Origin of the sequence: Neoalteromonas facilis (assembly GCF_002807665.1) — a bacterium.
Classification (GTDB): Bacteria; Pseudomonadota; Gammaproteobacteria; order Enterobacterales; family Alteromonadaceae; genus Alteromonas_E; species Alteromonas_E facilis.
The window spans coordinates 57,376-115,046 of record NZ_PEAY01000006.1 but is presented as its reverse complement, the minus strand read 5'-3'; the positions used below and the strand labels follow the sequence as shown (position 1 = coordinate 115,046).

Annotated in this window: 56 protein-coding genes (2 of these 56 only partly in view); 23 read left to right on the top strand and 33 right to left on the bottom strand. The window is 45.7% G+C overall.

What is annotated here, in order from left to right; translation table 11 throughout:
- From panB to sfsA, 6 genes are all read right to left on the bottom strand, one after another.
- Positions 1 to 128, bottom strand: partial view of a 3-methyl-2-oxobutanoate hydroxymethyltransferase gene (gene panB, locus CSH93_RS15970; protein WP_100644364.1) — the 5' portion only. It extends 667 nt beyond the left edge of the window; only the first 128 of its 795 coding nucleotides appear in the window; its start codon is at positions 126 to 128; the stop codon falls past the left edge of the window.
- Positions 125 to 655: a 2-amino-4-hydroxy-6-hydroxymethyldihydropteridine diphosphokinase gene (gene folK, locus CSH93_RS15965; RefSeq protein WP_100644363.1), complete on the bottom strand. Its 531-nt coding sequence runs from the start codon at positions 653 to 655 to the stop codon at positions 125 to 127. Before folK ends, panB begins: the two co-directional genes overlap by 4 nt.
- Positions 648 to 1,937 carry a polynucleotide adenylyltransferase PcnB gene (gene pcnB / locus CSH93_RS15960; RefSeq protein ID WP_100644398.1) on the bottom strand — a complete coding sequence of 430 codons (1,290 nt, stop codon included), beginning with the start codon at positions 1,935 to 1,937 and terminating at the stop codon, positions 648 to 650. Before pcnB ends, folK begins: the two co-directional genes overlap by 8 nt.
- A 150-nt stretch (positions 1,938 to 2,087) precedes the next feature.
- Positions 2,088 to 2,975 carry a tRNA glutamyl-Q(34) synthetase GluQRS gene (gluQRS, locus tag CSH93_RS15955; protein ID WP_100644362.1) on the bottom strand — a complete coding sequence of 296 codons (888 nt, stop codon included), beginning with the start codon at positions 2,973 to 2,975 and terminating at the stop codon, positions 2,088 to 2,090.
- A gap of 86 nt (positions 2,976 to 3,061) precedes the next feature.
- Entirely contained in the window at positions 3,062 to 3,511 is a 450-nt protein-coding gene (dksA, locus tag CSH93_RS15950; protein ID WP_100644361.1) for an RNA polymerase-binding protein DksA, read from the bottom strand.
- 226 nt (positions 3,512 to 3,737) lie between these two features.
- Positions 3,738 to 4,445, bottom strand: a complete 708-nt coding sequence (sfsA, locus tag CSH93_RS15945) for a DNA/RNA nuclease SfsA (RefSeq protein WP_100644360.1) — start codon at positions 4,443 to 4,445, stop codon at positions 3,738 to 3,740.
- 57 nt (positions 4,446 to 4,502) lie between these two features.
- Between sfsA and pepB the strand changes: the two genes are divergently transcribed.
- Positions 4,503 to 5,792: an aminopeptidase PepB gene (gene pepB, locus CSH93_RS15940; RefSeq protein ID WP_100644359.1), complete on the top strand. Its 1,290-nt coding sequence runs from the start codon at positions 4,503 to 4,505 to the stop codon at positions 5,790 to 5,792.
- A 29-nt stretch (positions 5,793 to 5,821) separates the two neighbouring features.
- On the opposite strand, the gene CSH93_RS15935 is transcribed toward pepB, so the two are convergent.
- Positions 5,822 to 6,004, bottom strand: a complete 183-nt coding sequence (locus tag CSH93_RS15935; protein ID WP_100644358.1) for a MerR family transcriptional regulator — start codon at positions 6,002 to 6,004, stop codon at positions 5,822 to 5,824.
- Between the two features lie 114 nt (positions 6,005 to 6,118).
- Between CSH93_RS15935 and CSH93_RS15930 the strand changes: the two genes are divergently transcribed.
- Together CSH93_RS15930 and CSH93_RS15925 are read left to right on the top strand one after the other, a co-directional pair.
- A complete protein-coding gene (locus CSH93_RS15930; protein WP_100644357.1) occupies positions 6,119 to 6,724 on the top strand; it encodes a YhgN family NAAT transporter in 606 nt (201 codons plus the stop codon).
- Positions 6,721 to 7,323, top strand: a complete 603-nt coding sequence (locus CSH93_RS15925) for a DUF416 family protein (protein ID WP_100644356.1) — start codon at positions 6,721 to 6,723, stop codon at positions 7,321 to 7,323. Before CSH93_RS15930 ends, CSH93_RS15925 begins: the two co-directional genes overlap by 4 nt.
- Here the strand turns inward: CSH93_RS15925 and rsmD are convergent.
- Positions 7,320 to 7,928 carry a 16S rRNA (guanine(966)-N(2))-methyltransferase RsmD gene (gene rsmD, locus CSH93_RS15920; RefSeq protein ID WP_100644355.1) on the bottom strand — a complete coding sequence of 203 codons (609 nt, stop codon included), beginning with the start codon at positions 7,926 to 7,928 and terminating at the stop codon, positions 7,320 to 7,322. The two genes, CSH93_RS15925 and rsmD, sit on opposite strands and share 4 nt — an antisense overlap.
- A gap of 81 nt (positions 7,929 to 8,009) precedes the next feature.
- Between rsmD and ftsY the strand changes: the two genes are divergently transcribed.
- The 3 genes from ftsY to ftsX are packed head-to-tail and all read left to right on the top strand — an operon-like array spanning position 8,010 to position 10,970.
- Entirely contained in the window at positions 8,010 to 9,281 is a 1,272-nt protein-coding gene (gene ftsY, locus CSH93_RS15915; RefSeq protein WP_100644354.1) for a signal recognition particle-docking protein FtsY, read from the top strand.
- A gap of 19 nt (positions 9,282 to 9,300) precedes the next feature.
- On the top strand, positions 9,301 to 9,990 hold the full coding sequence (gene ftsE, locus CSH93_RS15910) for a cell division ATP-binding protein FtsE (RefSeq protein WP_100644353.1): 690 nt from the start codon (positions 9,301 to 9,303) through the stop codon (positions 9,988 to 9,990).
- The gene (ftsX, locus tag CSH93_RS15905) at positions 9,987 to 10,970 is read left to right on the top strand and encodes a permease-like cell division protein FtsX (RefSeq protein ID WP_100644352.1); all 984 of its coding nucleotides are present in this window, start codon (positions 9,987 to 9,989) and stop codon (positions 10,968 to 10,970) included. The genes ftsE and ftsX overlap by 4 nt, the downstream gene beginning before the upstream one ends.
- Before the next feature lie 9 nt (positions 10,971 to 10,979).
- On the opposite strand, the gene CSH93_RS15900 is transcribed toward ftsX, so the two are convergent.
- The gene (locus CSH93_RS15900) at positions 10,980 to 12,221 is read right to left on the bottom strand and encodes an EAL and HDOD domain-containing protein (protein ID WP_100644351.1); all 1,242 of its coding nucleotides are present in this window, start codon (positions 12,219 to 12,221) and stop codon (positions 10,980 to 10,982) included.
- 33 nt (positions 12,222 to 12,254) lie between these two features.
- A complete protein-coding gene (locus CSH93_RS15895) occupies positions 12,255 to 13,478 on the bottom strand; it encodes an EAL and HDOD domain-containing protein (RefSeq protein ID WP_100644350.1) in 1,224 nt (407 codons plus the stop codon).
- 244 nt (positions 13,479 to 13,722) lie between these two features.
- On the opposite strand from CSH93_RS15895, the gene rpoH reads away from it, so the two are divergent.
- Positions 13,723 to 14,577: an RNA polymerase sigma factor RpoH gene (gene rpoH / locus CSH93_RS15890; RefSeq protein ID WP_100644349.1), complete on the top strand. Its 855-nt coding sequence runs from the start codon at positions 13,723 to 13,725 to the stop codon at positions 14,575 to 14,577.
- A 41-nt stretch (positions 14,578 to 14,618) separates the two neighbouring features.
- Here the strand turns inward: rpoH and CSH93_RS15885 are convergent, their stop codons facing one another.
- The 5 genes from CSH93_RS15885 to pip form a co-directional block, all read right to left on the bottom strand.
- On the bottom strand, positions 14,619 to 15,089 hold the full coding sequence (locus CSH93_RS15885) for a SixA phosphatase family protein (RefSeq protein ID WP_100644348.1): 471 nt from the start codon (positions 15,087 to 15,089) through the stop codon (positions 14,619 to 14,621).
- 64 nt (positions 15,090 to 15,153) lie between these two features.
- Complete coding sequence (purT, locus tag CSH93_RS15880; RefSeq protein WP_100644347.1) at positions 15,154 to 16,338, bottom strand: formate-dependent phosphoribosylglycinamide formyltransferase; 1,185 nt, start codon at positions 16,336 to 16,338, stop codon at positions 15,154 to 15,156.
- 3 nt (positions 16,339 to 16,341) lie between these two features.
- A complete protein-coding gene (locus CSH93_RS15875; RefSeq protein ID WP_100644346.1) occupies positions 16,342 to 17,256 on the bottom strand; it encodes a bifunctional GNAT family N-acetyltransferase/hotdog fold thioesterase in 915 nt (304 codons plus the stop codon).
- Between the two features lie 59 nt (positions 17,257 to 17,315).
- The gene (gene dtd / locus CSH93_RS15870) at positions 17,316 to 17,753 is read right to left on the bottom strand and encodes a D-aminoacyl-tRNA deacylase (protein WP_100644345.1); all 438 of its coding nucleotides are present in this window, start codon (positions 17,751 to 17,753) and stop codon (positions 17,316 to 17,318) included.
- Positions 17,750 to 18,718 carry a prolyl aminopeptidase gene (pip, locus tag CSH93_RS15865; protein ID WP_100644344.1) on the bottom strand — a complete coding sequence of 323 codons (969 nt, stop codon included), beginning with the start codon at positions 18,716 to 18,718 and terminating at the stop codon, positions 17,750 to 17,752. The genes dtd and pip overlap by 4 nt, the downstream gene beginning before the upstream one ends.
- Before the next feature lie 91 nt (positions 18,719 to 18,809).
- On the opposite strand from pip, the gene CSH93_RS15860 reads away from it, so the two are divergent.
- The 3 genes from CSH93_RS15860 to CSH93_RS15850 all read left to right on the top strand — a co-directional run bounded on the left by CSH93_RS15860 (position 18,810) and on the right by CSH93_RS15850 (position 21,130).
- Positions 18,810 to 19,040 (top strand): hypothetical protein, encoded by a 231-nt coding sequence (locus tag CSH93_RS15860; protein WP_100644343.1) that lies wholly within the window; start codon positions 18,810 to 18,812, stop codon positions 19,038 to 19,040.
- A gap of 12 nt (positions 19,041 to 19,052) precedes the next feature.
- Positions 19,053 to 19,700 (top strand): DUF2959 domain-containing protein, encoded by a 648-nt coding sequence (locus CSH93_RS15855; RefSeq protein WP_100644342.1) that lies wholly within the window; start codon positions 19,053 to 19,055, stop codon positions 19,698 to 19,700.
- Between the two features lie 140 nt (positions 19,701 to 19,840).
- Complete coding sequence (locus tag CSH93_RS15850) at positions 19,841 to 21,130, top strand: cytochrome-c peroxidase (RefSeq protein WP_100644397.1); 1,290 nt, start codon at positions 19,841 to 19,843, stop codon at positions 21,128 to 21,130.
- Positions 21,131 to 21,189: 59 nt separating this feature from the next.
- Here CSH93_RS15850 and CSH93_RS15845 read toward each other — a convergent pair whose 3' ends face one another.
- Both CSH93_RS15845 and metF read right to left on the bottom strand, forming a co-directional pair.
- Positions 21,190 to 22,074 (bottom strand): virulence factor BrkB family protein, encoded by an 885-nt coding sequence (locus CSH93_RS15845; protein ID WP_100644341.1) that lies wholly within the window; start codon positions 22,072 to 22,074, stop codon positions 21,190 to 21,192.
- Positions 22,075 to 22,115: 41 nt separating this feature from the next.
- Entirely contained in the window at positions 22,116 to 23,000 is an 885-nt protein-coding gene (metF, locus tag CSH93_RS15840) for a methylenetetrahydrofolate reductase (RefSeq protein WP_100644340.1), read from the bottom strand.
- A gap of 167 nt (positions 23,001 to 23,167) precedes the next feature.
- Between metF and metJ the strand changes: the two genes are divergently transcribed.
- Positions 23,168 to 23,506, top strand: coding sequence for a met regulon transcriptional regulator MetJ (gene metJ, locus CSH93_RS15835; RefSeq protein WP_100644339.1), 339 nt, complete (start codon positions 23,168 to 23,170; stop codon positions 23,504 to 23,506).
- Positions 23,507 to 23,545: 39 nt separating this feature from the next.
- Here metJ and CSH93_RS15830 read toward each other — a convergent pair whose 3' ends face one another.
- The 4 genes from CSH93_RS15830 to rpmE all read right to left on the bottom strand — a co-directional run bounded on the left by CSH93_RS15830 (position 23,546) and on the right by rpmE (position 27,160).
- A complete protein-coding gene (locus CSH93_RS15830) occupies positions 23,546 to 24,454 on the bottom strand; it encodes a GGDEF domain-containing protein (protein WP_100644338.1) in 909 nt (302 codons plus the stop codon).
- Between the two features lie 356 nt (positions 24,455 to 24,810).
- Entirely contained in the window at positions 24,811 to 25,227 is a 417-nt protein-coding gene (locus tag CSH93_RS15825) for a hypothetical protein (protein ID WP_100644337.1), read from the bottom strand.
- Positions 25,228 to 25,438: 211 nt separating this feature from the next.
- Positions 25,439 to 26,680 carry a malic enzyme-like NAD(P)-binding protein gene (locus CSH93_RS15820; protein ID WP_100644336.1) on the bottom strand — a complete coding sequence of 414 codons (1,242 nt, stop codon included), beginning with the start codon at positions 26,678 to 26,680 and terminating at the stop codon, positions 25,439 to 25,441.
- A gap of 267 nt (positions 26,681 to 26,947) precedes the next feature.
- Positions 26,948 to 27,160, bottom strand: coding sequence for a 50S ribosomal protein L31 (rpmE, locus tag CSH93_RS15815; RefSeq protein ID WP_100644335.1), 213 nt, complete (start codon positions 27,158 to 27,160; stop codon positions 26,948 to 26,950).
- Positions 27,161 to 27,368: 208 nt separating this feature from the next.
- Between rpmE and priA the strand changes: the two genes are divergently transcribed.
- The 4 genes from priA (at position 27,369) to hslU (ending at position 32,107) form a co-directional block, all read left to right on the top strand.
- Positions 27,369 to 29,540, top strand: coding sequence for a primosomal protein N' (priA, locus tag CSH93_RS15810; RefSeq protein WP_100644334.1), 2,172 nt, complete (start codon positions 27,369 to 27,371; stop codon positions 29,538 to 29,540).
- Between the two features lie 80 nt (positions 29,541 to 29,620).
- Positions 29,621 to 30,151 (top strand): SPOR domain-containing protein, encoded by a 531-nt coding sequence (locus CSH93_RS15805; RefSeq protein ID WP_100644333.1) that lies wholly within the window; start codon positions 29,621 to 29,623, stop codon positions 30,149 to 30,151.
- A 69-nt stretch (positions 30,152 to 30,220) separates the two neighbouring features.
- Complete coding sequence (gene hslV / locus CSH93_RS15800) at positions 30,221 to 30,745, top strand: ATP-dependent protease subunit HslV (RefSeq protein WP_100644332.1); 525 nt, start codon at positions 30,221 to 30,223, stop codon at positions 30,743 to 30,745.
- A 33-nt stretch (positions 30,746 to 30,778) separates the two neighbouring features.
- Entirely contained in the window at positions 30,779 to 32,107 is a 1,329-nt protein-coding gene (hslU, locus tag CSH93_RS15795) for an HslU--HslV peptidase ATPase subunit (protein ID WP_100644331.1), read from the top strand.
- Here the strand turns inward: hslU and CSH93_RS15790 are convergent.
- The 6 genes from CSH93_RS15790 to CSH93_RS15765 form a co-directional block, all read right to left on the bottom strand.
- Positions 32,097 to 33,020: an ATP-grasp domain-containing protein gene (locus CSH93_RS15790; protein WP_100644330.1), complete on the bottom strand. Its 924-nt coding sequence runs from the start codon at positions 33,018 to 33,020 to the stop codon at positions 32,097 to 32,099. The genes hslU and CSH93_RS15790 overlap by 11 nt on opposite strands.
- A gap of 62 nt (positions 33,021 to 33,082) precedes the next feature.
- Positions 33,083 to 33,298, bottom strand: a complete 216-nt coding sequence (locus CSH93_RS15785) for a hypothetical protein (protein WP_100644329.1) — start codon at positions 33,296 to 33,298, stop codon at positions 33,083 to 33,085.
- Between the two features lie 166 nt (positions 33,299 to 33,464).
- Positions 33,465 to 33,797, bottom strand: a complete 333-nt coding sequence (locus CSH93_RS15780; protein ID WP_100644328.1) for a hypothetical protein — start codon at positions 33,795 to 33,797, stop codon at positions 33,465 to 33,467.
- Positions 33,787 to 34,014 (bottom strand): helix-turn-helix domain-containing protein, encoded by a 228-nt coding sequence (locus tag CSH93_RS15775; protein ID WP_100644327.1) that lies wholly within the window; start codon positions 34,012 to 34,014, stop codon positions 33,787 to 33,789. Before CSH93_RS15775 ends, CSH93_RS15780 begins: the two co-directional genes overlap by 11 nt.
- The gene (locus tag CSH93_RS15770) at positions 34,011 to 36,218 is read right to left on the bottom strand and encodes a peptidase domain-containing ABC transporter (protein ID WP_100644326.1); all 2,208 of its coding nucleotides are present in this window, start codon (positions 36,216 to 36,218) and stop codon (positions 34,011 to 34,013) included. The genes CSH93_RS15775 and CSH93_RS15770 overlap by 4 nt, the downstream gene beginning before the upstream one ends.
- Positions 36,218 to 37,489: an HlyD family secretion protein gene (locus tag CSH93_RS15765; RefSeq protein ID WP_100644325.1), complete on the bottom strand. Its 1,272-nt coding sequence runs from the start codon at positions 37,487 to 37,489 to the stop codon at positions 36,218 to 36,220. Before CSH93_RS15765 ends, CSH93_RS15770 begins: the two co-directional genes overlap by 1 nt.
- A 531-nt stretch (positions 37,490 to 38,020) precedes the next feature.
- Between CSH93_RS15765 and CSH93_RS15760 the strand changes: the two genes are divergently transcribed.
- Complete coding sequence (locus CSH93_RS15760; protein ID WP_100644324.1) at positions 38,021 to 39,565, top strand: hydroxymethylglutaryl-CoA reductase; 1,545 nt, start codon at positions 38,021 to 38,023, stop codon at positions 39,563 to 39,565.
- A 73-nt stretch (positions 39,566 to 39,638) separates the two neighbouring features.
- On the opposite strand, the gene CSH93_RS15755 is transcribed toward CSH93_RS15760, so the two are convergent.
- The 3 genes from CSH93_RS15755 to gorA form a co-directional block, all read right to left on the bottom strand.
- Complete coding sequence (locus CSH93_RS15755; protein ID WP_100644323.1) at positions 39,639 to 42,992, bottom strand: amidohydrolase family protein; 3,354 nt, start codon at positions 42,990 to 42,992, stop codon at positions 39,639 to 39,641.
- 122 nt (positions 42,993 to 43,114) lie between these two features.
- Positions 43,115 to 44,650: a DUF3369 domain-containing protein gene (locus tag CSH93_RS15750; protein ID WP_100644322.1), complete on the bottom strand. Its 1,536-nt coding sequence runs from the start codon at positions 44,648 to 44,650 to the stop codon at positions 43,115 to 43,117.
- Positions 44,651 to 44,845: 195 nt separating this feature from the next.
- Positions 44,846 to 46,195 carry a glutathione-disulfide reductase gene (gene gorA / locus CSH93_RS15745; RefSeq protein WP_100644321.1) on the bottom strand — a complete coding sequence of 450 codons (1,350 nt, stop codon included), beginning with the start codon at positions 46,193 to 46,195 and terminating at the stop codon, positions 44,846 to 44,848.
- Between the two features lie 200 nt (positions 46,196 to 46,395).
- On the opposite strand from gorA, the gene prlC reads away from it, so the two are divergent.
- The 7 genes from prlC to CSH93_RS15710 all read left to right on the top strand — a co-directional run bounded on the left by prlC (position 46,396) and on the right by CSH93_RS15710 (position 54,447).
- Positions 46,396 to 48,429, top strand: coding sequence for an oligopeptidase A (gene prlC, locus CSH93_RS15740; RefSeq protein ID WP_100644320.1), 2,034 nt, complete (start codon positions 46,396 to 46,398; stop codon positions 48,427 to 48,429).
- Positions 48,426 to 49,115 (top strand): DNA-3-methyladenine glycosylase I, encoded by a 690-nt coding sequence (locus CSH93_RS15735; RefSeq protein ID WP_100644319.1) that lies wholly within the window; start codon positions 48,426 to 48,428, stop codon positions 49,113 to 49,115. Before prlC ends, CSH93_RS15735 begins: the two co-directional genes overlap by 4 nt.
- Positions 49,116 to 49,320: 205 nt before the next feature.
- A complete protein-coding gene (gene ubiE / locus CSH93_RS15730; protein ID WP_100644318.1) occupies positions 49,321 to 50,139 on the top strand; it encodes a bifunctional demethylmenaquinone methyltransferase/2-methoxy-6-polyprenyl-1,4-benzoquinol methylase UbiE in 819 nt (272 codons plus the stop codon).
- Positions 50,139 to 50,771 carry a ubiquinone biosynthesis accessory factor UbiJ gene (locus CSH93_RS15725; protein WP_100644317.1) on the top strand — a complete coding sequence of 211 codons (633 nt, stop codon included), beginning with the start codon at positions 50,139 to 50,141 and terminating at the stop codon, positions 50,769 to 50,771. The genes ubiE and CSH93_RS15725 overlap by 1 nt, the downstream gene beginning before the upstream one ends.
- A 5-nt stretch (positions 50,772 to 50,776) precedes the next feature.
- Positions 50,777 to 52,411, top strand: coding sequence for a ubiquinone biosynthesis regulatory protein kinase UbiB (gene ubiB / locus CSH93_RS15720; protein WP_100644316.1), 1,635 nt, complete (start codon positions 50,777 to 50,779; stop codon positions 52,409 to 52,411).
- Between the two features lie 365 nt (positions 52,412 to 52,776).
- Positions 52,777 to 52,986 carry a transcription antiterminator/RNA stability regulator CspE gene (cspE, locus tag CSH93_RS15715; protein ID WP_100644315.1) on the top strand — a complete coding sequence of 70 codons (210 nt, stop codon included), beginning with the start codon at positions 52,777 to 52,779 and terminating at the stop codon, positions 52,984 to 52,986.
- Positions 52,987 to 53,265: 279 nt separating this feature from the next.
- Positions 53,266 to 54,447 carry an acyl-CoA dehydrogenase gene (locus CSH93_RS15710; protein WP_100644314.1) on the top strand — a complete coding sequence of 394 codons (1,182 nt, stop codon included), beginning with the start codon at positions 53,266 to 53,268 and terminating at the stop codon, positions 54,445 to 54,447.
- 6 nt (positions 54,448 to 54,453) lie between these two features.
- On the opposite strand, the gene CSH93_RS15705 is transcribed toward CSH93_RS15710, so the two are convergent.
- The 3 genes in view from CSH93_RS15705 to CSH93_RS15695 are tightly spaced (at most 56 nt apart) and all read right to left on the bottom strand, a layout consistent with a single transcriptional unit that may run on beyond the window.
- Entirely contained in the window at positions 54,454 to 55,470 is a 1,017-nt protein-coding gene (locus tag CSH93_RS15705; protein ID WP_100644313.1) for a substrate-binding periplasmic protein, read from the bottom strand.
- 56 nt (positions 55,471 to 55,526) lie between these two features.
- Positions 55,527 to 56,378, bottom strand: a complete 852-nt coding sequence (locus CSH93_RS15700) for a DUF2797 domain-containing protein (RefSeq protein ID WP_420807267.1) — start codon at positions 56,376 to 56,378, stop codon at positions 55,527 to 55,529.
- Positions 56,379 to 57,671 carry the 3' portion of a M28 family metallopeptidase gene (locus CSH93_RS15695; RefSeq protein ID WP_100644311.1) on the bottom strand. It continues 123 nt past the right edge of the window, so the window shows 1,293 of its 1,416 coding nt (coding positions 124–1,416); its start codon lies off the right edge, out of view; it ends in the stop codon at positions 56,379 to 56,381. It abuts the gene before it with no gap.

The window sequence follows — 57,671 nt, the reverse complement described above, 5'->3', positions numbered from 1 at the left end:
ATCAAGATGATATCAACCCCCGCGTCATCGAAAAGTTTGGCGAAACTCGCGTCATACGCCGTCAGCGCTGAAATCTTTTCCCCTTGTTGTTTGCTTTTTAGCAAACTGGCAACGGTTACTTTTTTCACGAGTTAGTCTCCTCTACTTCTGATTCATGTCGAATGCGTCGTAAACCCTTAAGTGAACATTCAGTGACCCACATGGCGATTGGCCGCCCGTCGGGCATGACCATGTCGGGCGCTAGTTCAAACAGTGGAACCAACACAAATTCTCGCCCTGCCAAGCCATAATGTGGCACTGTTAGTCGCTTTGTTTGGATAATTTGCTGGTCAAACAACAAAATATCCAAGTCCATTGTACGCGGTCCCCAGCGGTCTTGCTTACGTTCGCGACCAAATGCTTGTTCAATCTGTTGTAATGTGTCGAGCAACGCATCGGCAGTGCACGTGCAGCTGATATGGACAACGGCATTGACGTAATCATCCTGATCTTGAGGACCCATAGGGGCACTTTTGTACAGAGATGATGCCTGCACGAGCGTCACGTCAGGCTGCTGCGAAATAATGTGAATGGCTTCTTTTATTTGCTCTTCAGGCGAACCATATTTTGGATTGGGAATATTACTACCCAAGCCAACAAACACTTGTTCATGCATCGGTATTTTTTGTCCGCGGTTTGCGTCTTTGTTGTTGGCGTCTGCGAGGCTTCTTGGCACCGCTATTAGCCATTTTCTTGCGCCCTTCTGCATCAGCATTCTGGAAATCAGTCCACCATTGAGCGATTTCGTGACTTTGACCACCCTCGATCTGACCTCTTAACAGCATAAAATCATAGGCGGCTCTGAAGCGTGGGTGGGTGAACAAAGTTTGTGCTCGTCTACCAAATCGTTTGGGTAAGCGCCATTGCAACTGCCAAATCTCGCGCATGGTGGTGGTGAATCGTTTCGGGATCATGATCCGTCGAGTTTGAGCGGTCAGCACGTCATTCATGGCGATATTAAATGCGTCATGAGGTTGTAGTCCTGACTCACTCATCAATTTCTGATGGCGTTCTTCTAACGGGTACCACAAAAAGGCTGCCAGCAAGAAGGCTGGTGTTACCCGCAGTTCATTATTGATTCGGTTGTCAGTATTTTTTAGTACTTGCTCAATCAGCTGATATTCACGACTACTTTCATTATGTATGGCTCCCTCCAAGCAGGGAAAGAGCGGATAAAACAGTTTGTATTCAAGCAGCAATTTAAAGGTATCAAACGCTTTCCCAGCTAAAAAGAGCTTTAAATATTCTTCAAACAATCGAGCGGGCGGTATATTGCTTAATAAACCCGACAGGGCAAGGATAGGTTCCCCAGTTCGCTCGGTGATATGCATATCAAGCTTTGCCGCGAATCGCACCGCACGTAACATACGGACCGGATCTTCGCGGTAACGCGTTTCAGGATGACCAATTAATTCAATTTCACGGTTTTTAATGGCACTTACACCGTTGGCAAAATCGGTGACGCTATAGTCGGCTACGCTGTAGTACATAGCGTTTATCGTAAAATCTCTGCGCTGGGCATCCTCATCGATAGTGCCAAATACATTGTCACGCATTAACTGACCGTGCTCAGATTGTTTGCTCAGTTCAGTTTTTTTGTTGTCGGCATCGTGGTGGCCTCGGAACGTTGCAACTTCAATGATCTCTCGCCCAAACACGATATGCGCAAGTCGAAAGCGTCGACCAATCAGGCGACAATTTTTGAACTGTGCTTGCACTTGTTCAGGCGTTGCATTGGTTACAACGTCAAAGTCCTTTGGGTGCTTGCCTAACATGATGTCGCGAATACATCCGCCCACGAGGTATGCCTCGTATCCCGCATTATTTAAGCGGTAGAGCACTTTTAGCGCATTGTCACTGATTTCTTTTCGGGTCACTGGATGATCAGCGCGAGGGATTATCACTGGACGTAAGTCGGCCAAACCGCTGTCGGTGTTCTTGGGGCCTTGGCCAGTGAGCGCATTTTTGACCCGATTTATAACTTTACTGATGATACGCCTTAGCTCCTAGTGGGGGGCTACTCTCATTGGCCGCATATAATAAGCCTGTTAGAGCGATTCGACAATAATTTCGCGTTTTGGCGTGAGGTTATCTATTAAAGCATGTTGTTTTGCCCATTCAAGTGTAGCCGATACACTCGATAGATCGTCTTTTCTTGGCAGCTTAAACCCGAGCAAGGTTAAAACCTGATGCAGGTTACTATTTGCTACTGTGTCATCAATAGCGGGCGCATGGTTTTGTTTACTTAGTTTCGTATTGGGTGCAGTACATAAAACCGGAACATGCATATAGTGTGGTGGGGGCTGTTTCAACGCTCGGTAGAGGGCCAGGTGACTGGGCGTAGTGTCTATGAGATCAGCGCCGCGCACAATATGATTGACACCTTGCCTGATATCGTCGACCACAACCACTAGGTTATAGGCGAACAGGCCGTCTTTTCTTTTCACAATAAAATCATCGAGGCAGTGTGCATCCTCAACGCAAACCTTGCCAAACAGTGAGTCGGTGAACGTGGCAATGTGTTCATTATGACGAAAGCGCAGCGCATTGGGTTTTGCTAGCATTTTTTTCTGGCGACAATGCCCATCATAGACGCCTGAAGAAGTGCGTGTCTTAATTTGTGCGCGAGTGCAATCGCAAGGGTATGTTGCAGTCTCGAGCGTATCGAGTGCTTGTTGGTATTCGGCTAAAAAATCAGTTTGATAGGTTAGCTCACCGTCCCAGTGTAGTCCGTGAGCTTGTAATGTAGCCACAATAGCTTCATCTGCACCCGCTACGCACCGGGGTTGGTCAATATCCTCAATTCTAAGCAACCATCTGCCTTCATGCTGATGAGCATGGAGATAGCTGCACAATGCGGTGGAAAGGGAGCCTAAATGTAAAGGACCGCTTGGTGAAGGAGCAAATCGGCCTACATATTCAGAACGCAGGGTCATGGGAACTCACAAAAAAAGCTGCACAGGTTTCCCAGTGCAGCTTTTTGCAGCAATTCGAGCTGAATACGTAGCATTTTCTTGCCGTATTACCCTTGTAGTTGCTTTTCCTTGATTTCTGCCATCGTCTTACAATCAATGCAAAGATCAGCTGTAGGGCGTGCTTCAAGGCGGCGGATGCCGATTTCTATCCCACAGGAATCACAGAAACCAAAATCGTCATCTTCGATGCGCTTTAGGGTTTTCTCGATTTTCTTAATCAGCTTACGTTCACGGTCACGCGTACGCAGCTCTAAGCTAAACTCTTCTTCCTGTGCGGCTCTGTCAACCGGATCCGGGAAGTTTGCTGCTTCATCTTTCATATGAGTTACTGTGCGATCGACTTCTTCGCGTAGCTGATCACGCCATGCTTTGAGGATCAGACGGAAATGCTCCATCTGCTTCTCATTCATATACTCTTCGCCTTTGCCTTCTTGGTAAGGCTCAAGTCCGGCTAATGCCAATAGACCGAGTGGCTTAATTTCTTTTGTTGTTGGCATATGACACTTCTCCCAGAATCAAATCCATCACATCATCTCACATGACGTTTAGGCAACATGTACGACTGACAATACCCTAAACTCTGCCTCTATTTCCAGCGACTTATTGAAAGATGTAAACGAGACTATGCATCGATCAGACGACAAAACTGTATAGATATTGCGCTGACCGTTTTAAAAACAAGCGGCAAATATGGCGTTGTTATTACAAAAATCAACAATTTTTTCACAAAGCAATAGTGAGCTTTTGATTTATAAAGATTTTTTCTTGTGTAATAGAGCAGAGATAGGCCATGACTTCAAGTCCATTATCCACGGCATGCCGCAGTGCAGAGGCATAAGCAGGGTCAATGTGTTCAGCGACAGTTACTTTTTCAACACCTGTGTGTTGTACACAAAACAATAGAACGCAGCGTTGCGAATCACTGCGTAATGATGCCAGTTCATTGCAGTGTTTTGCGCCGCGCGTTGTGACTGCATCGGGAAAATATCCGGTGTGTTGTTCACACAGAGTGAGTGATTTGACCTCCAACAGGCATTGCTCCGTATTGTTTGTTTGTCTTAACAAAAAATCAAATCGAGATGCTGCGCCGTCAGGTTTGTATTCTGGCCGGACAATATCAAATGCCGCTAGTTCTGGTATAAGCTGATGCTTCAGTGCATGACTGACGATCTTATTGGCACGATTGGTATTGATTCCGATCAGTTCGCCACGCTGGTTTTCCACTAATTCCCAAGTGTATTGCAGTTTTCGTTTAGGATTATTAGCGGGGCTGACCCACACTCGAAAACCAGGCTCTGCGCAACCCGTCATGGCGCCTGTATTGGCACAATGTGCAATAATAGTGTCACCACTATCGAGCAGTATTTCAGCAAAAAAGCGCTTGTAGCGCCTAATCAAGGTACCGGGTAGCAGTTCTGATTCGAAATCCATGGAATCCTGATATAGGTTTGTTACAGTAGCGCGCAAGAATAGCAAAAAGGGCTAATAATGTCGGATTTTAGTTTACGTTTAACTACGCAACCTGCTAGCGGTGCTTGGCGGGAAGACTCCTTGGTATCGTTTGAGCAAACAGGTGCAAACATTCATTTGCTTGACGACGGTCTAAATTTACGTCGAATCCAGAAAGCGGCGCGTTTGCTAGACGCAAACGCCATCACGGCAATCCAGCTTAGTGGTGATTGGCATGCTGAGCAGCAGTGGGCGTTCGCAGTTAGTTTTGTGTCACATAAAGGTAAAACCCAATTATCATTTTGTGAAAACGCAGATAAAGCACTATTAGAACAGCGCCTAAACGCCTTGGTTTTTACACGCGGTTTAGTCAATCAAACACCAGAAGTAATGAGTCCTGTTTATTTGGCAGAGAAGTCGGCGGAATGGTTGACATCTCTTGCACCTGAACAGGTGTCGTCGCGTATCATTCGCGGTGAAGAATTAGAAAAAGAGGGCTGGACCGGTATTTACAACGTAGGGCGTGGCAGTGAACGTGAGCCATGCATGTTAGTGCTTGACTACAACCCGACTGGAGACAGCGAGGCGCCTGTAAAAGCTTGCCTTGTGGGCAAAGGTATTACCTTCGACAGCGGTGGTTACAGCATTAAATCAAGCGAAGGCATGCTTGATATGAAATGTGATATGGGTGGTGCGGCAACCGTTACTGGCGGCTTAGGCTTGGCGATTATGCAAGGATTGCAACAGCGCACTCAGCTTGTTTTATGTTGCGCTGAAAACCTGATCAGCGGCCATGCATACAAATTGGGCGATATTCTGACGTATAAAAATGGCCTAACCGTTGAAATCGTCAATACCGATGCTGAAGGTCGGCTGGTTTTGGCCGACGGTTTAATGGCAGCAACAGAAACGGGAGCATCATTGATAATTGATGCGGCAACCTTAACCGGTGCTGCAGTGGCTGCAGTTGGCAATGAGTACAATGCCTTGTTCACATTGGATGATGAATTACGTAACAATATGTTGGCGTGGGCGAGTGATGAGAATGAACTAACCTGGCCATTGCCACTGCAACTTTGGCACCAAGAAAAGTGTCCATCAAACTTTGCGGATACGGCTAATAGCCGACCAGTAAAAGGCGGCGGAGCAGGCGGCGCATCAAACGCGGCTGGATTTTTATCACGATTCGTCGGCAATGATGGAAAAGGATGGGCACATTTAGATCTAGCGGCAGCTTATAGTGGAACAGCTACCAATATCATGCCAGCAGGCGCTACGGGGCAGGGTATACGAACCATAGCCCGCGCATTACTCGAGTATGGAAAATAAATAATGTGAGGTGGCATTTAACCTGATTGTTAGATGCCGCCAAGTCTTTCAGCTAGTTGTTTGTAGCGCTCAACATCACCTTTATCAAACATTGGCTTGCCATTACCATCTTTGTCTTTGGCGATCAGTAGGCTTTCTCTTTCAAGGCGTTCTACGCGTATTTCTTGCACCCCTAAAAATTCAGCAACTTCGCTTACTGACATCAAACTCATAGTCGGTTCCTTTGGTTAATTTCAACACGATCGTTATTAATGTAAACCGTAAGCGCAATTTTCGCTATAATACTGTGCAAATTTATTGGCAAATCAGGTTATTGCGGAGTCAAAATGGATACGCTTTCTGCAGCGGTTATGTTGTTCCTCATTATGGATCCGCTCGGCAACCTGCCTATTTTCACTTCTGTGCTGAAAGGCATAGACCCAGCTAGACGCCGTATCGTACTGGTTAGAGAGCTGGTAATTGCACTTGTTATCCTGTTTTTATTTTTATTCAGTGGGCAATCGATATTGAATTTCCTCAATGTCGGTCAAGAGACCGTTCGAATAGCGGGTGGTGTTATTTTGTTCTTAATTGGACTCAAAATGATTTTCCCACAACCCGGTGGCGTAACGGGATTAGCGGTTGGCGAAGAGCCTTTTATAGTGCCGTTGGCAGTACCGATGATTGCAGGGCCAAGCACATTGGCAGCCTTGATCTTGCTGAGTAATCAAGATCCTACACGTATGTTGGACTGGTCTTTAGCGCTGTCTGCAGCGTGGCTGGTATCAGCCGGTATATTATTATTTTCTGGTTTGTTCCAAAAATTGTTGGGAGAACGAGGTCTATCAGCGATGGAGAGGCTGATGGGGATGATCCTTATTATGATTGCAATACAGATGTTACTTGACGGAGTCAGTGCCTATATTGCGCATGCTGCGGAGATTAGCGCATGACCCAAGCGGGTAAAAAATTATCGACATTTGCGCAGGTGCGCGCATTACCTAAAATTGCAGCGGTTGGCTTTTGCGCCGCCATGCTAGAACGGCAGGTTCCCAATTTTAGCTTATTTTGCCAGATTGCTGAGGTCGAAGGTGAAGCGCAAATGCAAAAAGCGCTGATGCAAGTATGGTTGGCGTATGAGGCCCAACTTGCGAAGCGTAAAATTTCGACCAATTTTTCGTTGCTAAAAGAGAAAGTTGAAGATATCAGCCCTGATCCCGCGGAGCATGATAATTTTGGTGTGTACCCAGCAATAGATTGTGCGATGTCGATGATTGCCGCGCTGAGTTTACTGAGTGGTGAAGATGAGCAAGGTGCGGTGGCAGTAAGCAAGTTGTCACAAGGTAGTGTTGAGGCGGTCATACTGGCAACCGAAGGTGAGATCGACAATGACCAGATTAAACAGCATCCTTTAATGCAGCGAGAAGTTGCATTCCAGCAAGCGTTGTTAGCGCATTTTAGCGAGGGTTCAGCGTTGCCAGAGGCGGATACCTTACGCCAGCTGGCTCTGGCTGATGCCGCAACCAATATAGGGATCAGCTTAGAAGATTAGCGATGCCACAGGCCGAAAGCCACTTGGTCGGTGGTTTTCTGCTTATCTAACGTAAATCCGAGACTGCTGGGTAATGTGTCCAGCGTCTTTTCACTCTCTATATATAAACAAGTATCGCTGTTAATTAATTGGCGTTGAATGAGCGTATTCAAAACCGGTTCAAGCAATCCCTGATTAAACGGGGGATCAACAAAGATAATATCGAAAGGTGTGTCGCACGTTTTCAAATAGCTCAGAGCATCAGTGTGTAGGATGGTGAGCTGCTCAGTCGATGTTTTAAGTGTGGCCGCATTTTTCTTCAATTGTTCTACAGCTTGCGTGTCTCTTTCAACAAAGGTCACGTGTTGAGCATATCGAGACAGTGCCTCAAATCCTAAACCACCGCTGCCCGCGAATAAGTCTAAACAGTGCGCGTCTCGTACGTCATGCATTAACCAATTGAATAAGGTTTCTTTTGCTCGATCGGTGGTCGGGCGTAGGCCTTGGGCATCCAGCACGGGAAGTTTGCGTCCACGCCACTGGCCTGCAATGATGCGAATATTACCATTGGCTGATGATGATTTGGTTTTGCCGGGTTTTGTGTCTCGCTTCGGACGGCGTGTCAATGTTAAGATATCCGCTAATGATTACTTGATATGTAAGTGTATCCGAAATGAGCGGATACGTTGAGATGGAAGCAGGCCTCAATGTCAAAATTTTTTGATTGGTTTAACAAAGACAAGACTAAACAATCACCCCCCTCTTCAGAGAATACACAGCAAGAGCTCAATTCAGAAGACACAGTAACTGAACAGGCAGGCGCAGAGAACGTAGACAACACGAAAGGCGAGAGTGACGTTCATTCAGCGAGCGTGAATGAAGAACAACACCCAGTTAACACTGAAGAGAAAGCGGTACCGCCACCAGTTGAATCGCCTGTAGACGCGCCTCAAGCCGAGATTGCAGAAGCTCCTGAAGTAAAAGCAGAAGCTCAACCTGAAGCCGAAGCTGCTCCAGTAAACAGCGAACCCGAGCCTCAGGCTAAGCCGAAGTTTTTTGAGCGACTTAAAGCAGGTCTGTCGCGGACAAAACAAAATATCGGTACAGGGTTTGTTGCGCTTTTTAAAGGAAAAGCGATAGATGAAGATCTATACGAAGAACTGGAAACCCAGTTGTTAGTTGCTGATGTTGGAATAGACACAACGAATAAGATCATCGATAAGCTGACAGAAAGTGCCAAGCTGTCACAGTTAAAAGATGGTGATGCCTTGTATACCATGTTGCGTAGTCAAATGAACGACATGCTAGAAGGTGTTAGTGCGCCCCTCGACGTGTCATCAGCCGAAGGCCCCTATGTGATTTTGATGGTTGGGGTCAATGGTGTTGGTAAGACAACGACGATCGGCAAAATGGCAAAGCAATTTCAGCAGCAGGGCAAGCGCGTAATGTTGGCGGCAGGCGATACATTTAGGGCTGCCGCTGTCGAGCAGCTAGAAGTTTGGGGCGAGCGCAACAACATTCCAGTGATTGCACAGCACACTGGGGCAGACAGTGCCTCGGTATTGTTTGATGCGCTGCAAGCCGCAAAAGCACGTAATGTAGATGTATTGATTGCCGATACAGCTGGGCGCTTACAAAACAAAGACAACCTGATGGAAGAGTTGAAGAAGGTTGTGCGTGTTATGCAGAAAATTGATCCCAGTGCACCGCATGAAGTCATGTTAACGGTCGATGCCGGAACCGGTCAAAATGCGATCAGTCAGGCCAAACTGTTTGGCCAGGCGGTAAACGTAAGCGGCATTACATTGACTAAACTCGACGGCACCGCCAAAGGGGGCGTTATCTTTGCGATAGCAGACCAGTTGGGCATTCCCATTCGTTATATTGGTGTCGGTGAAGGGATTGATGACTTGAGACCCTTTGACAGCAATGAATTTATTAGTGCATTGTTTACTGATAACGATAATGCAGACAGCTGAACAGTAAAAGGCCAACTCGATGATCAAATTTGAGCAAGTGAGCAAAACCTACTCGGGGGGACAGCGTGCCCTGCAAAAGGTTAATTTTCACTTGCAGGCGGGCGAAATGGCCTTTTTAACCGGGCATTCAGGCGCGGGTAAAAGTACGCTACTCAAATTGATCAGTATTATGGAGCGCCCCACAGTGGGTAAGATCTTCATTAACGGTCATGATTTAAGCTCGATAACACGTAATCAAATCGCCTATATTCGCCGTGATATTGGCATGATTTTCCAAGATCATAACCTGCTAATGGATCGTACCGTATTTGATAATGTCGGCTTACCGTTGGTGATAGAAGGATACTCTCACAAACAGATCCGCAAGCGAGTGGAGGCCGCACTAGAAATGGTGGGTCTTGCAGATAAAATACGTCAATTACCTATGGCTTTGTCTGGCGGTGAACAGCAACGCGTAGGCATTGCTAGAGCGATTGTGAATAAACCGCCGTTGCTTTTAGCGGATGAGCCAACGGGTAACCTTGATCCCAAGTTGTCGATGGAAATTATTCGTTTATTCGAAGACTTCAATCAAGCGGGCGTATCAGTGTTAATTGCAACTCACGATCTTGGATTAATTGCTCGAATGCGTTACCGCACGCTGACATTAAAGAATGGCCAGATGATCACTGATGGTTTGTCGGAATCGATTACTGAGGGCGTGCTATGAGCCTATTGTTTAATGACAGACCCAGTGGTGCTGTGCAGTCGGCAAAAGTCAATCGTGTTCAATTGTTGTTGATGTTTTTCGTTAACCATATTCGTCAGGCGCTATATAGTTTAGGCGAGCTATGGCGCCAGCCAGTAGCGTCATTGATGACAATTGGTGTTTTAGGCTTGAGCATCACCTTGCCCAGTACCTTGTATATTTTAGTCAGCAATGTCGAGAAAATGAGTGAAGGTTGGCAGCAAGCATCTGAAATATCGTTATTTTTAAAATCAAATGTCACAGAACGCCAGTCTCAGCAATTAGTTACTCGTTTAGGTTTGTGGGAGGAAATTGATGGCGTTACGTTCATTCCCAAAGCTCAGGCACTACAAGAATTTGAACAGCTTTCAGGGCTTGGCGATACGATAGCATATCTGCCTGAAAACCCGATTCCCGATGTTGTATTGGTGACGCCAACAACCAAGCATGCCAGCCCTACGGCTGCTAAGCTGTTACTAGAAAGTCTGTTAAATGAGCGTGAAGTTGATATTGGTAAACTTGATATCGATTGGTTAGAGCGTTTGTACGCGCTGGTGAACGTGGCCAAAGAATTGGTTTCATTTGTGGGCGTCTTACTGTTTTTGGCCGTTGTATTAATCATAGGCAATACCATAAGGCTAAACATACTGAATAAACGCGACGAAATCATTGTGATGAAATTAGTGGGTGCAACGGATGCATTTATCCATCGTCCATTTCTCTACACGGGATTTTGGTACGGCCTATTGGGAGGCTTAATCGCGTGGTTCGCGGTACTAGCCATTTTGTGGTGGATGGATGCCAGCATCACGCGTTTTGCAGAGCTATATCAGAAGCAGTTTTCCATCACGGGACTTGATGGTGGCGCGTTATTAACGATGTTGGCGCTATCTATCTTACTCGGTCTGGTTGGCTCGTTTATATCAGTACAAAGGCACGTGCGGCAAATCGAACCGAGCTAACAAATACGCTTAATAATTGACTTTACGTTGTGGGAAATATGACGACAACGTTTGCCTGACGCCATTGCCCCATACTATTGCTTGGTTGTATAAGCTATGCAGTTCTTTTTGGTCGATCTCTAACTGCTTAGACGCGCGGATCACGTTGAGCCATAAACCACTCTCAAAAGCCCTCACCAAGGTAAAGTAACGACTAAACTCTTCACTTTCACCGAGTATGCCTTGATTCACTTCTTCGGTGAGTGGCAACTGAATGAGTATGTCATTCATGTTTTGATCGAGCAGGGCATCGAGCAGTGAAAACAATCCAATTAAGAAGCCTACCGGTGGGTCCACTTTTAGTCGACGCTTTTGCGAGAGTAAATCAAAGAATTTAGCTCGCACAAGTGACATATGAGTCAGCTCGAGCGGCTTTTCGTCACTCAAGTTGGCCAGCGACAACAGAGCTATGAACTTTTTGATTTCGACCTCACCCATGTAATTAAGAGCGTGTCGAAGCGAGCTGATTTTGTAACGCTTGTTGATCATCGGGTTATTGATAAAGCGTAACAACAAATAAGATAAGGCTGCGTCTCGTTCAATGATTTGATTGATGCGATCAAAATCAAATGCTGGGCTACTACTTTCGCCCATGAGGTCAACAAGCGTTAGCTTACTCGCAGGTAAATCGCGTTGTAAGCGAGCTTCAGGCTGTGCAAAGAAATAGCCTTGGAAAAACTGAAAACCTAAAGACTGTGAACTGGCGAAATCTTCGTAGGTATTGACATGCTCTGCGACTAATTCAAGGTTAGCATCGACTAAGCGCGGAAGTTGGTGCTCAAGGTGCTCAAATCGGTTCACGTTAAGGTCGATTTTGACAATATCGACCAACGGCATAATGTCGGTCTGACGCGTAAGCAACTGCGGGTCGTCCAACGCAATCCTAAAGCCTAAGTTTTTAGCGTGTTTGCAGGCATCAGCCAGCCCAACATCACCACTTGGATCTTGGTTGAGTTCAATGACTACTCGTTCAGGATCCAACTGCTTAGGAATGCCTTGCATTAAGGTCGCGGGATTTAAGCTGATAAATGATTTTTTATCGCCCGATATATCGTCCAAACCAAGCGCATAAAAATGCTCAGCAATATATTGTTGCTTTTTGTCTTCATATTGAGGCAGCGCCCCATTATTTCCGTCACGAAAAATCAGTTCGTATGCGTATACATCCTTTTCTTTGTCCAGGATTGGATGACGGGCAACAAACGCAAACATAATATATTCCTTTAAAACTACTGCGAGGTGGGGTTACTCGTCAAGAGCACTCTGTTTCATTGCTTGACCCCACTTAATGGCCTCATTGTAGAAGCTGTGTATCAAATTCAGTTCGATACCATTCTCTTTCGAAAAGCGCTCTACCGCAGGCCAATTACCAACTTCAAATGCTCGCGCGATATTAACACACTTACGCAGAACATTATCATTTCCGATTAGTGCTTCTTTAACGTTATCGGTCAAGGGGATCTTTTCTACAAGTGATTCCATTGATTGGTCCAATATTGTATCAATCAGGGAGAAAAGGCCTGTCAAAAATCCCATGGGTGGGTTTTCTTGTTCTTTAAGCAAGATTGACACTAACTCACAGAACTTAGCACGCACTAACGACATATGCATCAACTCAATGGGCTTGCCTTCGCTTAAGTTGGCTAATGCTAATAACGCGATGAATTTTTTAACCTCAACCTCACCCATATAGGTGAGAGCATGACGAAGTGATGTAATTTTATTGCGTTTATTAAATAGCGGGTTGTTGATAAATCGCAGCAGCATGAATGAAAGACCAACATCGCGTTGCAGAACTTCATTTACCTTGTCATAGTCAAATTTGGCGCTGGAGCTGACCGACACTAATTCAAGCAAGGAAAGCTTTGATGCACCCATTTGCTTATTTTTGACTATTTCAGGCTTGGCTAAAAAGTAGCCTTGAAAATAGTCGAAGCCCATTTCCGCATATTGCTCAAAGTCTGCTCGTGTTTCGACTTTTTCGGCCACCAATTTAACTTTTGCCGCCAATAATTTGGGCAATGTGGCTTGCACTTGCTCTACTGTAACTTCTTGAATATCTATTTTGACGTAGTGTACAAGGGGTATGAGTGGGTCCCATTTAGGGTCCAAATCATAATCATCAAGGGCGAGTTTGTAACCTAAGTCACGAATGTGTTTTACCGCGTTAACAACGTCTTTTGTGACCTTTACAGTTTCTACAATCTCTATCACGACCAAATCGGCGTCTAGGGACGTAGGAAAACGGTATAGTAGGGTGTCTTGGTGAAAGTTGATGAAAGCCTTTTTATTGCAACTGACTTCTTCTACTCCTAATGACAAGTGATTGCCGGTAAGGATCTTAGACGTTGCTTCATCCGCAGGTATCTCAGGGAAGCAATTTCGCTCGCTATCTCTAAACAAAAGCTCGTATGCAAAGACTTTTTGTTCTCGGTCAAAGATAGGCTGTCGGGCTACATATGCAAACATAACAACTCAATACTCTTGCGTGGACATACTCCACTATATAGTAGAAATTGTAAGGTTATTGGTAAAAAATGAAACTTTTTTATACAAATTCCGGTCTTGATTTAAGCAAAACCGTCATTATATTGATCGGGTTAACAGGGAATCGGAAAAATAATTAACCGAAATCACATTAAAGGTCGTATAAGTAGGTAGTTTTAATACGGTGGCTTTGCTACACTTTTCGGGTATTTATTAGAGGTAACATATGAGTTCAAAAATGCAATCTATGGCATTGTCTGTTCCTCTCAGTGGCAGTATCGAGAGCTACATTCAAGCAGTCAGTGGCATTGATATGCTGACTGCAGAAGAGGAACGTGAGTTGGCAATTCGCTTGCGTGACGAAGAAGATTTAGGGGCTGCGAGAAAGCTAGTCATGTCGCACCTGCGCTTTGTTGTGCATATTGCAAAATCATATTCTGGATATGGCCTTCCGCAAGCGGACCTTATTCAAGAAGGCAATATCGGTTTAATGAAAGCGGTTAAACGTTTCGATCCATCCGTGGGTGTGCGTTTGGTATCTTTTGCTGTTCATTGGATCAAAGCAGAAATTCACGAATTTGTTTTGAAAAACTGGCGCATCGTTAAAGTTGCAACCACTAAAGCACAACGTAAATTGTTCTTTAATTTACGTAAGGCTAAAAAGCGTTTAGGTTGGTTCACTCACGAAGAAGTGCAAAAAGTTGCAGATGAATTGGGTGTAAGCACCAAAGAAGTGTTGCAAATGGAAGCGCGAATGAGCAGCCAAGACACAGCATTCGATTTGTCTGCAGATGATGATGAAAGCGGTAATTTTGCACCAGTGCAATACCTGGAAGATAAATCTGCTGATGTTGAGCAAGACGTTATCGACAGCAACTGGGATCAGCGTGCATCTAAACGATTGTATGCAGCGATTAAAACGCTTGATGCACGTAGCCAAGAAATCATTGAAACGCGCTGGTTGTCAGATGACAAAACCACGTTACAAGACCTGGCTGATAAGTATCAGGTTTCAGCAGAGCGTGTACGCCAAATTGAAAAGAACGCAATGAAAAAATTGCATTCTGCGATGGCAGCGTAATCAACAAAACGATTTGAAAAAGCCGGCAAAAGCCGGCTTTTTTATTGAATGTTCACCCGATACGTTTGTGTAGAACCCTTGTTATCGGTTACGACCATAAACACATCACCGTAGTCTTTTTCAGTCAGTTCTTTCGCCGTACCGCCAAGCCGAGTGACGATATCCGCCACCGTATTGCTGTGACCGACAATGACACAGTCTTGGGATAATTTCCGCATTTGTTCAATCAACGCGTCAGGTTGACGAGGATCGTAGAGATTTATATCGGTATGGATTTTAGTGGCGAGAGGCTCTACAGAGCTTCGTGTACGCACGTAGTCGGTGGAGTATATGCACTGCAAACCCTTATCGGCGAGTAAAACGGCAAGTGTTTGCGCCTGAGCCTGACCAATGTCTGATAGTGGCGGGTTATCGACACCTTGTACTTTCTCAAAGTGACGTAATACATAATAGGTTTGCGCACTGGCTGCAAAACTGAAGCACAGTAAACATAGGCTTAAAATCAATTTCATTAGGTTACATTACCTCTTAGGATATCGTTCAGGTAGGCTTTCAAGCTAGCTATTACGCTAGCTATCAACACTGCTCAACCTTAATTGTCGTGATGACTTGCTTAGCCTTTTGCACGGCCTCTTCTGTCGATTCAGCACGCGCCAGTGCTACCCCCATACGACGCGTTCCACTGACCTGTGGTTTGCCGAAAAGGCGAAGATCTGTGTCTTCAACCATTAGTGCTGATGACAGGTTGCTGTAACGAATATCACTGGATTCACCTGTCACCAGTAATACTGCGGATGCACTTGCGCCATACTGGCGAATATCTGTTATAGGCAAGCCGAGGAATGCCAGGGCATGTAATGCAAATTCAGATAGGGATTGTGAGACTAGTGTGACTAACCCCGTGTCATGTGGTCGAGGTGATACTTCGCTGAAGATAACGTCATCATCTTTAACGAATAGTTCTACACCGAATAAACCTCGACCACCCAATGCGGAGGTCACTTCCGAGGCTATTTGCTGCGCTTGCGCGAGTGCTTGCTCAGACATTTGCTGAGGCTGCCAAGACTCACGGTAATCACCTTGTTCTTGACGATGGCCTATTGGCTGGCAAAAACTTACGCCGCCAATATGCTGCACGGTGAGCAATGTAATTTCATAGTCAAAGTCAATTTGCCCTTCAACGATCACGCGGCCTTTACCAGCACGACCGCCTTTTTGAGCATATGCCCATGCTTGGTCCAATTGACTGGCATCCGTAATGCGCGATTGTCCTTTGCCTGAAGAACTCATAATAGGCTTAATAAAACAAGGATATCCAATGCGTTCTACTGCACTGACAAAATCGTCATAATTGTCAGCAAACGCATAGGTTGAGGTGGGTAGCCCTAAGGTCTCTGCTGCCAGTCGGCGAATACCTTCGCGATTCATTGTGGTGTGCACCGCATTGGCGCTCGGTACGACAGAAAAGCCTTCTGATTCCAACTTTACTAGCTCGCTTGTCGCAATAGCTTCTATTTCAGGCACGATAAAATCAGGTTTCTCTTGTTCGACCACTTCACGTAAACGTGCTGAATCGAGCATAGAGAATACATGGGAGCGGTCCGCGACCTGCATGGCTGGAGCATTGGCATAGCGGTCACAGGCTATGACTTCGCATCCTAAGCGTTGCAGCTCAATAACAACCTCTTTACCTAGTTCACCTGCTCCGAGCAACATAACTCGGGTTGCTGAGCTTGAAAACGGTGTGCCTATATGTGTCATAGTTTATTCAGTCTCTTTTGCTTTAATTGGCAGCACCCAAAACACACCACTGAACTCAGCCACAGCGGTGTCACCATCAAGAATATCAACCTGTAACTTGACTGGGCATTTTTTACCATTAGCCAGTTGGTCAAACTTAGCATTGACCGTCTCAATATTGCAGATAGCGCGCGGTTGCATGGTAATTGGTTTGTGATAATGGATATCGCCATCGCCTAATACGATATCGCCAGCCAATTCTTGTTGTTTCAATTGCAAGTGGATCATTCCCCAGCCAGTAAGCGTAGCAAGGGAGAAGATACTACCGGCAAACATGGTGCCATGAACATTAATGTTTTTGTTGAGAGAAGCTCTCGTTTCTAATGTACGCCCCGAATATTGATAAATCTTAATCCCCATGTGCTCTGAAATGGGTATTGTGTCAGACCAAGTTGACTGTAACTCGGCGCACCATTTGGGGTGCAGCATCAGCACGTTTTTTTCAGTTAATTCTTTTACCATCTGACTGCGTTTGAGTTTGTTTAACTCATTGGGTGCTTGCGCCTCAATGGTATAGCCGCAGGATTCAAAGAAAGCGATGGACGTTTCTCGGCTATTGGTGATTGCGCGTGTCGCTCCGAGTTGTCGTGCAACCGACTCAAGAGCAGACAAGATCATTTGTCCAAGGCCTTTACGGTGATGCTCATTTGAAACCGCAATATGCCGAACTTGTGCTTCTTCTGACGTATTAAGATGAACACGGCCTACAGCCACTATTTCACCTTTGCCATTAACCACCATACGGTGTTCGGCAACGGACTCATATTCATCTTTCTCACTGCCAGGCGGAAAATTCCATGGCTTACGCAAGTATTGCCAGCGGAAGTCAAAATAACGCGCAAAGTCTTCGTCTGTTTCGGGAGTGGCTATTTTATACACGGTGATCCTAAACCCTTGGTGGATTGATTATTAAACCTTATCGGGCAAATAACGGCAAGTTAGCTTGTTAGCCAGAATGTCACGGGACCATCATTGGTTAACGACACTTGCATATCTGCGGCGTAGATCCCTGTGTCGACGTTAGGATGCAATTCACGAGCTTGAGCTACAAAGTGTTCGTACAGCTGCTTGCCAACCTCCGGCGAAGCGCCACGAGAAAAGCCAGGGCGTGTGCCTTTTCGCGTATCGGCAACCAGTGTGAATTGAGAAACAACCAGTAGTTCCCCCTTAACCTGCTGCAAATTCAGATTCATGCGTCCGTTGTCATCAGCGAACACTCGATAACTCAACACTTTATTCAGCAGTTTCTCCGCATTTACTTGTGTATCGTCTTTTTCAACGCCCAGTAGCAATAATAGACCCGGCCCAATTTGGCCAACGGTTTGCGAGTCAACACTGACGCTAGCGTGACTGACGCGCTGAATAAGCCCTATCATGATAGCGTACTCAAATATTTGTAAAAATCATCGGTGGCTTGACGTAAAGCACTGGCTATGGCCGGCTCTGAAGTACTATGGCCTGCTTCTGGAACAAACCGTAATTCACTGTTTTTCCAGTGATTGTGCAATGCAAAAGCAGCTTCACCTTTACAGATCATGTCGTAACGTCCATGAATGATAGTGCCTGGAATGTCGGCAATACAGTGTACATTGTCCATGATATAGTTCTCCGGTATAAAGCAACCGTTCTTAAGGTAGTGGCATTCCAGCAAAGCAAGACTTTTGACTTGATGGAAATGCTGATGAGCATACGCACTGGTATAAGAAACAACGAGTTTAGATAGTCTCTCTTCCCAGCTATACCAGGCTTGTAGTGCATGCGCCTGAGTGACTTCATCCGCTTCAGTGAAAATGCTGTAATACCGATCACAGATTGCCTTACTTGAAGTCTCAAACTCTACCGTCCTAGCAAAATCTTGATACGCCTCAGGAAATATACTTGCCGCACCGCCATCAGGGCTTAAAAACCAGTCAGTATCCTGCTCTCGCGCTAAAAATGTACCTCGTAGTATCAATCCCATAATGTGGGCTGAATATCGAATGGCGTAAACCAGAGCTAGTGTGGAGCCCCATGAACCCCCAAATACTAACCATGATGAAATGCCTAAATATTGGCGAATTTGCTCAATATCCGCAATCAAATGGTCCGTTGTGTTTGCGTGTAGATCAGCAAAGGGGGTGCTTTGCCCACAACCACGCTGGTCAAATCCAATGATGTGATAATGCTCAGGATTAAAAAAGCGCCGATAACCTTCATTCAGCCCTGCACCAGGCCCCCCGTGGATGAACAGGACTGGGACGCCTTTAGCATTGCCGCTAAGTTCTAAGTGGATTTTGTGGCCATCACCTACATCTAATTGAGTGGTTTGGTATGGCGTTAGTTCGGGATACAGATTTGGCATTCTTTTTGTATTATTCCACTTGTAGTCGAACGGGTGTTCGCCTATGTTAAGGACACTTCGATTGCAAATTCAACAGTTATGGAGAAGAAATATGTCAGGACAAGGTTCAGGTGGTAATGTCATTGCGGCGATTTGTAGCTTTTTTATTCCGGGTCTAGGCCAGTTGGTACAAGGCCGGGTGCTAAAAGCGCTTATGTTCTTTTTAGTGACTGGCGTATGTTATGCGTTAGCTGCAACGGTTATTTTTATTTTCTTGTGGCCAGTAGGCGCAATTTTTCACTTGTGGGCAATTATTGATGCCGCAAAATTTCGAGCCGAGTAACGGTACTTCACAATGAAAAAATTGATCAAAATGGTCAGTATTCTGGCAGTCATGAGCTTCATGACTGCCTGTCAAACTGCTTATTATGCTGCGTGGGAAAAGCTGGGCGTAGAGAAGCGGGATATTCTGGTAGACCGAGTAGAAGATGCACGAGAGAGCCAAGAAGAAGCGCAACAGCAGTTTTCGTCAGCACTAGAGCAATTCAGTACGTTGATTAACTTCGACGGCGGCGAGTTGCAGCGTGTGTACGAGCAACTAAGCGACGAATATGAGTCGAGTAAACAAGCAGCTGACGATGTGGCAGCCAGAATTGACAGCGTAGAAAACGTTGCTGAAGCCTTGTTTGACGAATGGCAGGAAGAGTTGGGTAATTACTCTAATGCGAATTTACGCAGAGACAGCGAGCGCCAGTTGAAAGATACGCAACGCCGCTACCAAACGTTAATCAAAGCTATGCGTAAGGTAGAGCGCAGTATGGAGCCCGTATTGGCCTCATTGCAGGATAACGTGCTGTACCTTAAACATAATTTAAATGCCAATGCGATCGGCGCCTTGCAAGGTGAATTAAACACAATTCGTAAGGACGTTGGGCGTTTAATTGGTGAAATGAATGCGGCTATTGAACAATCTAACGCATTTATCCAGTCCTTAAACGGCTAACCTCATCATTGAAAAGTGCAGGCAATAAGTCTGCACTTGCTTCCTTTACAAATAATTTACAATTGCTGACGTATTCATTGCGTTGACTTCTTTACACTTGTACCAGCTAATTCCTTATGTTAAATCAGCGTGGTATGAGTATGAACAGAACAATAAGTGCAGTTATAATTGGCTCAGTGCTATTCATTGCAGTAGGTTGTGGCGGTGGTGACAGCGTGGCTCAATCACCTGAAGTTTTAGAACCTGTGATTGCACCACCCACTAACGATCCGGTCGAGACAGAGCAGCCACCGAGTGAAAATGAGTTCAGCAATCTACGCTTGCCTGAAACGCCCTTTAACTACGCCGATATTACGTTGCCAGAGCATTATCAAGTTAATCAATTCTCCGCTCAATTTCCGTTTCAGCGAGCCGCTATTGACTTTAATAACACCCCAACAGACAACCCTATTACCAATAGTGGAGCAACGCTTGGGAGAGTACTGTTTTATGATAAAACCTTAAGTGCAAATGGGACTGTTGCTTGCGCTTCCTGTCACTTGCAGTCTCAAGGGTTTGCCGATCCCAAAATTCTCAGTATCGGTTTTGACGGTGAAGCAACACGCCGTCATTCCATGGGGCTGGCGAATGCCGTGTTTTATGCCAGTGGGCGGTTTTTTTGGGATGAGCGTGCAAGTTCGCTAGAGGAACAGGTGCTGATACCCTTTCAAGACCCCGCTGAAATGGGGCTGGTATTGGCTGAGCTAGAAGAGTTGGTATCGCTACAGCCGTATTACCCTATTCTATTTGAGAATGCTTTTGGTGATTCGGTGATATCAACCAATAGAATTGCGATGGCACTGTCACAGTTTGTGCGCAGCATGGTTAGCACAACGTCAAAGTACGATCTTGCGCGCAGTGAGGTTAATTCGCCCACGGAGCCATTTCCCGCATTCTCTGAACAGGAAAATGAAGGCAAAGATTTATTTTTTCTACCGCGCCAGTTAGACAATGGTGATCGCGTTGTGTGTGCCAGTTGTCATGTCAGTGAAGCCTTTGTTGGTCCAATCCCCAATGGGCCGCAAGGAAGCTCTAATGCAACCGTTAATGGCATTGACCAAGTGTCTATCGATGACTTAGGGGTCTATGAAGCCACAGGCAATCAGGCGGATATTGGCAAGTTTAAGGCTCCTTCGCTTAAAAATATTGGGGTGACAGCGCCTTATATGCATAATGGTCGATTCCCTACGCTCAGTGCTGTAGTCGACCATTACAGTTCTGGAGTTCAAGCACACCAAAATTTAAGCCGACCGCTGATTGGTTCTAATGGACTTCCGATTCAGTTTAACTTCTCACAGGAAGAGAAGGATGCATTGGTGGCATTTCTACACACACTGACTGACGAGCAAATGCTTCAAGACGAAAAATTCAGTGACCCGTTTATTGAATAAGCATAGATGCGTAGTTAATTTACTCTTGAGCGCTACCCAAATTGAGATAGCGCTAGAGGTTACTCATCGGTGGTTATTTTTCTGGGCTCTTCCGTGACTTGTTGCTCGAAGGTTTCGGCTACCGAACAGGTGAACTCAGCGCCTAGCAATACTACGATCCAAGACAAGTAGACCCACACGAATAAAATCGGAATGACTGCAAGTGCACCATAAATCAATTCATACGATGGGAAACTTGTGACGTAAATCGAAAATCCTTTTTTGCTTAATTCAAATAAGAGCGTGGACAGTATCGCACCGCTTAAAGCGTGCACAAAACGAACTCTACGATTGGGTACTAGCATAAACAAAATAAGGTAAGCAGCAATCGACGTGAGGCTGGGTACTAATGTTAGAAAAAACGTACCTAGCCCAGGCGTATATTCTTCAGCAAAGGCAGCTAAGCCAATTAAGTAGGAACTGACCACCACGCTAGAGCCGATGAGTAATGGCCCCAACGTAATGACCATCCAATAAATGGCGAATGTATAAATTAGTGGGCGATCGCTGGGGGTGCGCCAGATGGCGTTTAGGGTTTTATCGACATTGGAAATCAACAGTAATGCAACGACCAGTAAAGACAATATGCCGATTGCGCCCATCTGTGAGGCATTGCCCACAAATTCACCGATGTAATTCTGTACCACGTCACCGGAGGCGGGTACGAAATTATTGAAAATAAAGTCTTCTATCTTTTTTCGAGCATGACCAAACGCTGGAAACGCTGACATGAGTGTAAAGAACACCATGATAAAGGGGACCAGTGATAACAGCGATACATACGCCAGGTGGCCCGCCGAGACCGTGATCTTGTCATCTTTGCAGCGGCGCAAAAATGTCATACCCAAAGCAGTTACAATCGGTTTCCATTTTTGCCATTGCGTTTGTAGCTCAGCCATACCCATCCAGTTTGAATCCGCGTTTGTGCACGGTGTTGTTTATTAAGCTATTTTTGTCTAAGTCCGAGCATATGGCAAATTGCATAACTTAATTCACTGCGATTCAGTGTGTAGAAATGAAAATGCTTAACTCCTTCTTTAGCCAAAACCTTCACCATGTCCATGGCTATATTGGCACCGAGCAAATTCCGCGTCGTTTGGTCGCTTTCATCCAAGCCGTCAAAGTGCTTATGTAGCCACGCGGGCACATGTACGTTAGTCATTGCTGCGAAACGCAACAACGTTTGGTAGTTCGTAACCGGTAATATGCCCGGTACGATATCTAAATCAATTCCTGCTGCAGCCGCTCTATCACGGAATCGCAAGAACACTTCGGTATCAAAGAAAAACTGAGTGATCGCTTCACTCGCGCCTGCTTCGTTTTTGCGTTTCAGGTTGAGTAAATCGAACTGAGCGTTTGGTGCTTCAGGGTGTTTCTCCGGATAAGCTGCCACTGAAATATCAAAGTCGGCGACATCTTTGAGCAACTTAACCAGATCTGACGCATATAGCTTTGGCTTGCCGCCGTTGGGTGGCAAATCACCGCGTAGCGCAACAATGCGCCGGATCCCATTGTCCCAGTAGTCTTTGGCAATTGCTTTGAGCTCTTCTTCTGTAGCATCAATACAGGTTAAGTGAGGTACCGCAGGTACACCGGTTTGATGCTGAATTTGCTTCACGATGTCATGGGTACGATCACGTTCACCGCTGTTAGCACCATAAGTTACCGACATGTAAGCAGGATTCAAAGGGGATAGACGTTCGATCGATTTCCAAAGCGTTTTTTCCATTTGCTCGGTCTTCGGCGGAAAAAATTCAAAAGAAACAGCAATATCATTTAGTTCGGCTAACGACTGATTTAATGCGTCGATGCCTTGAGCATAAGAGACCATAATAGAAAAACTTTGCAAATAGACGTTTAGACGTCTAAATTAAATGGAATAGTGAAGTGAGTCAAGCATTCTTATTTGCTTTATTGCATCTAATGCTTGATTGACCTTTGTGAGATTGCGGTTAGAATTTCCTCCGCTAAAAATTATAAATAACTAAAGGCTGGCCAATGGCAGAGTGGAACGGCAAATATATCCATCCCTACGCAGAGCATGGGAAGAAAAGTGAGCAGGTTAAAAAGGTCACGGTTTCGATCCCGATTAATGTGCTCAAAGTTCTGACTGATGAGCGAACGCGCCGTCAGATCAACAATTTGCGTCATGCAACAAATTCAGAGTTGTTATGTGAAGCGTTTTTGCATGCATTTACTGGGCAACCATTGCCAGATGATGATGATTTGCGCAAAGATAATCCTCACCGCATACCGTCTGCTGCGCGGAAAATAATGCGAGAAATGGGGATGAATGAAGATGATATTGAGGCGTTGGAAGAAACGCCGGAAGAGTAAGTTGTATGAGGCCAAATGGCCTCGTTTCCATACACGTACCTAACGTGTTGAATTATTCGCAACACAGTTTTTGCCTAACTGTTTGGCTTGATACAAAATATTATCAGCGCGATGCAGCGCATCTTCATGCGAAGTATCGCTCCTTTCCAACGTCGTCGCGCCAATACTGACCGATACAGCGACAACATTATTGGCCAAGGTGGCTACTTTCTGCTCAAAAGCGAGACGCAATCGCTCAGCAAATTGAATGGCTTGCTCGTATATTGTGTTGGGCAACACAATCACAAACTCATCACCACCAAACCGACATGCAATATCGGTTTGGCGCAATTCGGCTTTACATGTCTCAGCTAATGCCAAAATCATTTGGTCACCCATTTTATGCCCTAAGTTGTCATTGAGTTGTTTGAGGTTATCGAGATCGAGCATTAATAAAGAGGTAGGGGTGTCATAGCGTTTAAAGTTAGCAAAATGCATTGACATATCTCGCTCAAGTTTACGCCGATTATACAAGCCGGTAAGCTGATCGGTTTCGCTGAGGTGGCGTAAGCTTTCTTCTAATTGATGCCGTGCTGATATGTTGCTTGCTACCCATAAGACTACGGGTTCGTCATCGATGTTAAACTTGAGTGACTGCAACCGTCCTTCAAACCAAATCGGATCAGATGGCCCAACATCAGGAAGGCCTTTAACGTCTTTATCACTCAATTCGTATTCAACGATGTGCATTGCAACGGATGTCAGTGCTATTTGAATCTGAGATACAAACCAATCTGCTTTCTCTTGATTGAGAACGTCATGAATCTTCTGGCCAACAAGCGAAGAACCGTCATGATAGTAACGGCTGTCTCTTCCGCCGAAAACTGCGATGTATTTGCCACTAGCTGAAAGTAGAAATGCCGGATCTGGTAAAGCGTCTAGAAGCGACTTTAATTGTTCAATATTCATGTTGATACAATTCACCTAATCGACTGCACATTGAACAAAAAACGCCTACTGAGATCAGTAAGCGTTTGTTTGAAAGGCAAGTAACTGAGCGTTGACGACTAGCAGCTATTTCACTGTTATCTGCATACTTGGTCACCATAATAGTTATCACTGTAATTGCACTCTTTTTGTTGTTCAGCTTGCTGTGTTTTTTTACACGCGATGATTTGTTGAATTAATTTAGCCATGGTTGTTCTCCTTGTTTAGTGGAGCCAGTATTGGCTAAGTTGAATTTAATTCATATTAATTAAAACCTATCAAATTGATTGTTTATATCAATTAGGATTCGAAGCTCCAATTCAAGTAGAGGTTTCAATTTATTCATTGTGTACTGTTTTTAAGCCAGCACGTTCATGCCTCAGCCATTCGAGCGCCTCGTCAATATTAGTGAATTCTTTGCTTTGGTATTTATCGCTGTCTGGAGGGACCACCAAACTTTTCGTTACCCGAGAGGAGATGGGCGAACTAGACACATAAGCTTCTCTGACAAGGCCCGCTTCAATGGCTCTTAGCGTTGCTTCATGCAGATAGGGGACTGCATCTGAGGTAGGCATCCAGTCATCACGCAGAATACCAACAGCACCAAATGGTGGTGTCACGATAGGGGAGACATTGTGGTTAATTTCGTAGATAAACTCCTTGGCTTTCTCTAAGTTCCACCCACCCGACAAATCCATAAATATTATGTTGTCTTCTACCCAAATTGTGAGGTCACCGTGGCTACTAAACGACATGCTCAAATCGAATTAAGTGTTCTATAAATACTCTAGTCACTTTTAACGTAACTACCAAATCTCTTTACGCAAACTAGAGCTGCTCAGATCAGTCGCAAAGGCGTGCAAAAGCTGTTGAGTCGTGACTATTTAGGTGGCGGTTCGGGCGGGAATAACGAGCACAAAAAAGAGCCCTTAGACAGGGCTCTTGGTATTTGAATAATGAAAATCGCTAATCCATATAGCCTTCGGGCATATCAATACGTGCGACACCAGAATCAATAGCGGCTTGTGCTACTGCTTTGGCAATGGTCTTACACAAGCGTGGATCCATCGGTTTTGGAATAATGTAATCCTTGCCGAAGGATAAGGCGTCTGAATGACTTGCTTCTAATACTTCTTGCGGTACTGGCATTTTAGATACTTGTCGAATGGCTTCAACTGCTGCCACTTTCATTTCATCATTGATTGCTGATGCTCGCACATCTAATGCTCCCCTAAAGATGAAGGGAAAACATAATACGTTGTTCACTTGATTCGGATAATCTGAACGGCCTGTGGCCATGATCAAATCGTCGCGTACTTCATGCGCCAATTCCGGTTTTATTTCCGGATCAGGGTTAGAACATGCAAACACTATCGGGTTAGGCGCCATGAGATTGAGTGTTTCTGGCGGCAGTAGATCAGGACCCGATACACCGACAAATATGTCAGCACCCGCCATAACATCGTCGAGCGTGCGTTTGTCTGTGTTATTAGCAAATAGCATCTTATGCGGTGTTAAATCATCGCGTCGTGTGTGGATCACACCGTTACGGTCAAGCATGTAGATCTTTTCGCGTTGAGCGCCACATTTAATAAGTAGCTCCATGCAAGCGACAGCGGCAGCGCCAGCACCAAGACAGACAATGATGGACTCTTCTAGATTCTTGCCTTGGATTTCGAGAGCATTCAGCATGCCGGCTGCCGTTACGATCGCAGTGCCGTGCTGGTCATCATGAAACACTGGAATTTTGCAACGTTCAATCAGTGCTTGCTCAATTTCAAAACACTCAGGCGCTTTTATATCTTCTAAGTTAATACCGCCAAACGTATCCGCAATGTTGGCTACTGTATTGATAAACTCTTCTGTTGTGCGGTGTTTAACTTCGATGTCGATTGAATCAATACCAGCAAAATGTTTAAACAACAGTGCTTTACCTTCCATAACAGGCTTAGATGCCAGCGGGCCTAAATTTCCAAGGCCAAGGATGGCGGTACCGTTAGAGATCACCGCCACCATATTACCTTTAGCGGTATATTGATAGGCAGTATTTGGGTCGTTCGCGATTTCTCTTACTGGCTCTGCAACACCTGGACTATACGCCAGAGCAAGATCTTTGACGCTGTTGGCTGGTTTACTCAATTCAACTTTAATTTTTCCTGGAGTAGGTTTTGCGTGGTAATCCAATGCTTGTTGGCGAAAGTCAGACATGCGTCTAGTTCCTTGAATTGTGTGCTGTAGGGTAAGCGTTTATACGCTGTATTGTTTTTTCGCTAATCTAACATACTCAAATATGTGTGGCATATCGGATGTGCGTGATCAGCATAGCTAAAACCAAAGGTAATACCAATTAAAGCTGTACGAAAAATAACACATATAAATGTTATGAATGATAATTTGAGAGTATATATTATTTTAATTGGTTTGCTTGGGACACAAAAAAAGCGCCCGTAGGCGCTTTCTCTGAAATAATTAGGCTTATTTCTTGCCCAATGCACCGAAACGCTTCTTGAAGCGATCAACACGACCACCAGTATCAACGTTACGTTGTTTACCAGTGTAGAATGGGTGACATGCAGAACATACGTCTAGGTTGATGTCTTTGCCCAAAGTTGAACGTACTTTAACTACGTTGCCGCATGAACAAGTTGCAGTGATTTCACTATAATTAGGGTGAATATCTTTTTTCATTTAGGGTTACCTCAAATTAAGGCCGCATCGCTATCCAACCCGAAGTTGAACACCACACGTTATCAAAAACTGGCACCTACAAGAGTAAAACCCGAGGTTGCCGTAAAGAGCGGCGCATATTAATGTACCCGCCATAGTCGATCAAGTACTTTTATGTCTATTTCGTTGAAAATTTGCGCAGTATTCAAGCTGTGTTTGGGGAGGTTTGTTGTCTTTTATTAGGGTTGCGTTGCCGGTGCCGATGCGGCGTTTATTTGATTATCGCAGTGAAGCTATCCCTGCGGGGTGTCGAGTCGTGGTCGAATTTGGTAAACGAGAAATGGTCGGGATCGTGTTGGAGCACACCGAATTAACAGGTGTAGACGGCGACAAAATAAAACCCATAAGCGCGCGGCTGGATGAATTGCCAGTGATGGATGAAGAGTTGTTGTCCCTTGGGCAATGGTTGGCAGACTATCATCACCACCCCATAGGTGATGTCTTATTTACGATGCTACCGGCATTATTACGCAAGGCGACACCGTTAACTGCACCGAGTATTGATTATTTTCAGTTAACAAGTAGCGGAGAAGCGCAGTTACAGCAAACGATGCGAGCTAAACAGCAACAAGCGTTGTTGTCATTTTTAAGCGCGGGTTTAGAGCCTCAGAGTGATGTGCGAGCGCAGTTCGGACAATCTGTTATTAAAGCCTGTGTTGAGAAAGAGTGGATTGTAGCCGTATCAAAGGAAGTATCGCCGCAATTAGACTGGCACGTTCCGATGACGTTAGCTAAAGCACCAGCGCCAAATGCGGATCAAGCGCTAGCAATTGCGAACATTAATACACGACAAGGTGAATACGCGCCGTTTTTGCTAGAAGGGGTTACCGGCAGTGGCAAGACCGAAGTTTATTTGCAGGTGATTACGCCCCTACTTGAAGCGGGTAGGCAAGTCTTAATTCTTGTTCCGGAGATAGGTTTGACACCGCAAACTGTTAGACGTTTTGAAACCCGCTTCGGTATTGACGTAGGGGTGTTACATTCGGGCATGACAGATAATGAACGCCTAACAGTATGGCAAAGAGCGCGAGAGGGTAGTTTAGGACTTGTCATCGGCACCCGCTCTGCTATTTATACGCCGTTCAAACAATTGGGTATGATCATTGTTGATGAAGAGCACGATGAGTCATACAAGCAACAAGATGGCATGCGCTATCACGCACGAGATGTCGCTGTACTGCGAGCCAAGCGTTTAGCGTTGGGGTTGATATTGGGCAGCGCAACCCCGTCTTTTGAATCCTTAAATAATGCGCTGTCAGGCAAGTATCACCTACTTCAATTGCACCAACGCACGGGACAGTCGCAAATGGTAGCGCAGCGAGTCCACGATATACGTGGAGAGCAGTTAGAAGCAGGTATTTCGGGACCCATGCTGAGCAAAATGCGTGAACACTTATCCGCCGGTGGACAAGTTATGGTTTTTATTAACCGGCGTGGATTTGCCCCAAGTCTAGTTTGCCATCAATGTGGCCATGTAGCGCAATGTAATCGCTGTGATGCGCCATTTACTGTGCATAAAGCAGTGTCACGATTGCAATGTCATCGATGTGACAATACACAACGATTGCTCCATCAATGCGAAGTGTGCGGTAGCAATGAGATTGGTTCACAAGGTGTTGGCACTGAGCAGCTAAAAGAATATTTGGATGCAGCGTTTCCAAGTTACAGTACCATTCGTATTGACAGTGATAGCATGCGAGGTAAGCAGCGGCTTGCCAATGCGATAGATGACATCAATGCCAATAAACACCAGATTATGATTGGTACCCAAATTTTGTCGAAAGGTCACCATTTCCCGCTGGTGACGTTGGTACTGGTCATTGATGTTGATGGTGCTCTATTTAGTGCTGATTTGCGTGCAACAGAAAAGTTAGCACAATTGCTTACTCAGGTGGCAGGGCGAGCCGGACGTGAGAATCGTCATGGCGAAATGTGGTTGCAAACCCATCACCCCGATCATCCATTATTATTGGATTTGCTGCACAATGGGTACCATCACTTTTCACGTTATGCGCTTTCTGAAAGACGCGCAGCGCAAGCCCCGCCCTTTTATCAGCAAACAGTATTCCGAGCAGAAGCTAATCAACTTGAGCCCGTCAATGAGTTTCTAGATGCGGTGAAAAGAACCTTGGAGCGTCATCCAAAACTCACTGTCATTGGTCCGCTACCCGCTTTGATGTTCAAGCGCGCAGGGCGCTTTAGAATGTTATTGATAGTGAAGTCTGAGCAACGTCAATATGTTCATGCTGCGATTGCGTCACAGCTCGATTATATTGAAGGGTTAAAATCTGCAACGCGCGTACGGTGGGCAATTGATGTTGCGCCCACCGATTTATCGTGAAAAAAATTGCATCCGTCGAATCGCTTTGTTTTCATATTCAGGTAAACTGTTTAACCCAATAATGAAGTTGTTTTATTGCAATGCCACAAAAAGATTACGTTAAGCGCGGTCGCGCGCCGAAGAATACTCAACCAGAGAAAAGATCGTTGCCATGGATCAATATTTCAGTGGCATTAGCGTTAATTGTCGGTTTTGTGTATGTCCTCTGGCAGATTAAGGATAACGCGCCTGAGCCTACCCCACAGGAAGCGCTGCCCGAAGTTATCGCGCAGGAGCCTGAGGATGATTTGCCGGAACTGCCCAAAGAAGAGTGGGAGTTTATTAAAACGCTACCCGGCTACGAAGTTGAGGTGGAAGAGGTCGAGCAAATTACTAAGCGTTATCTCATGCAGTGCGGCAGCTTCCGTAGTGAAGCGCAAGCACAAGAGATGCGCGCAAAAATTGCCTTTACTGGGATGGAATCTATGGTTCGCCAAAGTGATGGTAGCAATGGGCGCTGGTATCGTGTTGTATTAGGCCCATTTGAAAGTAAGCGAGATGCGGAGCGCAGTCGCCACCAGTTACGCGATATTAATATTCGTACGTGCCAGATCTGGTACTGGAACCTTTAATCTAGTTACGCCTTGAAATTATCTTGACGAGCCCCACCTAAGCTACATGATATTTGCTAAGGAATACGCATGACAACGATAGTTTCAGTGCGACGTGACAATCATGTCGTTATTGCCGGAGATGGACAAGTGTCTCTGGGAAATACCGTAATGAAAGGTAATGCGAAGAAAGTGCGCCGCCTATACAACGATAAAGTACTCGCGGGGTTTGCGGGTGGAACAGCCGACGCATTCACTCTTTTTGAACGCTTTGAAAGTAAGTTAGAGCAGCATCAGGGCCATTTAACCCGTGCAGCTGTTGAGTTGGCGAAGGATTGGCGAACCGACCGAATGCTACGCCGTCTTGAGGCTTTATTAGCAGTGGCGGACCACACCGCGTCACTGATCATTACCGGTAACGGTGATGTCGTTCAACCCGAAGATGATCTTATTGCCATTGGCTCAGGCGGCCCTTATGCGCAAGCCGCTGCCACTGCACTGTTGAAAAACACATCGTTAAGTGCCGAAGAGATTGCTCAAAAGAGTTTGTCTATTGCTGGTGATATATGTGTGTTTACCAATCACTGCCAAACCATCGAAAGCCTAAGTTATTAATCGCTTCCCGCGAAAGAAAGAGAAGAGTTTATTATGTCGGAAATGACACCCAGAGAAATTGTTCACGAACTTGATCGTCATATCGTGGGCCAACAAGATGCTAAACGTGCGGTTTCTATAGCGTTACGTAACAGATGGCGTCGAATGCAACTGGAGCCTGAGCTTCGTCAGGAAGTGACACCTAAAAATATTTTAATGATCGGCCCTACAGGGGTAGGTAAAACGGAAATTGCTCGACGTTTAGCTAAGCTGGCGAATGCGCCATTTATCAAAGTTGAAGCAACTAAGTTCACCGAAGTTGGATATGTGGGTAAAGAAGTTGAAACCATCATTCGCGACCTCGCTGACATCAGCGTTAAACTAACCAAAGAACAGGAAACAGCCAAAGTAAAATTCCGTGCCGAAGAAGCCGCGGAAGAACGTATTCTTGATGCTTTGATCCCACCGCCGGAAAATACCTGGGGCGAAAAGGAAGACGTGCCTAATAAATCAACTCGACAAGCGTTTCGTAAGAAATTACGCGAAGGTGAGTTAGATGATAAAGAAATCGATATCGATGTTGCGTTACCGCAGATTGGTGTTGAGATCATGGCACCTCCTGGCATGGAAGAAATGACAAACCAACTTCAGGGAATGTTTCAGAACCTGTCTGGTTCTCAGAAAAAGAACAAGAAGTTGAAAATCAAAGAAGCCTTTAAGTTACTGGTAGAAGAAGAAGCTTCGCGCTTGGTAAACCAAGAAGAGCTTAAAGAAAAGGCGCTATTTAATGTTGAACAAAACGGGATCGTGTTTATCGATGAGATAGATAAGATCTGCAAGCGAGAAGGGACTGGTACAGCAGACGTGTCGCGCGAAGGTGTGCAACGTGATTTGTTGCCACTGGTAGAAGGCTCTACGGTATCAACAAAGCATGGCATGGTGAAAACAGACCATATTTTGTTCATTGCATCGGGTGCATTTCAAATGAGCAAGCCTTCTGACTTGATCCCCGAACTACAAGGTCGCTTACCCATTCGTGTTGAGCTGTCTGCTTTAAAAGTAGAAGATTTTGTTCGCATCTTGACGGAGCCTAGCGCGTCATTGACGGAACAATATATTGCCTTGATGAAAACAGAAGGTGTGGATATCGAATTTACCCATTCTGGTATTGAGCGAATTGCACACGCTGCGTGGCAAGTGAATGAGCGTACGGAGAATATTGGCGCACGACGCCTTCACACAGTACTTGAACGCTTAATGGAAGATATTTCATTTGATGCATCAGAGCGCTCCGGCGAAAAGCTAGTGATTGATGAAGCATACGTCAATAGTCATCTTGATGCGCTAGTTGAAAACGAAGATCTTAGTCGCTTTATTCTGTAGTGGGCATTTCACATTCGTTATAGGGCTCAAGCAACAATTCCGTTAGCGCATCTGTTAGCGGAATGCCCGTTGCTTGCTCAACTGCAATAAACATGGGGCTGGGATTCACTTCTAAAAAGTAGTACCGGCCTTCATGATCACATCGCCAATCGACCGCACTCCATTGCATGCCAAAATAATATGTAATTGCTTTGGCGAGCAGCTTTATGGGTTCAGGAATAGCGACAGCATGCGCCTGCGCGTATTGGTCTTCACGGAAGTCGATGGCGTCACTGGCAAACTCGATACTGAATGTCTCGCTACCAATGACATAAGTTCTAATGTTAGTGCCGGGAATAAAGGCCTGAAGTGTGACTGGGCTTAGTTTGAGCACATGTTGTAAATATTCAATCGTGCGCTGACCCGGCTGTACTATCTCCGTTAGCGCCCCACCATGCACGGGTTTAAATATTGCTTTAGGGGTTTTGTTTAAAAATGCCAATGCTGCTTGAGGGCAATTCCCCACGTAGGTTTTTGGCAAGAGTGCGCCCAATGAGCGGGCAATTTGCAATTGTCGTGGCTTAGCCTGATGCGCCACAATCGCTGAGTAGGGGTTTACCCAATTTAAAGACGACTCGGAAAAAAAGGTCTTTAACATACTCAATGTGTCGCGTTCAGCAATAGAGGAATTGGAACATAGTGGAGTGAAGCTACGCCAGAATATAGAGCAAATCTGTTCAAACCAAATCGTTTCATCGTTGATGCAAAGAGAGCCTTCCCCTCTATTCGGATCGTAGCTAATCTGAATATCTTTAGGAAAACATTGGGTATCGAGTGCGAGCGTATGACGCCTACGTTTTAGCAACTGAGTTTGCATGTGGCTGACGTGTGCGTCTTCTGCTGAACCAACCAATAAGGTATAAGGTGTTCGCATAGCGTTCCTTGGATCAGAATTGACAGATTTGCGAACATACTGCGTTCGCAATTGTTCTGAAGTTATGAATAGTCAGGCATGTAGCCACCATCTTCACCTAACGCTTGGGTGAAGAAAATCGGTGGACTGATCGGTTGTCGCTTAAGCGCTCTACTTTTGCCGTCATTGGGTTGAGTACTACTATCATACTCTTGGCTTGGGCTCAGGCCCCCGTGAACCCGTGACAGGGCTTTAGGGTGCAGCGGTACTAAGGTTGGTTTTGCAAATGGGTGTCGCATAGCATTCTCCAATTATTTGAATTGAAGGACCCCTTGGTTGAGCAACATACACTCAACACAGTCCTTTGTGTTTATTAATGTGTGTAAGTGTTTACTTCATGTAAACATTTATAATTATAGGTCTTTATCATTCATTTTTGACTGAACCTATGACGGGTTTTGGGCACTAGACTATCGTCTCCTGTCGCTCAGGAAAGGCCTCAATACTGTCGGCTAGGCCTCGCATATAGCTGTATTTCACGACTGCGTACATACCGTAAAACCACAGAGTGTTGTAAACCACCATAGTCAAAATAAATGGCGGCGCTTGATGGGTAGAAACAAAATAAATAAATAGAAATCCGCTGCCGAGCAAAAAAGTGAGGGCAGAGTAGCCAACAACTAAGTAGTAGATGCTGTGGATTTTGCCATGAGGGTTTTCCATATCAATTTCCCGTTTAAATAGCTTGCCTGAGTACCACTTTTTCTCAGGCTCATGTTGATTGTAATTATGCTGCATCGGCGTGCTCGTATAGTGCTTTGAAGTAGGCGGCCATTAAACTTGCACGATTAGTAATATCTAGCTTGCGGTAGATATTTGCGCAGTGAAATTTAACGGTACGTTCACTGATGAATAGTTCACGGGCAATCAGCTTATTGGGTAAGCCTTCCATGATTTTCATTGCGACTTGTAGCTCGCGTCGCGAAAGTTGCTCAAGTTGAGTTGATATTGTCATTGAGTATCTCCTGTGTCTTCTTCCATTGAAGTAAAGGTTGGGTTGTTAATCAGTGAGTTAGGGTCTACAGGCCGTAGCCCACCATTGATTAATTGGTAAACCACATCTGCATTGCGTATGGTTTGAATTCTGTGCGCGACAATGATCCGCGTTATGTTTAACTGCTTTATGTGGTGCGAGATTTTGGCTTCGTTATCGAGATCAAGGTGGCTGGTCGCTTCATCCATAAATAGGATGTGTGGTTTTCTATACAAAGCCCTGGCAATGAGCAGGCGCTGACGTTGTCCGCCGCTCAAGCTACTTCCCATATCGCCTATCAGGGTGTTGTATTGCATTGGCATTGAGAGAATTTCTGTATGGATGCACGCGAGTTCAGCAGCCCATGCCAGGCGAGGCATGTCTACACTTTCATCAAAGCAGGCGATGTTGTCAGAGATGGTACCACTTAAAAGTTGGTCATCTTGCATGACCGCTGCAATGTGACGGCGGTAGTGGCGGGTATTTTCAATCGGTTGCCCGTCTATGCAAATGGTGCCATCCTCCAACGCGAGCAGGCCCATTAGGCACTTAAGCAGAGTCGTTTTGCCGCATCCACTAGCACCTGTTATAGCAATGGTTGATCCCGCCGCAACATCCAAGTGAATATGCTGAAATAACGGTTTATCCAAAGGACTATAGCGATAACTCATATTGTGAGCGGAAAGGTGACCATTGCGCACGTTCTGTGAGGTTGCCTGGTGAGTATCTAGAACGTGTTCAGATGTTGCGGATGTGAGTAATTTGTCTTGTGGCGTAAAAACAATATCGCTGAGTCGCTCAAAGTGTAGATTCAGCATTTTAAACTCTATCCACTGGTTAATCAGGCTATCCACGGCACCAATAAAGCGGGACTTGTAGCTGACAAACGCGTACAGCATTCCTACGCTAAACACGCTATCCATTACCGCCAGTGCTGCTAAAAAGATAATCAAAATGTTTTCTAACCCGAACAACAGTTGATTGATTGCGGAGAAGCCAATATTCCAGCGACTAATTTGGATATTCTTATTTAGTACGCCGATCAGCCTATTGAGCCACTGGTTTTGGCGATCAGATTCTTGTTCAAATAACTTGATTGTTTGGGCTGCGCGGACAGATTCTATGAAGTGACTGTTTTCTTGCGCTGCCGCAATGATGGCTTCTTCGTTTAATTGTCGAATGGGGCGATAGAATGTGTAACGTACGATCGCATAGATAATCACGACGCCCACTACAACCAATGCAAGTTTGGCACTGTATACGAACAAGACTAGCAACGTAACGATTGCCATTAAGCCGTCAACGATCGCAGTAATTAGTCCTGTGGTCAGCATTTCGCGGATGGTTTTTAGTGAGCCAAAGCGGCTGACGATATCGCCTACATGACGCTTAGAGAAGTAATCCAGAGGCAATTTGATCAAGTGCTGAAATACGTTTGATGACATTTGTAGGCTAAGGCGGTTAGACAGGTAAACAATGCAGGTTTGTCGCAGGATTGAGACCGCAACTTCAATCAGTAAAAGTAGACCAAAGCCCAGCGCGAGAACACTTAATATGGCGTGATCATTACGCAAAATCACATCATCAATCACAATCTGCATATAGTAAGGGCTAGCAATTGCAAATAATTGAAGCAAAAGAGAGAAACCCAACAGTAGGAAAAGGCTTCGTTTGAGTCCTGTGATGCGCGACCAAAAATGCTGTAGGGTTAAACTTTGCTTTTCTCGCTTCGGTTCGAAATCTATGTTGGGCGTTAGCTCCAAGGCAATACCAGTAAAATGTTTGTCAGCCTGATGTAGTGGGAGTTTCCGCACCCCCGCTGCGGGGTCATGGATCAAAATGTGTTTATCCGTTGCTGACACCAATACAACAAAGTGATTCATATCCCAGTGCAGAACACACGGTGTTTCCAGTTCACACAAGCTGCTCAGTTCTAGCTTGAGTGCACGTGTTGCCAACTTTAATTGACCGGCAATAGCCATAACCTGTTTAAGAGAAGCGCCCCTTGATGAAATAGCAAATCGTTGACGTAACTGGGTTAGATTCGTGTCATAGCCGTGATAGCCACAAATCATTGCGATACAGGCCAAGCCACATTCTGCTGCCTCGGTCTGCAAAATAAGCGGTACAGACTTTTTGTTGGTAAAGTGCAGGTTGTCAGTAAAATTGATCGATACACTGGACATTACAGTCTCCCTTTCAGGCTATAGATTGGCTCAAATAGCCACTCAAGGAGACTTCGTTCTGAAAGCGTAATGTCGGCGCTGAACGTCATGCCGGGCTTCAATGGAATGGACTGTCCATAGGCGTCAATATAATGGGTTTCAAGTTTTGCATTGGCTAAATACACGGGCTCCAGATTGGCGACTGGCGTTTGAGTTAACTCTCCGGGCAACAGTACTGATGTCGATATTGCGGTTAGTTCTCCCCGGTACAGTCCAAATTTCTGGTAGGGAAAAGCGTCATATCTCAATTCTATTGGTAAGCCTTCTTGGGTAAAGCCTGCCGCACGTACAGGTAGCAGTATGCGGGCTTCGAAATGAGCGTCTTCCGGCACAATATCCAATAAAAATTGGTTGGCTTGGGCCGTTTGTCCTTGCGTTGTTTGTAAATTACTAATCCTTCCAGAGCGGGTGGCGACTATTACGGTAGTGCCTTGGCTTCGGAGTTGAGCCGTTTTTTGCGCTAACTCGCTCATTTCCCTTTGCCAACGCGTTTCACTGCTGGCTGTTTGTTTGGGGAGAAGCTCAAGTTCAAGCTGTAATTGCGACATTTTATTCTGCTGTGATTGCTTGGTTCGCATAAGAGACTGAACTTCACTCTCAACGATTAATTTTTGTTCAGCTAATTTTTCAATCGTCTGTTGAGGGAGTGCGCCAGAACTGTGAATATCCTGATATCGAGCAAGTCGCTCACTGATTAATCGATGACGTTTGTTGAGCAGTGAAATTTGCTCGGAGACATGTACTAGCTCTTGCTGAGCACTGGCAATTTGCTGGGTAAGGGAATGGATCCTAAGCGTATCCATTTCTTTTTGTCTTTGCAGATAGTGAAATAATTCTTCTTGTTGACGCTCAAACTCAACCAGTAGCTCTTCTTCTAAGTAACCTCCACTCTCTCTATTTTTAGCATTCTGAATGGTAAGTAAGTGATCACCTACTTTAACCAATTCACCTTCCTTGACATACACCGCAGATACCGTACCAGGTTGTTGTTTTGAATAGAGTTTAGCTATCCCGCCTTGGGGCTCTATCCATCCGTATACCTGCTCTTTTCGTGCATAGCTGTTGGTGGTTAAAAACACCATAAGCAGTAAAAGCCACATGCAGAACACCAAAAACATGACAACATGCGAGACTTTGGGCACGACTAAAACATCGCCATGCAATCGCATGGCTTGAAAGTCGATGGCATTTTGCCGAAACAAATTGCGTGTTTGTGATTTCTGCTTAGTCATTTTATGTTCTTAATCCTTTGACGTTGCTGTGAGTTATCCATCCGTGGACTCGCTGGCTTCCTATGCCGTTTTCTCACGTCCTCCTGGTAGTGCACCGGTTTTGGTCACTCATCCCTGCAGGCTGTTGAACTCCCTGACATCATTCCATGACATCTCATTGTTCTCTCCGTTAACCGTTGCACATCAAACACTAGTTATTCCCATCCTTGTGATACTGCTACTAGTTGTTTCGTCAGCAATCCTTACCGACACGTTCAGATTAGTATCTGTATTCGGGCGGGGTTATGTGGGCTTGGACTAGGCAAATCTGCATGATGCAGAGGTGATGGCTTGTCTTAAAATTTAGAGTGTTGTCTAAAAATTTAGAATTGAGATGTTGTTTCAAATCAATGTTTTAGTGTCGGAGTGCAGGCAAACTGAGGCAATCAAAAGGTGATGTGCTATACCTTATATTCGACACGTAATTCAGTTAACACGCACCATCGCAGCAAAGGTATGCTGCATTTAATGGGGCAACACACGAGGTACTCAATGTTCATTCCAAGTATTCTACTGAAACAACTTTATACGCACGGTAGTTTGACCAAAACCGACACCGGTATCAGCTTTATGCTTAAAAATAGGCTTAAAGATGCGGTGGTCAATGAGCTGCATTGGGTCAGCGTTGACGGTGATAAAATCGACAATAGCAAAGTCAGAATACAGGTAGGTCCGGATACATACCTATCCATCGATGAGTTAAATGGTGGCCCTGATATTCCTTTTGAACTCAAGCAAACCTATACCGTGTTTGTCGATATAGATGCAGATGTTAGTCACGAAAAACGTAAAATTGGCATCTCGTTTAAAGCGAGTCCGTTTGGCAAATTGAAGTTTGAGGTTGAGGATGTGGTATCTTCCAGTGAAAAAAAGCCTTCTCACATACCGCGCGATCCTCACGATGATTACGGCGACGCCATGATCAAGGCACGTCAGGATTATTTTGCCTCGCGTACTGGAAGTAAGATTGATCACGTGGGCAAGTACTCTATCGATCCGCATTCATTAAAGGGAAATATCGAACACTTTATCGGTGTCGCGCAAGTCCCCATTGGTATTGCAGGTCCGCTGACAATTGATGGTGAGTATGCAAAGGGTGATTTTGTGGTGCCATTGGCCACAACAGAAGGCACATTAGTCGCGTCCTATAACCGTGGTATGAAACTGCTCAATATGAGTGGTGGCGTGAAGTCGACGGTTGTCGATGACGCGATGCAGCGGGCGCCCGTGTTTGTATTCTCTGATGCACGTGGTGCGCGAGATTTTGCTAAGTGGTTACAAGACAACTTAGACACAGTACGCCAAGAGGCAGAAGCCACTTCCAGTGTTGCGAAGCTGACTTACATCGATACGTATCTCTCTAATAAATTTGCTTTTTGTCGATTCAATTACCGTACCGGTGATGCGGCAGGGCAAAATATGGTGGGCAGAGCGACCTTTGCTGCCTGTGGGTGGATATTGGATCACTACCCGGGCATCGAAAACTTCTATTTGGAAAGTAACTTCGCGACGGATAAAAAAGCATCTCAAATTAATATTATGCGCACACGTGGCAAGCGCGTTACCGCAGAGGCTACTATCAAACGTGAGCATCTATTGAATGTGATGCGCGTGGATCCTAAGCAGATTGATTATCATGGTCGAGTCGCGGGCGTAGGTTCTTTTTTGTCAGGGGTGAATAACACTGGGTTGCACTCGCCTAACGGTATTACTGCAATGTTTATCGCGACCGGACAAGACGTTGCTAACGTGTCTGAATCCTCAGCTGGGATCTTGTATTCCGAATTGACAGAGGCCGGTGATTTGTACTTGTCGCTTACTATTCCGTCGTTAATTGTAGCAACTTACGGTGGTGGTACCGGTATTGGTACACAACGAGAGTGTTTGGAGTTGCTCGATTGCTATGGTCGAGACCGGTGCAAGAAGTTCGCTGAAATCGTCGGTGCAGTGGCATTAGCCGGTGAAATTTCTTTGGCTTCAGCCATTTCTTCACAAGACTGGGTGTCTTCTCACGAACAATATGGTCGCAATCGATAACGAATACCGTATTGCAGGTATAAAAAAGCCAGTGCGTAATGCACTGGCTTTTTGGTTTTCAGTGTATTTGGATTTAGTGTTTCCAGTGATACTTGTGTGCCTTAGCATCAACTTCAGTAGCGGTTTCAGCCGGCATAAATAGCTGATTGTCGCGTTCGAAGAAGAATGGCTCACGTTTGGCTTTACTGCCGACTTCGTTCATCGTGGCGGCTTCGTAAACACGGCCGTTAAGTACCGTATACGTAACATACTCACTGCGACGTAAATCGCTTAACACGTCACCGTCGATAACAACCAAGTCAGCGAGTTTGCCCGCTTCAATGCTGCCGAGATCTTTGTCCATACCTAAATGAGTCGCACCGTCAATTGTGCCACCACGTAGCGCTTCCCAAGGTGTGAATCCGCCTTGCTCCATGATCCAAAGTTCCCAGTGAGCTGCCAGACCTTCGCGTTGTCCGTGGGCACCGATGTGAACACCAACACCGTTATCACGTAGGGTTTTCGCGTAGCTTGCCACATCTACATGATTGTATTGATTATCCGGCGCAGTAGGACGACGAATTGAACGGCTTTCAATCAAGAAGTTAGGCGTGTAACGCATGAGTCGTTCGTTCTTCCAAACTTCGGTGCGATCGTACCAATATTCTTCACCCATCAAACCGCCGTATGAAACAACGAACGTTGGCGTATAACCAAAGCGCGTGGCTTTCCAAAGCTGGGTTAAGTCGTTATAGCCGTGCGCGATAGGTAAGGCGTGTTCAAGACCCGTATGACCATCAACCAACATGGAGATGTTTTGCTGGAATTTACCACCACCTTCAGGCACAACCATCATGTTCAACTCGCGTGCAGCTTGCAACACTTGTTGACGCTGGTCACGACGTGGTTGGTTGTAACTTTTAACAGAAATAGCCCCAACATCTTGAAGTCGGCGTACATGGAAGTAGGCATCATCATAATTGTTGATGATGGCTTTGTAGCCAAGCGCTTCTGCGCCGTACAAAATTGTACCGGTAGAGTAAATACGCGGTGCTACGATTTTACCTGCGCGTTGTAGTTCGGCTGCTGCCATGATTTCGGTGGTATCGTTTGACGGATCGTGGATGGTAGTCACACCAAATGATACGTTCGAATATTGACTCCAGTTTTGATCTGGAATGATTTCGTTGCGGCCTTGAGCACCATGGGCGTGAGTATCGATCAGCCCTGGGATAACCGTTTTGCCTGTTGTATCGATTACTTGGGCATTGCTTGGTACTTCAACACTGTCGGCACCGCCTACGGCGACAATACGGTTGCCTTTGATGACAACGACACCGTTATCAATCACTTCCTGTTCGCTGTTGGCGTTGCGCATAGTCACAACCTTACCGCCCACTAGTGCTACGGTGTGATCAGGTGTATCAGTGCGTTGCGTAAATGAAAGGTTGAGGCCTTCTGACTCAGGCTCTGGCAATGCCTCGTCGCTATTGGCTACGAAGTCAAATGCTTGGTCAAGTGAACGCTCGAAGAAATATGGACCGTGGAACCAACTGACCGCTGAATTATCCGCAGACCAATTCAAGTATTCACCCGCGCGCGCGGATAACTTTTTAACTGGCAATGAGGTCATATTTGGGCCAATCGTGACTTTCTTGCCGTTGTCAGCAAACGGAGCTACATAGGCATTGTACTGATTAACGAAAGCGACCCATTGTTTGTCGTGTGACAAACGGTATTCACTGACTTGATCGGCACCGTATAAATGCACACGTTTATCTTCGCCATTCAGATCTACTGACGAGAATTGTGTTTCTGGGTATGGCGTTCCGCCTACCGACTCGGTGAAATAAACACGTGTGTTATCGCCCGCGAAATGCGGATTTAAGCCTGAGCGCGAAACGCGTGTAGTGGTTTCTTTATCTAGGTCTAACACATAGATACCACTATCAACCGAATATTTCGGATCAAGTAAATAACCACCGCTGAATTTGCGATAAGTGATTAACTCTCCATCGGTTGAGAAGCTTGGCTCGATGAAGTGGCCAGGTGCTAAGCTAACGACTTTACCCTTGCCACCACGTGCAGATACAACCCGGATAGAACCTAGGTTCTGGTCATCCCAAGTAGTATAAACAATGCTTTTGCCATCGTTTGAATAACGTGGGTAATACTCTGCATGGTCATTTTGTTTGGTCAGGCGTTTAACCTTGCCTGATTTAACGTCACGCACATACAGTTTGCCCAATGCTTGGAACAGTACTGACTTACCATCAGGTGATTTTTGTGACCAACGCAGTGCCTTAACCTCAAAGTTCTCAGGTGCTACGTCAACAGGGAAGCGAACGGCGTCGGCATATTGCAGCGTAGCCTTAACGTTAACGTCTAGTGTTTCTAACTTAGGGGCATCTGGTGAGCTGTTAGCAACATCGATACGATGGAATTTACCACCCGTCCAAAACACAATATGTTTGCTGTCAGGCGTCCAATCAAAATAAGCGTAATATCCTTCAGTACCAAAACCTTCCTGCATATCACGTTCCATGCCCAAGAAGATTGGCGTTTCAGTCCCGGTGGCAATGTCTTTAACAAACAAGCCCGTGCGGTTTGTTACGCGGCGAATGTAAGCGATGGATTTACCATCGGGTGAAGGTGTTGCGACAACAGCGCCACCCGTACCTGAGATATAGCGCTCTTCTTCGCCCGTTTCACGGTCGAACCGCGTGATCGCAAAAATTGATTTTAGCGGGTCGCGGTTGTAGCTAAATACGCTGCCTGGGCTGACGTCTTGCGTAAAGTAAATGTATTTCCCGTCCGGCGAGAATGCTGGATCGGCAATATTCTTCTGGTCCGCTTTACCATTTACGCGTTCTTTAATCGGTAATCCGGTACCACCGCTTTTGTGGTACAACCAAATTTCACCGGCTGGAATACTGCGGCTCGACATGATGCCTTTGGTGGCTGCGATATACTGACCGTCTGGGCTCCACGCAGGAGAGTGGATCATGTTAGTTTTTTCTTTGGTTACTTGACGCAAGTTAGTGCCGTCAATATTCATGACCCACACATTGCTCAAACCATCGCGGTCCGAAATAAAGGCTACTTCAGAACCATCTGGGCTAACGGTAGGGTGAATGTCCCAAGCAAAATCTTGTGTTAATGCACGCGCCTCACCACCATCGATAGGCACAATGTAAATATCACCGAGCATATCGAATACGAAGTGCTTGCCATCAGGTGTTATATCAAGGCTTGACCACGTCGTTTCATCGGTTTCGAAGTTCAGTGTATTGAGTTCAAATGGTGGGTTTAAAATATCCCACTCCGTTTTTGCATCATCTTTTTTATCGGCTGCCGCTTCTTCAGCAAGCGCAGTAAACGCGCCGCCGAGGGAAAGTGACATCACTAACCAACTGGCCAGTAAAGACTGTCGTTTAGGTGTTTTCATAGAAATTCCCGGTTATGTATTGTGGCGTCTAGTGAGTGACGCTTCTTTTTTAACCGACATACATTACCACAACTGAATCTTTTACCTAGACCCTGTTGCGTTAGATGGTTGAGATTTGGCGACTAGTTTGGATCCGGAAATTGCTCGCGGATCTGTGTGAACGCGTCAAGGTTGTTCAATAAAATGTCGACCAGTTGAGGGTCAAACTGCTTGCCTTTTTGCTGTTGGAAAAACTCAATGATATCGTCCAGCGGCCAAGGGTCTTTGTAACAACGATCGCTACCAAGAGCATCGAACACATCAGCGATAGCAGAAATGCGACCTGCAATGTCGATATCTTCACCTTTGAGTCCATTGGGGTAACCGGAACCATCCCAGCATTCGTGGTGTTGATGCGCGATTGTTGCACCTAGATGAAGAATAGGGTTCTCACTGCGGCTTAGCATGTCATGGCCAATAACAGCATGGGTTTTCATGATTTCCCATTCTTCATCATTGTGCTTACCAGGCTTGTTCAGAATGTGATCCGGAATACCGACTTTACCAACATCATGTAAGGGGGAGGCCAATTTGATCATCTCTGCGTCGTGCTCTGATAACCCACATAATTTAGCTAGCAAATGACTCAGGTGAGCAACACGCTTAACGTGACTACCCGTTTCTTTGGAACGCATTTCAACGGCTTCACCAATTAGGTATGACAGCTCGCGTTGCGAATCTTTTATGGTTTCCCGTAAACTGAGGTTCTCATGAGCGACCGCAATATTGTGGGCAAAATACTCTAGCAGATGGTGTTGAACAGGTTCGATTGCATTGTTGCGCGAAACATAGAGTAAATTCTCGGTACCACGATTGGTGGTGAAATAGCCAATAAAGTAGTCGTCGTCATGAATACTTTTTTTCTGTTCAATGGCATTGGCAATCCGTTCCATAACACTTTGACTTAATGGAGTGTCGTCATCCTCTCCACCTTGGTTATTGGCAAGGATATTCAGTCCTGAAGTGGGCTCACGATCGTATTCATGGGTTACCGCACAGCACACGATTTCACTTGATTCTAACCCTAATATGACCGCAATTTGGCGTAAAATTGTGGTCGCAAATTGAGGCAGGGTTTCGCACTCAATGAATTCGGCTGTGGCAGCTATTATCCGCTCTAATCCTAACCGATGACGCTCAATGATTTTGATATCCCGATAACTGCGTAACGCCGAGAAAGTGACGGTTTTTAAGCGTAACGCGGTTAACTCGGTTTTATTTTTATAATCATTTATATCGTAATCACGGATCACGCTTTCTTCGGGCGCTTCACCAGGCTGCCCGGTACGTAGGACTAAGCGAATGGTATGGTTATTGAGCTGTGAACGCGTCCATTGGATGAATTCAAGGCCTGCGTTATGCGTTTCCATTACCACATCGACAATCGCTAATGCTATGTCATTGTTTTCATCACTGGATAAAATATCGCGGGCTTCTGCGCCGGAGTAGGCGCTAATGCAATCAATACGGCGTCCGTCAAACTCAACGTCTGCAAGTACCATGCGCGTAACGGTGTGAATTTCGGGTTCATCATCAATAACGAGAACTTTCCAACGGCTTCCTTCCGGAAGCATGGGTTCTTGATAATCATCATTGGAAAAAACGAGTTCGTCGTCCATCGGGCCAACATTAAACGCCAACGTAATTTAACTATAGTTTATGGTTGGCTAATTTCTATTTTTTTCTTTTAGCCCTTTTGGCTGGGTTTAGCAGGATGGCTTTTACCCACAACAGACCACTGAGTGAGGAGGCATCGGTTTTTAAAAGAGAAAAAAGCCCACTAAGAAGTGAGCTTTTTTGATACCAAGCTGGGCTTATGTCATGGTCACAAATTCTTCAGCACTGGTTGGGTGTATAGCAACACACGCATCAAAGTCCGCTTTTGTCGCACCCATCTTCATTGCAACGCCAAATCCTTGCAGGATTTCATCCATCGCATAGCCAATGCCGTGAAGGCCTACCACTTTTTCTTCGGGGCCCGCGCAAACAAGCTTCATTTTTGTGATCTGACGATGTGACGTTACCGCAGTATACATCGCCGCAAAGCTTGATTCGTATACATTGACGTCGTCCTCACCATAGCGAGCTATGGCTTCTGGCTCAGTAAGGCCGATGGTGCCGATGGGGGGGTGGCTAAACACAACGGTTGGCACCAGCTCGTAGTCCATGTGCGCATCAGGTTTGTTATTGAATAACCGCTCTGACAACAATCGTCCAGCTTTTACCGCAACGGGGGTTAGTTCAATCTTGCCGATACAATCACCGACAGCGTATACACCTTCAACCTCGGTGTTTTGATTTTTATCGACTAAGATGTAGCCTTTTTCATCGGTCTTAATATTGGTGTTTTCAAGACCAATAGTGTCTGTCGCAGGACTTCTGCCGATAGCCCATACAAAGCAATCGGTTTCAATTTTTTCGCCATTGGTGAGAATAACCGTTAACGAATCATCTGCATTTTTAACGATTTCTTTGATGACATGATGTTTGTGCAAACGCGGACCGTCTTTTTCAATAAGTTCTGTTAGCGTTTCGCTCAGCATAGGATCAAAGTTTCTAAGCGGTGCATTTTTGCGCACAACTAGATGGGTCTCACTGCCTAGGCTGTGCATAACGCCGGCAAGTTCTACGGCAATATATCCCGCTCCTGCGACGACAACTCGCTTGGGTTGTTCTTTTAATGCAAAAAAGCCATCTGATGTGATGCCGTATTCAGCGCCGGGTACATTATCGATGTTAGGTCTGCCACCCGTGGCGATCAGAATGTGTTTAGCTGTGTAGCGTTCCCCGTTTACTTCTAATGTATGGTTATCGATGAAGGTTGCGTAGCCTTCGATACGGGTAATGTTATTGTTCGCAAGCACGCGGTCGTAGGAACCATGGATGCGTTCAATATACGCATCACGACTGGCGATTAATTGCGACCAGTTGAACTGGTTAACGCTCACGTCAAAGCCATAGTCTTTCGCATACACATTAATTGCTTCTGCGACCTGTGCGCCGTACCACATCGCTTTCTTGGGAACACAGCCCACGTTTACGCATGTTCCGCCAATGTGTTTCGCTTCGATAAGTGCAACACGTTGACCATATTTCGCTGCACGATTCGCTGACGCAATACCGCCGCTTCCGCCGCCGATGCAGATATAATCAAATTCTTTCATTTAATATCCGAGTAGCTTAGTTGATTTGATGTAGATAGCTTTACATAGAATATTCTTTCAAACAAAGGTTCAGTTAACTGAATATCTGGGTTTACGTTCGTGATTCATTTACCGCAGCATGAAATGTTAGCGGGCTCTATTGTAATTTCGAAATTTGCCCCTAGATTTTACCTATTGTCCTTCAGTTAAGAGATACACCATTGGATCCCATTATTCATGCCCAGCAACAACCGCTACCACAATTTTCGGCAATCAATCCTGAATCAATAAAGCCGGCTGTTGAAGCCTTGATAGCGGAGTCGAAAAAGGTAATTAATGAAGTCGCGGCACTGGAAAACCCTACTTATGCTGCTGTGGTTGAAAGACTCGAAGCGCAAGATGATCAACTTAGTCGTTTCTGGTCACCCGTTTCGCACATGAATTCAGTCGTCAGCTCTGAAGCATTGCGCGAAGCGCATGACAGTTGTTTACCACTGCTTTCGGAATATGCGACGTGGGTAGGGCAACATGAAGGGTTATACAATGTTTATGCGGCCCTGCAAAATAGCGAAGAATATCAATCGTTAGAACAGGCTGCGCAAACCGCTATCGACAATACCATTCGCGACTTCCGCTTGTCCGGCGTTGCGTTGTCAGGCGAAGCTAAGCAGCGATATGCGCAAATTCAGTCGCGATTGAGCGAACTTGCGTCTAATTTCAGCAACAACGTGCTTGATGCCACAATGGCGTGGTCTAAGCATGTGACAGATGAAGCTGAATTGACTGGCTTGCCAGAATCTGCATTGGCTGCGGCACAGCAAGCGGCGCAACGAAAAGATAAAGAGGGTTGGTTGTTTACACTGGATATTCCCAGTTACTTGCCCATCATGATGTATTGCGACAATCGAGAATTGCGCGAGGAAATGTACCGCGCGTATACCACGCGGGCATCCGATCAAGGCCCAAATGCTGGAGAGTTCGATAACACTGCAATTATCGCTGAAACCCTAAAATTACGTGAAGAAGCGTCACATTTGCTTGGTTTTAAGCATTATGCGGAACGTTCGTTGGCCACCAAAATGGCGGAAACCCCGGCGCAAGTTGAACAGTTTTTACATGATCTCGCTCGTCGCTCTAAGCCGCAAGCTGCGCAAGACTTTGAAGACGTACAGCAGTTTGCACAGTCGTTATATGGTGTGACCGAGCTGAAAGCATGGGATGTGACTTACTTCAGCGAAAAATTGAAGCAGCAGCGTTATGCTATTTCAGATGAGCAGTTACGCCCCTATTTCCCTGAGCACAAGGTTGTAAATGGCTTATTTGCTGTGGTGCAAAAGCTCTATGGGCTGGATATTCGCGCGCGTGACAACGTGGATTGCTGGCATGATGACGTATCCTTTTATGACATCTACGATACCCATGGCGAATTGCGCGGAAGTTTTTACTTCGATTTGTACGCACGCGAAGGCAAACGCGGTGGCGCTTGGATGGATGAGTGCAGAGTTAGGCGTAGAGTTGAAGGAGACATTCAAGTCCCAGTTGCTTACCTGACCTGCAACTTCAATGGTCCCGTTGGTGATAAGCCAGCGTTGTTTACCCATGATGAAGTTGTAACTTTGTTCCACGAGTTTGGACATGGTATTCATCACATGCTAACCAAAGTTGCAGTTGCCGGTGTGTCGGGCATCAACGGTGTGCCGTGGGATGCAGTTGAGCTTCCGAGTCAGTTTTTAGAAAACTGGTGTTGGCAAGAAGAAGCATTGGCGCTGATTTCCGGTCACTATGAAACAGGTGAACCACTACCCAAAGACCTATTGGACAAAATGCTTGCTGCGCGGAATTTCCAAAGCGCGATGCAAATGGTTAGGCAGTTGGAGTTCAGTTTATTTGATATGGCGATCCACCAGCTACCAGCCGACAGTATTGACGTTCAAGCGGTAATTGACAAAGTACGTGATGAAGTTGCGGTGGTTAAGCCGCCCGAGTTTAATCGCTTTCAGCATGGCTTCTCGCATATTTTTGCAGGTGGATATGCGGCAGGATACTACTCTTACAAGTGGGCAGAAGTGCTGTCATCTGATGCGTTTAGTCGTTTTGAAGAAGAGGGTATTTTCAACCAACAAACGGGGCAAGACTTCCTCACCCATATTTTGGAAAAAGGTGGCAGCCAATCGCCGATGGAATTGTTTACCGCATTTAGAGGGCGTGAACCCGAAGTGGATGCGTTACTTCGACACAGCGGGATCGCGGCGTGAGTGCTGAAGCTTTTGATGCCATATATGCGCGCGCGGCAAAACGCAAAGGTGGTGAAGGCGCGTTAGAACGGTTGCTGGGGCAACCGTTGACACCTGCAGAACTGGCTAAAGTCGGTGATGACCGATTTTTAGCTGAGTTCACTAAAAAGGTGTTTCAGTCTGGATTTGTTTGGCGAGTTGTCAGGCAGAAGTGGCTAGATTTTGAAGAGATATTCTTTGGCTTCGATATTGAAAAAGTACTGTTAATGCCAGATGAAATGTTGGAGCGTAAAGCGTCCGATCCGCGCATCATTCGTAACTACAACAAAGTTAAGACTATCCGCGATAACGCAATAATGATTGCGGATGTTCGGCAGCGGCACGGCTCATTTGCAGCATTTGTAGCCGAATGGCCTGCTAATGACATTATTGGTTTATGGGAATATCTGAAAAAGCACGGAGCTCGTTTAGGGGGTAACACAGGTCCATATGCACTTCGCTTTTTAGGTAAAGACACGTTTTTGTTAAGTAAGGATGTCGAAGATTACTTTACCCAACATAAATTAATTGAAGGCTCAGCACGTTCAAAACGCAGTTTAAACACTATCAATCAGACCTTTCTTGAATGGCAACGTCAAAGCGGTCGTTCGCTTCAGGCTCTGAGTCAAATCGTCGCCTTTAGCTGTGGTGATAATCATATCAATTGATGGGGAATGCATGTTTGGTGAAACGGTCGAAGGGACGGTTTACACCCGGCGCGCATTATTCTGTCTAGGATCAATAGCGGCTTCAGCCTCTGTCGGTTTTAAAAACTCCTTGAGTGTGCATGGGCGGCTTTTAGTGCTGTTGTTAATGTCTTGTTTTCGATAGACTTAGCGACATTAGCTATTAGTCAGATATTGTGAGTAATTCATGACGTTAGAAACGGCTTCGTCGCAATCACAGGCACCTGCCGAAACTGCCGATAGTGGGCAAGAAAACTCCACTTCAGGTGAGAAGACCCATTTCGGTTTTAAACAAGTCGAAACAGACCAAAAAGCTTCCATGGTGGCTGAAGTATTTAACTCAGTAGCAGCGAAATACGATGTCATGAATGATCTTATGTCGATGGGCATTCATCGGGTATGGAAACGCTTTACCATTGACTGCAGCGGCGTTCGTAGTGGCCAGCGCGTATTAGATCTCGCCGGCGGAACGGGGGATTTGGCCGCCAAGTTCTCGCGCCTTGTGGGTAAAGAAGGGCAGGTCATTCTTGCTGACATCAACCGTGAAATGCTGAAAGTGGGTCGTGAAAAACTGCGTAACATGGGGATTATTGGCAACCTTGATTATGTGCAAGCTAATGCTGAAGCATTGCCATTCCCAGACAATCATTTCGATTTGATCACCATTGCCTTTGGTTTACGTAACGTAACGGACAAAGACAAAGCGTTGGCGTCTATGTATCGTGTTTTGAAACCCGGTGGCCGATTGCTAGTGTTGGAATTTTCCAAACCTACACAGGATTGGTTAAGCAAGGTGTACGATGCTTATTCTTTCCATGTGTTGCCTAAAATGGGACAGCTAGTCGCAAATGATGGAGATAGTTACCAATACCTAGCCGAATCCATCCGTATGCATCCTGACCAAGATACATTGAAAGGCATGATGGACAATGCTGGGTTTGATCAAACCGAGTACTTCAATCTTACTGGCGGCATTGTGGCGCTGCACAGAGGCTTCAAGTTCTAATGCCGACTGCTCAGGTGTTGCATGCGCTGGCTGAAACGATTATTAATCCGCTGATCAAGCTTGATCCGGATACCCAGCAACGCCTAAATGATCTTAAAGGTAAACGACTGCTTGTTTGGTTGGAAGAGTTGAGTTGGCCTGTTGAATTGGTTTTTGACGAGTATATTTCCATTCACGAGTGTCAGCTTGATTGGGATAAAGCTGTGCATGAACTGACTCAAGAACAATGCCTTATCAAAACATCTTTAGCCACACTGCCTGAACTCAAAGATAATCGCAAAATTACCCAGCTGATCCGCGATGAAAAGTTAGACTTGTGCGGAGACATGCAAATTGCGCAACAAGTGAGTCAACTTTTCATCCTGTTATCCATTGATTGGGAAGATGTGCTCTCAGCGTATATCGGTGATGTTGCTGCGTATCAGGTGGTATCAGGCGTTCGCCGTTTTCATCATTTTGCAAAACAGCAGACGCAGCAAATGGCAGAAACCTTAAGTACCGCATTAATAGACGAAAAGCGTGTTGCCGTTCATCGCCTTGAGGTGATTCATCAAAGTGATCAAATTGCGACATTGCGTGATGATGTGGAGCGATTGGCTATGCGCATTCAGCAAATGGAACAGAAGCAATAACGACTATGCGATTTTTCCGCTTATACAAAATCAATAAAGTATTGTTGCAACACGGTTTAGATGAATGCATTCCACATCGTTTCATGCCGTGGTACGCACGCTGGGCACGGCAGGGATTATTTTGGATCCGCAATCAGCATAAATCTGAATCGCAAGGTAAACGTATCCGCTTAGCGCTGCAAACGTTGGGGCCAGTATTCATCAAGTTTGGCCAGATGTTGTCGACGCGACGCGATTTATTGCCGCAAGATATTGCCGACGAACTCGCCTACTTACAAGATAAGGTGCCGCCGTTCGACAACGAACAGGCACAAACGATTATTAAGCAAGCGTTGGGCTTGCGTCAAATGGATGAACTGTTCAGTGAGTTTGATCCACAGCCCTTAGCCTCGGCGTCTATTGCACAAGTGCACGCTGCCAAGTTACGCGTAGACAACAAAGATGTTGTGGTCAAAGTATTACGCCCGGATATTGAAGACACCATCAACGCTGATATCGATTTATTGCAAAGCTTTGCCCAGTTATTGCAAACCTGGCTGCCCGATGGAAAACGCTTACGACCGGTTGAGGTGGTAGCGGAATACCGCCGGACGATTAAAGATGAATTGGACCTGTTACGAGAGTCAGCTAACGGTATTCAATTAAAGCGCAATTTTGAATCCTCAGAAGCGTTATACGTGCCACAGATCTACAGCGACCACTGTCGCGAAAACGTATTGGTCATGGAGCGTATTTACGGTATTCCTGTGGCCAATGTTGAAGCACTAAAAGCTCAAGGCACCGACTTCAAGTTGTTGGCCGAGCGTGGGGTTGAGGTGTTTTTTACACAGGTATTCCGTGACAGCTTTTTCCATGCAGATATGCACCCAGGGAATATTTTTGTATCCACAGAGCATCCAGAGAATCCACAGTATATCGCGATCGATTTTGGCATTGTGGGTACCCTCAACCGCGAAGATAAACGCTATTTAGCCGAAAACTTTATTGCCTTTTTTAATCGTGACTACCGCAAAGTCGCACAGCTTCATGCTGATTCGGGTTGGGTTCCGCATGATACCAATATCGATGATTTTGAGATGGCTATTCGCAAGGTTTGTGAGCCCATTTTCCAAAAACCATTGGCAGATATTTCCTTTGGCCATGTATTGATGCAGTTGTTTAATACTGCACGTAGGTTCAATATGACGGTGCAGCCGCAACTTGTGCTGCTGCAAAAAACCTTGCTTTATGTTGAAGGGCTTGGGCGTCAACTGTATCCACAATTGGATTTGTGGCAAACCGCTAAACCGTTTTTAGAGAATTGGATGAAAGAACAAATCGGCATTAAGGCTATGCTTAAGAAGATCCAGGATAACTTGCCTTTCTGGTCAGAAAAACTGCCCGATATGCCTGACTTGGTTCATGACAGTCTTAAGCAACTTAAGACGTTACCTGAAATGCAGCAACGTCAATTTGAACAACAAATGACGATCCAGCAACAGCGTCATAAAGCTCACTTAACCACTATTGTGGGGTCAACCCTATTGATCCTCGCGGCTTTGGGGCCCCTGCATGATCTGAGCTGGTGGATATCGGCCGGCCTGACAACAGCGGCACTTGGTTGCTGGATATACGCCTACAAAAGTGCGCAAAGCGAATAATCGGCGCGTTTTTTCTAAAGGCGGCAAAAGTCTCATCGTTGACGGTTAGTATTCCCTTAACACCTTGTAAGGCCTGTCAAAACTAACTCCTCGGAGGAGTTTTTATATCTGGCTATTTTATGACTTTTTTATGAATTTCAATCAAATAAGATAGCTATATAAATTATTAGTGGTATAGTGCAAGGGTCTTTGATAGACGAAATTATAGAGTTACAAGCTGCAAGTGTTTTGAACATCTCGAGTTACTAAGTAATTGTTGTAAGACGTTTTCCATTTCGTACGTGTTGACCCTCAATATAATCCAGTTCATCAAAGACGCGACAAATGCGCATTGTGCGCGAGTAACAATTTAATTGAGGTTTTACATGTCTAAAGTAACAGGCACCGTTAAGTGGTTTAACGCTGATAAAGGTTATGGTTTTTTAACTCAAGATAACGGTGGTAAAGATGTATTTGTACACTTCCGCGCAATCGTAGCAGAAGGTTACAAAACACTTCCAGAAGGTCAAAAAGTTCAGTTCGACGTTGAAGAAGGTCAAAAAGGTCTTCAAGCTGCAAACGTTGAAACTATCTAATTGAGTTTCATTGATGGTGACCGCTTGGTCACCATCATTTCATTCTTCAATCTCCGTTAGCTACACCCTTTCTTTATCGCTTTTAATGCGTGAAAATACTGTTGTCTCACTAGACGCAAGCACCCTGAACAAGCAACCTTGATTGCGATGTTACGTTTAAATTTTTGTATTCAAATGATTGATCTTGATCAGCTCAATTTTGCTGATTTTTACCACTTTTAGAATTTCTTCCAGTACACTCCTGTGGTCAAATTGTGAAATTATTCAGGAGTTATTTCTATGTCACAGCCTCTGGCCATTTGGGATGATTTATTGCTATTCGATAAGCAATTGTCTGAAGAAGAGCGCATGTTGCGCGACAGTGCTCATGACTTTTGTCAGGCAGAGCTGATGCCAGGTATCTTACAAGCGAATCGAGACAGTCACTTCGATCGCAATATCATGCGTAAGTTCGGTGAGGCTGGGTTGCTAGGTGCGACCATTGACGGCTATGGCTGTGCAGGTGTGAACTACGTTAGCTATGGTTTGATTGCACGAGAAGTTGAAAGGGTTGATAGTGGTTATCGCAGCGCAATGAGCGTGCAATCGTCGCTGGTTATGCATCCGATTAATGCGTTTGGTTCAGAAAAACAGAAAGAACGTTATTTACCCAAACTGGCGAGTGGCGAATGGGTAGGGTGCTTTGGCTTGACTGAACCTGACGCAGGATCTGATCCCGCGTCAATGCGCACTCGAGCAGAGAAGACCGAAGGCGGCTATTTGTTAACCGGCAGTAAGATGTGGATCACAAACTCGCCAATTGCAGATGTGTTTGTGGTGTGGGCCAAAAAGGTTGATGAAGACAATGCTATTTGCGGCTTTGTTCTTGAGAAAGGTATGACGGGACTGAGTGCACCTGAAATAAAAGGCAAGTTGTCGCTGAAAGCCTCTATCACCGGTGAAATCGTCATGGATAAAGTATTTGTGCCTGATGACAATGTACTGCCGAAGGTAAGAGGGTTAAAGGGCCCCTTTAGCTGTTTGAATATGGCGCGTTATGGTATTTCATGGGGTGCGTTGGGTGCTGCTGAATTCTGTTGGCATGCGGCACGTCAATATGGGCTTGATCGCAAGCAATTTGGCAAACCGTTAGCCCAAACGCAGCTGTTCCAAACCAAATTAGCGAATATGCAGACAGACATCACATTGGGATTACAAGGCTCATTGAGAGTGGGCCGATTAATTGACGAAAAGCAATTTGATCCTGCAATGATTTCACTGGTTAAGCGCAACAACTGTGGTAAAGCCTTGGATATTGCGCGTCAATCACGTGACATGCATGGTGGCAATGGCATTGCAGATGAATTCCACATTATGCGCCACATGATCAATCTGGAAACGGTTAACACTTATGAAGGCACCTACGACGTGCATGGGCTTATTTTAGGGCGTGCGCAAACAGGATTGCAGGCGTTCTTCTAACAGCGTCTACCATTGACGCAAAATACGCGTATAGGCTGATGGGTCAAGGTAGCTGTCTCTCTCTTCGAGGGAGACAGATTCACCATTTTCTTTTAAATAGGCGACTGCATCAGCCCATTGCGAAAATGACTTACCGTCGATGAAATAGCTGTCGACAGATGCCGATTTTGCACCCCACGGGTAGGCGATATTCATCGCTTTTGTCGGTTCACTTGCGAGCTCATCCGTTATGTGAGGTGTCTTACTGCTACTGATCAAGGCTATACCTTGCCCTTCCTCAAGCGACGCCATGATCCATGGAAGCCCTAACAATTCATTCATACTGCCGTCTTTTAACATCCCTTGAATAGCCGTATTAAACGCTTGAATGATTTGCTCGGCGTTTGGTACTGCAGAATTAAGACTCAGGTGCAGGCCTGTGCTGAAAATTGCGGCATTAGAACGGTGTAAAAGCTCTTCATTTTCGGCGATCAGCAATCGATTAAACTCAGCAAAAAATAATGAATCTGTTAGCAGGTAGTTACTTCTTTCCTCTGCCACATTGCTGATACTTTCAAACGTCGTAGGATTTCTCGACCACTTAATATCTCGAACCAAGCGCAACGGCGGCGTGGCGGCATAACGATTTTCAATGGCAACACGTGCTCCGCGGATCTGGGCGAAGCTGCGCACAGCCTCTACGTCTTCAGTTTTACTAACCAAGTGCAAATACAGCGGTAAATACTGTTGTGAGTAACTGAAATTAGCGCGTTTGGACTCAAGGTCAATATAGTCGATACGACCATCGAATCGTCCTGAATTTAATCCGCTGCCAGCAAATGCCGGGCGTTCGGTTGTGATGACGGTGTCGTAACCGGCTCGTTTCATAGCCGCCGTGACAATATCACTAAGACGCTCAGAATGAGCGCCTTGATTAGTAAAAGACTCCCACTCGGTAGTGACCAATTGAAGCGTCTGAGCCGCGTTTGCACTGGCGCATAGCCATAGCGTGATAAATATTGCACTTAACAAACGACTCTTCACGAAAACGTCATCCTCTATTTCGGTTCAGCTTTGAGTAGCTCTGCTGAAAATGGTCCTTACTCTACCTTCAATGTTAACTCATAACCGGCATACTTGCGCATGTTGATAACGCGATCGCCATCTAACATCCAATATTGCTCTTTTATGCCTTGCAAGACGCCAGAAAATTCAGGGGTCTTATCGAGGTTAATCGATTTGATTTTATCTGGATAAGTAAGCACAGGATATATGATGGTAATAGGATCTGCGTCTAGTGGCTGTACGGCAGTGAGTCCATGTGTAGTCGTCACCTCACTAATGGCATCGCTGATTTGGTCCAACACGTCCTGGGCACGTTGTTGTATATCTAAATCGTCGGGATGACCTTTCAACATGGTGCGCCAGTTCGTTTTATCGCTTATATGCGATTTGGCTGCATGCTCCACGAGGCCGCTGACCAAACGCTCTGATACCCGCAAAATGGGAAGCGCTTGTGTTGCGCCTTGGTCAATCCAGCGAGATGAAACGCCATCGGTTACGTGGCGAGTGATGCCGATCTTTAATGCACCGGTGTTCGACAAATAGACAAAGTGATCAGTAAGGCAGTGTGCCTCACCCCATTCAGGTTCACGACATGTGCCTGCTTGATAGTGGCAAAGTTCAGGCTTAATGATGCAAGTGTCGCATTGCGCCAAGGTGATCAGGCAGCGGTAGCAATAACCTTGATTAAAACTCTTTTTGGTTTTGCTCCCGCAATGAACACAATGGATGTTGCCCGTATGCGTCACGCTAACGTGTTGCCCTAATACTGCGTTCATATCAATTTTTTCGTCACCGACAGGCAGTTGATAGGTCGCTAGGAATGCCCCATCCTGTTGCTGCATGGTGTCTACATGCATTTTACGAATATTGCCCGTGATCATGCTCAGTTACTCCGCGTCAGGAGCTGGTAAAAAGGCACCTGCAGCCCCCGGGAATACCACTGGGCTCTCGTAACCATCTTCACTCACACTGGCAACGCCAAAGAAGTAGTTATCAATCACAATATTCTCAAGCGTGTACTCATTGACATCTCCCACGAATCGGCTGAACTGCCATTGCGGCGCATCGGTATAGCGCCAGTATATCTTGTAGCCTTTTAAGTGTGGGTTGGTCTCTTTATCCACTGCAAGCCAAGAAAGTGTAGTACTGGGCTGTACTGCACCACTGATTGCGACACCTGTCGGAGGTTGTGGTGCCCAAGACAGACCAGCCAAACTAGCTGCGTTTAAGCCTGTTAGCTTGGCAGCGTAATCAAAATCAACGCCCTCGATAGTATCACCATAGGTGATGCCGTTTTCAGTGCGAAGGTCCTGGTGTTGGCGATCATAATGTTCGTTAGTCTCCATGATACGGATGCCGGGATAGCCAAGATCATTAAACGGTCTGTGATGCCCGCCGCGACGGAATCTGTCTAGCCTATAAATCACCATAGTATCTAAGTTAGGTACATAATCATCGGCAATTCGGTCGATGTAGCGTGCTAGGTTTCGGCTAGGAGAGTCTACTTCACCACCGGTGAAACGGCGTAAACGCGCTTCCTGTTCAGTCTCTAACATTCGAGTACCTTCAGCGAAAATGCGAGCCGTAGTGTTATCTGTCACACCGTTAATTCCGTGAATATTACCGATCATGTCATTGTTTAGAACACCTACGATGCGCCAACCTTCTTTTTGGGCTGCCGCCGCCATTATTTTTCCGCCAAATAGCCCTTGTTCTTCTCCTGCAAGTGCAGCGTAAACGATGCTGCCGTTAAACTTGTATTGACTGAGAATGCGGGCGGCCTCTAGCGTACCGGCGACGCCTGATGCATTGTCGTTAGCACCGGGGGCATCAGATGTGAAATCCATAACATCTGACACCCGAGAGTCGATATCACCTGACATGATGACATAGCGGCCTGGGTCAGTCTGACCGCGTTGAATGGCAATCACGCTGACAACTTCAACAGGATTAGGAATGCGTGGCTCATCACTGATCACTTCACTTTGATAAAACACTTCCAAACAGCCACCGCAGTTTTCACTGATCCGTTCAAACTCTGCTTTGATCCAGCGTCTTGCTGCGCCAATACCGCGTGTGTCTGATTCTGTTTCCGATAGCGTGTGGCGAGTGCCGAAATTCACTAAAGTTTGAATATCGTGTTGTATCCGGTCAGCTCGGGGCGCAATGGCAATGGTATG

Coding starts and splice junctions, on each gene's coding strand:
- CSH93_RS15770 (WP_100644326.1), bottom strand. CDS start 36,218: ATGTCCAGTGTATCGATCAATTTTACTGACAACCTGCACTTTACCAAC.
- CSH93_RS15805 (WP_100644333.1), top strand. CDS start 29,621: ATGCCACAAAAAGATTACGTTAAGCGCGGTCGCGCGCCGAAGAATACT.
- CSH93_RS15925 (WP_100644356.1), top strand. CDS start 6,721: ATGACCCAAGCGGGTAAAAAATTATCGACATTTGCGCAGGTGCGCGCA.
- ubiE (WP_100644318.1), top strand. CDS start 49,321: ATGACGTTAGAAACGGCTTCGTCGCAATCACAGGCACCTGCCGAAACT.
- rpmE (WP_100644335.1), bottom strand. CDS start 27,160: ATGAAAAAAGATATTCACCCTAATTATAGTGAAATCACTGCAACTTGT.
- sfsA (WP_100644360.1), bottom strand. CDS start 4,445: ATGGATTTCGAATCAGAACTGCTACCCGGTACCTTGATTAGGCGCTAC.
- CSH93_RS15710 (WP_100644314.1), top strand. CDS start 53,266: ATGTCACAGCCTCTGGCCATTTGGGATGATTTATTGCTATTCGATAAG.
- metJ (WP_100644339.1), top strand. CDS start 23,168: ATGGCAGAGTGGAACGGCAAATATATCCATCCCTACGCAGAGCATGGG.
- CSH93_RS15860 (WP_100644343.1), top strand. CDS start 18,810: ATGTCAGGACAAGGTTCAGGTGGTAATGTCATTGCGGCGATTTGTAGC.
- CSH93_RS15780 (WP_100644328.1), bottom strand. CDS start 33,797: ATGCAGCATAATTACAATCAACATGAGCCTGAGAAAAAGTGGTACTCA.
- metF (WP_100644340.1), bottom strand. CDS start 23,000: ATGGTCTCTTATGCTCAAGGCATCGACGCATTAAATCAGTCGTTAGCC.
- ftsY (WP_100644354.1), top strand. CDS start 8,010: ATGTCAAAATTTTTTGATTGGTTTAACAAAGACAAGACTAAACAATCA.
- ftsE (WP_100644353.1), top strand. CDS start 9,301: ATGATCAAATTTGAGCAAGTGAGCAAAACCTACTCGGGGGGACAGCGT.
- dksA (WP_100644361.1), bottom strand. CDS start 3,511: ATGCCAACAACAAAAGAAATTAAGCCACTCGGTCTATTGGCATTAGCC.
- CSH93_RS15760 (WP_100644324.1), top strand. CDS start 38,021: ATGTTCATTCCAAGTATTCTACTGAAACAACTTTATACGCACGGTAGT.
- rpoH (WP_100644349.1), top strand. CDS start 13,723: ATGAGTTCAAAAATGCAATCTATGGCATTGTCTGTTCCTCTCAGTGGC.
- pepB (WP_100644359.1), top strand. CDS start 4,503: ATGTCGGATTTTAGTTTACGTTTAACTACGCAACCTGCTAGCGGTGCT.
- CSH93_RS15935 (WP_100644358.1), bottom strand. CDS start 6,004: ATGAGTTTGATGTCAGTAAGCGAAGTTGCTGAATTTTTAGGGGTGCAA.
- CSH93_RS15765 (WP_100644325.1), bottom strand. CDS start 37,489: ATGACTAAGCAGAAATCACAAACACGCAATTTGTTTCGGCAAAATGCC.
- dtd (WP_100644345.1), bottom strand. CDS start 17,753: ATGATAGGGCTTATTCAGCGCGTCAGTCACGCTAGCGTCAGTGTTGAC.
- gorA (WP_100644321.1), bottom strand. CDS start 46,195: ATGAAAGAATTTGATTATATCTGCATCGGCGGCGGAAGCGGCGGTATT.
- CSH93_RS15830 (WP_100644338.1), bottom strand. CDS start 24,454: ATGAATATTGAACAATTAAAGTCGCTTCTAGACGCTTTACCAGATCCG.
- CSH93_RS15755 (WP_100644323.1), bottom strand. CDS start 42,992: ATGAAAACACCTAAACGACAGTCTTTACTGGCCAGTTGGTTAGTGATG.
- pip (WP_100644344.1), bottom strand. CDS start 18,718: ATGCCAAATCTGTATCCCGAACTAACGCCATACCAAACCACTCAATTA.
- hslV (WP_100644332.1), top strand. CDS start 30,221: ATGACAACGATAGTTTCAGTGCGACGTGACAATCATGTCGTTATTGCC.
- CSH93_RS15855 (WP_100644342.1), top strand. CDS start 19,053: ATGAAAAAATTGATCAAAATGGTCAGTATTCTGGCAGTCATGAGCTTC.
- CSH93_RS15850 (WP_100644397.1), top strand. CDS start 19,841: ATGAACAGAACAATAAGTGCAGTTATAATTGGCTCAGTGCTATTCATT.
- CSH93_RS15885 (WP_100644348.1), bottom strand. CDS start 15,089: ATGAAATTGATTTTAAGCCTATGTTTACTGTGCTTCAGTTTTGCAGCC.
- ubiB (WP_100644316.1), top strand. CDS start 50,777: ATGCGATTTTTCCGCTTATACAAAATCAATAAAGTATTGTTGCAACAC.
- purT (WP_100644347.1), bottom strand. CDS start 16,338: ATGACACATATAGGCACACCGTTTTCAAGCTCAGCAACCCGAGTTATG.
- CSH93_RS15825 (WP_100644337.1), bottom strand. CDS start 25,227: ATGTCGTTTAGTAGCCACGGTGACCTCACAATTTGGGTAGAAGACAAC.
- folK (WP_100644363.1), bottom strand. CDS start 655: ATGCATGAACAAGTGTTTGTTGGCTTGGGTAGTAATATTCCCAATCCA.
- CSH93_RS15930 (WP_100644357.1), top strand. CDS start 6,119: ATGGATACGCTTTCTGCAGCGGTTATGTTGTTCCTCATTATGGATCCG.
- gluQRS (WP_100644362.1), bottom strand. CDS start 2,975: ATGACCCTGCGTTCTGAATATGTAGGCCGATTTGCTCCTTCACCAAGC.
- cspE (WP_100644315.1), top strand. CDS start 52,777: ATGTCTAAAGTAACAGGCACCGTTAAGTGGTTTAACGCTGATAAAGGT.
- CSH93_RS15725 (WP_100644317.1), top strand. CDS start 50,139: ATGCCGACTGCTCAGGTGTTGCATGCGCTGGCTGAAACGATTATTAAT.
- CSH93_RS15775 (WP_100644327.1), bottom strand. CDS start 34,014: ATGACAATATCAACTCAACTTGAGCAACTTTCGCGACGCGAGCTACAA.
- CSH93_RS15900 (WP_100644351.1), bottom strand. CDS start 12,221: ATGTTTGCGTTTGTTGCCCGTCATCCAATCCTGGACAAAGAAAAGGAT.
- CSH93_RS15790 (WP_100644330.1), bottom strand. CDS start 33,020: ATGCGAACACCTTATACCTTATTGGTTGGTTCAGCAGAAGACGCACAC.
- CSH93_RS15895 (WP_100644350.1), bottom strand. CDS start 13,478: ATGTTTGCATATGTAGCCCGACAGCCTATCTTTGACCGAGAACAAAAA.
- CSH93_RS15785 (WP_100644329.1), bottom strand. CDS start 33,298: ATGCGACACCCATTTGCAAAACCAACCTTAGTACCGCTGCACCCTAAA.
- CSH93_RS15750 (WP_100644322.1), bottom strand. CDS start 44,650: ATGGACGACGAACTCGTTTTTTCCAATGATGATTATCAAGAACCCATG.
- CSH93_RS15820 (WP_100644336.1), bottom strand. CDS start 26,680: ATGTCTGACTTTCGCCAACAAGCATTGGATTACCACGCAAAACCTACT.
- hslU (WP_100644331.1), top strand. CDS start 30,779: ATGTCGGAAATGACACCCAGAGAAATTGTTCACGAACTTGATCGTCAT.
- CSH93_RS15845 (WP_100644341.1), bottom strand. CDS start 22,074: ATGGGTATGGCTGAGCTACAAACGCAATGGCAAAAATGGAAACCGATT.
- ftsX (WP_100644352.1), top strand. CDS start 9,987: ATGAGCCTATTGTTTAATGACAGACCCAGTGGTGCTGTGCAGTCGGCA.